Raw genomic sequence first — 56,574 nt, 5'->3', positions numbered from 1 at the left:
TCCGGGTCTACGACGGCTCGAAGCGCATCGCCACGAAGAGCTTGTACGCGAAGAACGGCGGCAAGGTGGCGGTCCTGCTGCCAAAGATCACGAAGAAGGGCAAGCACCGGATCCGCGTGATCTACTCCGGCGACGGGGTCACCACGTCGGCGCAGAAGAGCAAGGTGGTCCGCGTCCGCTGACGGTCAGGCGAAGTGGTCGCCGCGTCCGATCCGGACCGGCCCCTTTGCCGTCGTCGCGGTGACGGGCTCGCCGCGCTGGGTGACCACCACGGCGCCGGCCTCCGCGAGGGCGTCGGCGACCTGGCGCACCGCGTCCATGCGACTGCGCCAGTGCTCGCCGCCCACCACCCGGGCGACGTCGCTGGGGCAGATCGTGGTGCCGTCGCGGTGACGCAGGAGGGCTCGGACCGCCGCCTCGGCGCGAGCGGCGATCGAGTAGTCGGTCGGCGTCTCCCACCAGGGACGCCCTCGCTCGCCGAGGGCGACCTTCGCATCGCCGACACGGTCGCGGGCGTCCGGCTCGCCGGCCTTCACCGCGCGCCGCGCGCTCATCAGCTCGTCGACGAGCTCCTGGCGCAGCGGGCCGGGGATCTCGGGATCGCTCGCCCGCCACCGGCGCCCGCCGATCACCAGGAAGCGACCGTCGGGGGTTCGCTCCGGCTCGTTCGTGTCCGCCATCGTCCCTCCCTGTCCGACGCCTCGACGCTAGCCGAGCGCGGCCGCGGACGCAGCGAGCGGCGGGCTCAGCGAACGCCGAGGGGTCCGGCGAGGGGAAGCCCCCACGGCAGAGCGGCGTGCTCGTCGCGCAGCGCCTCCAGGGGTGCGATGAGGTGCTGCGGCATGGCGGTCGTGCGGCGGGTGGTGAGGTCGACGTGCAGCTCGAGGAACTCCAGCGTGTTGGCCACGGTCCCGCGGGAGCGGTTCACCAGGATCGTCTGGGCGTGCAGCGCCTTCGCGCTCACGCCCAGTAGGCGCAGGTGCACCGAGAGCTCGTCGCCGACGAGCGACTCGTCGAGGAACTTGATGTGGTGCTCGACGCTGAAGACGCTGTGGCCCGTGCGGTCGCGGTAGTCCTCGTCGAAGCCCAGCCGCTGGAACGCGGCGTCGCCGGCCTCCATGTGCAGCCGGTAGTAGTGGCCGACGTTGACGTGGCCGTTGCCGTCCTCGAACTCGGGGAGGGCGACCAGCGAGAGGGCGGTGCCGAGGGCATCGATCTGGTCCACGGTGGGCCGGGCGACGGTGTGCATGGCCGCCACCCTACCCAGAGTTGAATCCCGCCTCATGTGCGGTGCGGGACGTCCGGGGTGGTCAGGTCGGGGGCCCGCGGGATACTCTATTAAAATTGAACCCAAGTTCACCTTGTGACGCAGCCCCATGAGGCGCGTCACACCGAGATTGATCGAAGGACGACGCATGGTCAACATCGTTTCGCGGGTCTGGGCCCACGCCGACTCCGAGCCGGACCGGGTGGCGATCCGCTCACCCCGGACGATCACGTTCGGTGAGCTGCGTGAGACGAACCAGCGCGTGGCCGGCGCGGTGCGCTCGGCCGGCCTGGCTCCGCTCGACCGCGTGCTGTTCATCGCCCCGACGATCCCCGAGTTCCCCGAGGTCTACTACGGCCTCCATGCCGCGGGCGTGACCGTGACGACGATGAACGTGATGTCCACGGCCCCGGAGATCGGCTACGTGCTCGACGACTCGGGTGCCACGCTCGTCATCGCGTGGCACGAGTGCTCCGACGCGGCCCGCGCCGCGGCCGCCGACCGCGGCATCGAGCTGTGGGAGCTGCGCCCCGGGCTGGAGCTCCCGGGCGAGCCGCTGCTGGAGGCGCACGACCATGCGCCGGACGACACGGCGATCATCCTCTACACCTCAGGCACCACGGGCCGGCCGAAGGGCGCCGAGCTCACGGCCGCAAACCTCGACCGCACGGTCGACTCGTTCCTGCCCGTGCTGGAGCTGACGGGTGAGGACCGCTTCGGCACCGCGCTGCCGCTGTTCCACGTCTTCGGCCAGGCCGTCTGCATGAACACGGCCCTCGCGATCGGCGCGTCCTTCTCGCTGCTGTCGCCGTTCGACCCCGCGAAGATGCTCGACATGGTCAAGCAGGACCAGCTGACCACGGTCTCGGGCGTCCCCACGATGTGGAACGCGATGCTGCACGCCCAGGGTGACTGGCAGCCCGAGGACTTCGCCTCGCTGCGGATGGCCAGCTCGGGCGGCGCGTCGCTGCCCGTCGAGGTGATCCGCGCGTTCACCGACCGGTTCGGCTGCACGATCCTCGAGGGCTACGGCCTGACCGAGACGACCGGCGCCGCGACGTTCAACGACATCCACCGCGAGCAGCGCACCGGCACCACCGGACCGACGCTGCCCGGCACCGAGGTCGAGATCCGCGACGGCAGCGGCCAGGTGCTCGCGCCGGGCGAGGTCGGCGAGGTCTTCATCAAGGGCCCGACCGTGATGAAGGGCTACTGGAACCGCCCCGAGGCCAACGCCGCCGAGCTGAAGGACGGCTGGCTCAAGTCCGGCGACCTCGGCTCGGTCGACGCCGACGGGTACCTCACGATCGTGGACCGCGTGAAGGACCTCGTGATCCGCGGCGGCTACAACGTCTACCCGCGCGAGGTGGAGGAGGTGCTCTATGAGCACCCCGACATCGTCGAGGTCGCCGTCGTCGGGATCCCCGACGACCACTACGGCGAGGAGATCGCCGCGGTGATCGCCCTGGCGCCCGGCGCAGAGCTGACCGGCGAGGACCTCCGCGCCTGGGCGAAGCAGCGACTCTCGGCCTACAAGGTCCCGCGCATCTACTCGTTCGTCGACGCGCTGCCCAAGGGCGCCACGGGCAAGATCCTCAAGCGCTCGATCGACAAGGACCAGCTGCGCGAGATCGCGCACGCCGCGTCCCGGGCGCAGGCCCGGTGAGCGACAACGACGCCCGCGTCGTCGCCTCGGCCGAACCGCCCCGCGCGGTGCTGTTCGACTTCGGGGGAGTCCTCACCGGCAGCGTCTTCGCCTCGTTCGAGCGCTTCAGCCGCGAGGAGTGCGGCGATCCCGACGCGCTCGTGCGGGCGCTGACCGACGACGAGGAGGCGCGGGCCGCCCTCGTCGACCACGAGTGCGGCCGCATCGAGGACGAGGCGTTCGAGGAGGCGGTCGCCCGCGCCCTCGCGGTACGCGGGGCCACCGTGGAGCCCCAGGGCCTGATCGCCCGCATGCAGCGCGACCTGCACCCCGATCCCGCGATGACGGCGCTCGTGCGACGACTCAAGGACGAGGGCATCGCGGTGGCGCTGGTCTCGAACTCGCTCGGTCGCGACTGCTACACGGGGCACGGCCTCGACGAGCTGTTCGACGTCCAGGCCATCTCGGGCCGCGAGGGGGTCCGCAAGCCGTCGCGTGCGCTGTACGAGATCGCGTGCGAGCGGCTGGGTGTCCGGCCCTCCGAGGCGATCATGATCGACGACCTCGCGATGAACATCCGCGCGGCCGCGGCGCTGGGCCTGGGCGGGATCGTGCACCGCGACGCCGCCGAGACGATCACCGCGCTCACGGAGCTGCTCGGGCTGGCGCCCGGAACGCTGGACGCGGATTCGTCGGTCCCAACGACTTGAAGTTGAGTCCGACTTCAGATTATGATGACGGGGCACTGTGAACCACGTCACTCGACTCGGAGGAACAGCATGGACATCAACGGCAAGGTCGCCGTCGTCACCGGAGCCGGTGGCGGCATCGGCGCCGCCCTGGCCGACGCGCTGGTCGCCGGCGGCGCGCGCGTCGTCCTCGCGGACCTGAAGGCCGACGGCGTCGAGTCCGTGGCCGCCCGCCTCAACGAGGCCACGCCCGGCTCGGCCGTGGCGGTCGCCGGTGACGTGTCCCGCACCGACCAGATCGAGAAGCTCGTCGCCGCCGCCGAGGAGTCCTTCGGCCCGGTCGACATCTACTTCGCCAACGCCGGAGTCGGCGGGGGAGTGGACCTGGACGCCTCCGAGGAGGACTGGGACCTCGCCCACCAGGTCAACGTCATGGCCCACGTGCGCGCGGCTCGCCTGCTCGTCCCCGGCTGGGTCGAGCGCGGCCAGGGCTACTTCGTCTCGACCGCCTCGGCGGCCGGGCTGCTCACGCAGATCGGCTCGGCGACCTACTCGGTCTCCAAGCACGGTGCCGTGGCCTTCGCCGAGTGGCTCTCGATCACGTACGGCGACCAGGGAGTCGCCGTCAGCTGCCTGTGCCCCATGGGCGTCAACACCGACATGCTCACCGGCGGCGCCCCCATCACCAACGAGACGCAGCGCCGTGCCGCGCAGGCCGTCACCGACGCCGGTGGCGTGCTCGAGGCCGACGAGGTGGCCGCGATCGTGCTGCGGGCCATGGAGGCCGAGCAGTTCCTCATCCTGCCGCACCCCGAGGTCGCGGTGTTCCAGTCGCGCAAGACCGGCGACATCGATCGCTGGCTCGCCGGCATGCGCCGCTACCAAGCCTCCCTCGCCTGATCCCCCTCACCCTGATTCCACCTCGTCGAGACCCGACGCGACCAGCAAGGAGCTGACCCCATGCATTTCGAACTCTCCGACACCGCCAAGGAGTACCAGGAGCGGTTGCTCGCCTTCATGGACGAGCACGTCTACCCGGCCGAGGCCGTGTACCACCAGCAGATGGCGGAGTCGGGGAACCCGAACTTCCACCCGCCGGTGCTGGAGGACCTCAAGAAGACGGCGCGTTCGCTGGGTCTGTGGAACCTGTTCCACCCGCACAAGAACGAGGAGTGGGGCTCGCCCGGCCTCAGCAACCTCGAGTACGCGCCGTTGGCGGAGATCACGGGACGGAGTCCGTACCTGGCTCCTGAGGCGATCAACTGCAACGCTCCTGACACCGGGAACATGGAGGTGCTGCAGCTGTTCGGCACCGAGGAGCACAAGGAGAAGTACCTCAAGCCGCTGCTCGCGGGCGAGATGGCGTCGGCGTTCTGCATGACCGAGCCGGCGGTGGCCTCCTCGGACGCGACGAACGTGGAGCTGCGGATGGTTCCCGACGGCGACGAGTACGTGCTGAACGGTCGCAAGTGGTTCGCGTCGAACGCGTTGCACGCGAACTGCAAGGTCCTGATCGTGATGGGCAAGACCAACCTCGAGGCCGAGACCCACCGTCAGCAGTCGATGATGGTCGTCCCGATCGACACCCCCGGCGTCACCGTGGTCCGCGGTCTGCCGGTGTTCGGCTACCTGGACCGTGAGGGCCACGCCGAGATCCTGTTCGAGGACGTGCGTGTTCCCAAGACGGCGCTGCTGGCCGGTGAGGGCGACGGCTTCATGATCAGTCAGGCCCGCCTCGGGCCGGGCCGGATCCATCACTGCATGCGCTCGATCGGCATGGCTGAGCGTGCGCTGGACCTGATGATCGACCGCGCCCAGTCGCGGACCACGTTCGGTCAGCCGGTCGCTGACCGCGCGAACATCCAGGACTGGATCGCCGAGGCCCGCATCGAGATCGAGGCGACCCGTCTGCTGGTGCTCAAGACCGCGTGGCTGATGGACACCGTGGGCAACCAGAAGGCCCGGGTCGAGATCGCCGCGATCAAGGTCAAGGCGCCCGAGATCGCGCTGAAGATCATCGACCGCGCGATCCAGGTCCACGGCGGCGGTGGCGTCACCGACGACTTCCCGCTCGCGTCGTTCTACGCCCACCAGCGCACCCTGCGGATCGCCGACGGACCCGACGAGGTCCACAAGCGCACCCTCGCCCGCGTCGAGCTGCGCCGCCGCACCAACGAGCGCGACGCTCGCGCCTGACCCCCGCGACGGGTGGCTGGGGACGCTTTCCCTGTTCCCAGCCGCCCGGTGGGGCGGTACTACACCCCACGAACTGAACTTGATTTCAACTATGAATTAGGGTGTGACGGACGGCATACGGCCGGTCCGCGCAGCCCCCTGAGCACCCCGAGACCCCCCGAACTTCCAGGAGATCGACCAATGCTGATGGAGACGATGTGACATGAAATGGCGTCGGTTCCTGGTGTCCCGGCTCGTCCGGCTCGCCTTCGTGCTGGTGGCGATCACCACCCTCACCTTCCTGATGATGCACCTCGCCCCGGGCGATCCCGCCCGGCTCGTGGCCGGCATGGACGCGGACGAGCAGGCCGTGCAGGTGGCTCGTGAGCGCCTCGGCCTCGACCAGCCCATGTACCAGCAGTTCCTCGACTACGTGGGCGGACTCCTGCGCGGTGACATGGGCACGTCCTTCGCGACGAACCAGCCCGTCACCGCCGAGATCGCCCAGAAGATCGGGCCCACCGCCCAGCTGGCCATCTTCGGCATGGCGATCATCCTGCTCGTCGGCCTGCCGATGGGCATCATCGGCGCCGTGATGACCCGCAACGGGCACCGCACGTTCGAGGTCATCTTCAGTGGCTCGACCGGTGCGATGGCCTCGATCCCGCAGTACCTGATCGCGACCTTCCTGGCGTTCTTCTTCGCCGTGACGTGGCAGATCTTCCCGGTGGCCGGCTCCGGCTCGCTCAACGCGGCCGTGCTCCCGGCGATCGCCATCGCGATCCGACCGGCGGCCTCGATCGCCCGACTCGTCCGCGTCCGCACGCTGGAGGTGCTCGAGTCGCCGTACGTCCGCACCGCACGCAGCAAGCGGCTGCCCACGCGCAAGCTCTACCTCGCGCACGTGTTCCCGAATTCGATCACCACGATGCTGGCGATGGGCGGCGTCACGTTCGCCAGCCTGCTCGGCGGCGCGGTGATCGTCGAGCAGGTCTTCGCCCGGCTCGGCCTGGGCACGACCCTCGTCCACAGCGTCCTCGTCGGCGACTACCCGGTCGTGCAGGGCATCGTCCTGCTGCTCGGCTTCGCGGTGGTCGTGGTCAACGCGCTGGTGGACATCATCCTCGGGATCGTCGATCCCCGGACCATGGAGGCGGGCCGATGAAGCAGCACAAGCGCGAGAGCAGCGCCAAGCAGATGTTCCGGGCGTTCCTCGCGACGCCCACCGGCATCATCTCCGGCCTGATCCTGCTGGGCCTCACCGTCCTGGTGATCATGGGCCCGAACGGCTTCGGCGAGCAGGCCGTCGTCAGCGACATGGCGCGCTCGAGCGAGGGTCCGTCCGCGGACTACCGCTTCGGCACCGACGCCCTGGGCCGCGACATCTTCACCCGCACGCTGGCCGCGACCCGGCTCTCGATCCTCTACGCGTCGGCCGCGGTGCTGTTCGCGATGGTGGTCGGCGGGCTCATCGGCGGGCTGATCGCCGCCGGCGGACCTCGCGTCCGCAAGGTCGGCGGCACCGTCATCGACACGATGATGGGCTTCGGCGACATCCTGCTGGCCGTCGTGGTCGTCGCGATCGTCGGCGTCGGCGCCAAGGGTGCCGTGCTGGCCATCGGTGTGGCGTTCACCCCGCACTTCGCCCGCTTCACCTACAGCCTCGTCGACTCGGTCATGGTGCGGGACTACATGTCCGCCGCCCAGGTCGTCGGTGTGAGCAAGTCGGGCATCGGCACCCGGTACGTCGGGCGCAACGTGGCCGACAGCCTCGTGATCGTGACCTTCACGACCGTCGCCGAGGGCATCATGGCGATGTCCTCGCTGAGCTTCCTGGGACTGGGCATCCAGTCGCCGCAGTTCGACTGGGGCCAGATGCTCACCGACGGCGTCAAGAACTTCTACCTCAACCCGTACGCCGCCCTCGTGCCGGCGACGCTGATCCTCATCACCGGCCTCGCGGTCAACCTCTTCGGTGACGCGGTGGCCCGTGCGGTCAACCCCGTGCTGTGGAACGAGCGGCCCAGCCTGTTCCGCTCGAAGTTCCGGCGCTCCAGTGCGGCGACTGCCGCCATCGAGCCCGAGATCACCATCGACCCCGGCATGGAGACCGAGACCAGGAAGGGACGCCCATGAACGACGACATCCTGCTCGACGTGCGCAATCTCTCGATCACCATCGAGGGCCGGGACGACGTCCCGCCGCTCGTGCGCGACGTCTCCTTCTCGCTGAAGCGTGGCGAGATCGTCGGCATCGTGGGGGAGTCCGGAAGCGGCAAGACCCTCACCTCGCTGGCGGTGTCGCGGCTGCTGCCCAAGGGCCTGGCCATGACCGCGGACCGGGTCGACTACGACGGTCACGACCTGGTGAACGGCTCGGACCGCGAGCTGCGGAGCGTGCTCGGCACCGACCTCGCGATGGTCTTCCAGGACCCGATGTCCTCGCTCAACCCCGCCCGCAAGATCGGGGCGCAGATGATCGAGACCGTGCGCGAGCACAAGGGCCTGTCGAAGAAGGAAGCCCGCGACCTGGCCATCCGCAGCCTGGAGGACGTGCGCATCACCGAGCCCGAGAAGCGGCTCAAGCAGTACCCGCACGAGCTCTCGGGCGGCATGCGCCAGCGCACGATGATCGCCATGGGCTTGATGGGCGAGCCGAGCCTGATCCTGGCCGACGAGCCGACCACCGCGCTCGACGTGACGGTGCAGGCGCAGGTCATGCAGCTGCTGTGCGACCTCAACGACCGCAAGGGCAGCGCCGTGCTGCTGATCTCGCACAACATCTCCCTGCTGTCGGAGGTGTGCGACCGGATCATCGTGATGTTCCGCGGCGAGATCGTGGAGGACCTCACCACCGCGAAGCTGCTCTCCGGGCCCGACCACCCCTACACCCAGGGACTGATCCGCGCGGTCCCGGACCTCAACACCGACCGCACCGAGGACCTCGTGACGATCGAGGACGGGCAGTTCGACGTCGAACGGGAGATGAACCATGCTTGAGCTGGAGAACGTCGAAGTCACCTACCCGGGCCCGCCCCCTTTCACGGCGGTCAAGGGCATCAACCTGACCGTCCCCACCGGATCCACCGTGGGCCTCGTCGGCGAGTCCGGCTCGGGCAAGTCGTCCATCGCGCGCGCCGCGATCGGCCTGACGCCCGTGACGAAGGGTCGGATCCTGCTCGACGGCGACGACGTGACCAACCCGAAGGGCAAGGCGCTGCGTCTCCTGCGCGGCAAGGCCCAGCTGGTGTTCCAGGACCCGCACGCCTCGCTCAACCCCCGCATGGAGATCGCGATGGCCGTCCAGGAGGCCGTCAGCGTCGCCACCGGCAAGCGCATCACGTCGCAGTCGTGCGCCGTGACCGCGCTGGACCTGCTGGACAAGGTCGGTGTGCCCAAGGCCGCCATGCGTCGCTACCCCCACCAGCTCTCGGGTGGTCAGCTGCAGCGCGTGTCGATCGCCCGTGCCCTGGCCCTCGAGCCGTCGCTGATGATCCTCGACGAGGTCACCGCGTCGCTCGACGTCTCGGTGCAGGCGCGCATCCTCAACCTGTTGCGCCAGCTGCAGCGCGAGCTCGACGTCTCGATGCTGTACATCTCGCACGACCTGTCGGTGATCCGCTACCTGGCCGATCACGTCTACGTCATGCGGCACGGCGAGATGGTCGAGTCCGGCACGGCCGACGCCGTGTTCGACGCGCCCCAGCAGGAGTACACGAAGGCGTTGCTGTCGGCCGTGCCGACGCTGGGCGGGAGCCGCTGGCGTGCGCGCCACGAGCCCGTCGCCGCGCTCTGATCCTTCCACCCGTCGATCGCTCCCGCGGGAGCGAGAGGAGTCATGACATGAACGCCGTCGATCGCCTCTGGGACCACGCCCGGACCGCTCCGGACAGCATCGCGCTGCGCGTGGGCGACCAGGCCTGGACCTACGCGCAGGTGCGGGACCTCGCCTCCGCCTGGGCCGACCGCCTCGTGCGGGCCGGGATCGAGCCCGGGGACCGGGTGCTGCTGGTGGCGCCGACCTCCCAGGAGTTCGCCGTGGTCCACCAGGCGATCCTCGCCTCGGGCGCGATCGGCGTGACGGTGAACTCCGCGTCGACCGCCGTCGAGCTGGAGTACTTCCTCACCGACGCCGAGTGCTCGCTGGCGATCGCCTGGCACGAGACGGCCGACGTCGCCCGACGGGCCGCCGAGGCCACGGGCATCGAGCTGTGGACCCTGGAGGCCGGTGACATCGAGGTGGGACCGGGCGCCGACCTGGACCTGCCCCGCGCGAGGGAGACCGACGACACCGCCGTCCTGCTCTACACGTCGGGCACCACGGGCAAGCCGAAGGGCGCCGAGCTCACGCACGGCAACCTCGCGGCCTGTGCCGAGATCGTCTCGGGCACGCTCGGGAGCGACAGCTCGGACCGGGTCGGGACGGCGCTGCCGCTCTTCCACGTGTTCGGGCAGGTCTGCGTGATGATGGCGACGTTCCACGTGGGTGCGAGCCTGTCGCTGCTGCGTCCCTTCAGCGGCGAGGCGCTGCTGAGGATGGCCGCCGCCCACCAGCTGACGGTGCTGGCGGGCGTCCCGACGATGTGGAACGCGATGCTCCACGCCGACGTCGACCTCTCGCGCGACGACCTGGCCAGCCTGACCCACGCGCTCTCCGGCGGCGCCGCGCTGCCGCTCGCGGTCGCCGACGCGTTCCGCGAGCGCTTCGGCTGCCGCGTGCTCGACGGCTACGGCCTCAGCGAGACCACGGGCGCCGGCACGTCGGCCAAGCTCAGCGTGCGTCGCAAGGAGGGCTCGGTCGGACCGGCCCTGGCGCGCATGAAGGCGCGCGTCGTCGATCCCGAGGGCAACCCCACGGCACCGGGCGAGCGGGGCGAGGTCGCCCTCGCGGGCCCCGTCATCATGAAGGGCTACTGGCGCCGCCCCGAGGCCACGGCCGAGGTGATGCGCGGCGAGTGGTTCCTCACCGGCGACATCGGCAAGCAGGACGAGGACGGCGACATCTGGATCCTCGACCGGAAGAAGGACCTGGTCATCCGCGGCGGCTACAACGTCTACCCGCGCGAGATCGAGGAGGTCCTCTACACGCATCCCGACCTGCGCGAGGTCGCCGTGATCGGCGTGCCCGACGAGCGGCTGGGGGAGGAGGTCGCGGCCGTGTTCGCGACCCATCCCGGACGCGAGGTCGACACCGCGCAGCTGCGGGCCTGGCTGGAGGAGCGCCTCGCCGCCTACAAGGTGCCGCGCATCTACCAGGAGGTCCGCGAGCTGCCCAAGGGCTCGACCGGCAAGATCCTCAAGCGCCAGCTGGACCGCGGGACGGTCCGGGAGCAGGGCGTGAAGGTCACCCGTGAGAGGAGCATCTCGTGACGCAGCTGATCGAGACCGAGCCCATCGCCCGTTGGATCGAGACCCTCGGCATCGAGGCCGAGGGCCCGCTGAACTTCGAGCGCGTCGGCGCCGGGCAGTCGAACCTGACGTTCCTGGTGACCGACACCGCCGGCCACCGCTGGATCATGCGCCGCCCGCCGCTGGGCAAGCTGCTGGCGTCGGCCCACGACGTGGAGCGCGAGCACCGGATCATGTCCGGACTCCAGGGCACGGGTGTGCCGGTGCCGACGATCCACGGGTTCACCAACGACCCGGCGGTCACCGACGCGCCGCTCATGCTGATGGACTTCGTCGACGGGCGCGTGCTCGACACGATCGAGGCGGTCGAGTCCGTGCCCGAGGAGACGCGCCGCGAGATCGGCCTGTCCCTGGCGTCCACGCTGGGCGAGGTGCACGCCGTCGACCTGGAGAAGGCCGAGCTGGTCGACCTCGCGAGCCACTCGCCCTACGCCGAGCGTCAGCTGCGCCGCTGGCACCGCCAGTGGGAGCAGTCGCGCACGCGTGAGCTGCCCATCGTGGACGACCTGGCCGCGCGGCTGACGGCGAACGTCCCGGGGGACCAGGGGCTGTCGCTGGTGCACGGCGACTTCCACCTCATGAACGTCATCACCGATCCCCGGGCGGGCCGCGTGACCGCGGTGCTCGACTGGGAGCTGTCGACCCTGGGCGACCCGCTGGCCGACCTGGGCGGCCTGCTGGCGTACTGGCCGCAGGCCGACGACGAGATCGTGACCGGCTTCCAGGGCCCGACCCTGCCCGGGTTCCCGACGCGCGCCGAGCTCGTGGAGGAGTACGCGCGGGCCACCGGGCGCGACGTCTCGGCCATCGGCTTCTGGTACGTGCTGGGCCTGTGGAAGATCGCGATCATCGCCGAGGGCGTGCTGCGCCGCTCGATCGACGACCCGCGCAACAAGGCCGTGACCGGGCAGGTCTCGCCCGAGCTGATCGACGCGCTGATGCAGCGGGCCGACCTCGAGGCGCGGGCCGTCGGCCTGTGACCTGAGCCACCCCCCTGCAAGTAAACATGAAACCAAGTTCATATACGATGGTGCGGTGCCGTGCCCCCCGCCGGCAGCCCTGAGTATGTGAGAGGTCGAGCATGAAGTTGAACCACCGAAGCCGCGCGGATCGCCGGTCCGCGCTGCGCCGCGGACTGGGGTCGGCAGCCGTCGTCGCCCTGGCCGTGTCCCTCCTGACCGCGTGTGGCGGCGGCTCGTCGTCGTCCGCCGGCACCTCCGGTGAGGCGCCCGACGAGGCGACGCTGGTGCTGCGCAACGACGTCGACACCTTCGACCCGATGCTGACCGCCGCCGAGCAGGGCGCGGTCCAGATGTACGAGGCGCTCTACGACACGCTCGTGCGCCGCAACTGGAAGACCGGCGAGTACGAGCCCGCGATGGCCACGAAGTGGGAGGCCACCGCCACCAAGATCGACTTCGAGCTCAAGTCGGGCCTGAAGTGCAGCGACGGCTCGGACCTCAAGCCGACCGACATCGCCAACTCGCTCAAGCGCCTGGCCGACCCGAAGACGGGCTCCATCTACACCGGCCGCTTCTTCGGCGCCGGCGGCGTGAAGGAGATCGTCGGCGACGACGCCGCGAACACCGTCTCGGTCGAGGTCAACGAGCCGCACTCGGACCTGATCGACAGCATGGCGACCGCGTTCATCGTGTGCCCGAAGGGCCTCGAGGACACCGAGGCGCTCGCCACGACCCCGCAGGGCTCCGGCCCCTACAAGGTCACCTCGATGAAGCGTGGCGACACATACGAGCTCGAGGCCTGGGGCTCGCCCGCGCTCGAGGACCCCGAGAGCGTCCCGGCGAAGCTGACCTACCGCGTCGTGACCTCCGACTCCACCCGCGCGAACCTCGTCGACACCGACGGCGCCGACATCGTCAGCGTCGTGGGCCGTGACTCCAAGCGCCTCGAGGCGACCGTGGAGCCGATCCAGGGCAAGGCGTTCCAGTCCGACTCGGTCGTGTTCAACCAGCGCGACGGTGCGCCGTTCGCGGACGAGAAGCTGCGCCGCGTCGTGGCGCAGGCGCTCGACGCCGAGTCCTACACGAAGGCGGCGTCGTTCGACGTCGGCGAGGCGATCGACACCCTGGCCACGCCCAACATGGACTGCTACGTCGAGAGCAACGGCGACCTGAAGCCGAAGTTCGACAAGGACCAGGCGAAGGCCGACCTCGAGGCCGCGGGCTACGGTGCCGGCGGCAAGGAGCTCACGGTGCGTCTGCTGGGCTACGACCTGCAGAACTCCGGCCCGGAGTACGTCGCCGACGCGCTGCGCGAGATCGGCATGAAGGTCGAGATCACCAACGGCACGCTGGCCCAGGCCGCGGGCATCGTCTACGGCGACCAGGGGGAGTGGGACCTGCTGGTCTTCCCGATGAACGCCCCCGCGCCGCACCTGTACCCGGCCGTGACGAAGATGAGCTCGAACCTCGGTGAGGGCGGCTCGTACAACTTCGGTCGCATCAAGAACGCCGAGTTCGACAAGTACGCCGCGCTGGCACCCGCGACCACGGGTGACGAGCGGTGCGAGAACTGGAGCAAGGCCGAGGCGGCCCTGCTCGAGCGCGCCGACGTCGTGCCGATGATGTGGCCGATCGCCAACTACTTCTCGAAGGACCTGACCTTCGAGACGGGCTACCGCACCACCGATCTGCGGACGATTCGCGTGAAGGGCTGAGCCTCCACGCCGCGAGCGGCCGGTCCTCCTGGGTTCCCTCACCCGGGGGGCCGGCCTTCGCTGTAAATGAAACTGAGTTCAGTATTGATATTTCTGGTGACCTCCGTCACACTCGACTCAAGAACCTGAATTCGGATTCAGGCCCCTCGACGAAGGATGACCGATGACCTCTCCCCGAACCCGTCCGTGGCGCCGCACGGTCGGCCTCGCCGGCGCACTCGCGCTGTCGACCTCGATCCTCGCTGCCTGTGGAGGCTCCGACGAAGGCGGCGACCGTGTCGCCGGTCAGGCGCCCGACAAGGTGGTCATGGACCTGCGCAACGACGTGGACACCTTCGACCCCTTCCTCACCGCCGCCGACCAGGGCGCCGTGCAGATGTACGAGGCGCTCTACGACACGCCGGTCCGCCGCGACATGAAGTCGGGCGAGTACGTCCCCGCCATGGCCACGGACTGGGAGGTCACCACGACGAAGATCGACATGACCTTCCGTGAGGGCCTGAAGTGCAGTGACGGCACCGACCTCACGGCCACAGACATCGCGAACTCGATGAAGCGCCTCGCCGATCCGAAGACGGGCTCCATCTACACGGGCCGCCTCTTCGGCGCCGGGGGAGTGAAGGACATCGTCGCCGACGACGCCGCCCGCACCGTCTCGATCGAGGTGAACGACCCCCACTCGGACCTGCTCGACAGCATGTCGACCGCCTTCGTGATCTGCCCGAAGGGCCTGGAGGACACCGAGGCGCTCGCCACGGCTCCGCAGGGCTCGGGCCCCTACAAGGTCGCCTCGCTCAAGCGCGGCGACACCTACGAGCTCGAGGCCTGGGGCTCGCCCGCGCTGGAGGACCCCAAGAGCGTCCCCGCCAAGATCACGTTCCGCGTCATCACGAACGACGCGACGCGCGCCAACCTCTTCGAGACCGGTGAGACCGACATCGCCGGCATCCTCGGTCGTGACTCGGAGCGACTCGAGTCCAACCACGAGTTCATCCAGGGCAAGGCCTTCGAGGCCGACTCGCTGACGTTCAACCAGCGTCCCGAGGCGCCCATGTCCGACGAGCGCCTGCGCCGGGTCGTCGCCCAGGCGATCGACGCCGCCGCGTACACGAAGGCCGCGTCCTTCGGTGTCGGCGAGCCGGTGAACACGGTCATCACGCCGAACATGGACTGCTACACCGAGTCCAACGGCGACATCGGCCTGAAGTTCGACGAGGACCAGGCCAAGGCCGACCTCGAGGCCGCGGGCTACGGTCCCGGCGGCAAGAAGCTGACGGTGCGCCTGCTCGGCTACGACGTGCAGAACTCCGGCCCGGACTACGTCGCGGACGCCCTGCGCAAGGTCGGCATCGACGTCAAGGTCACGAACGGCACGCAGGCCCAGGCCGGTGCCATCGTCTACGGCGACGAGGGCGACTGGGACGTCATCGTGTTCCCGTACCTCAGCGCGGCCCCGCACCCGTACCCGCTCGTGACGAAGATGAGCTCGAACCTCGGTGAGGGCGGCTCGTACAACTTCGGCCGGACCCGCAACGACGACTTCGACAAGTACTCGGCGGCCGCGACCGGCTCGCTGGGCGAGGAGCGCTGCGAGAACTGGGGCAAGGCCGAGGCCGCGCTGCTTGAGCAGACGAACCTGGTGCCGCTGCTGTGGCCCATCGCCAACTACTTCGCCGACGGACTCACGTTCAACGCGACGTACCGCACCGTCGACCTGCGGAGCATCCGCGCGGTCGAGTGAGAGCCGGCGGGCGCCCCGCGCAGCACGGGGCGCCCGCCTCCTCACGTCCTGATCCACCGCCGGTGCCACCGGCGACCAGCACAAGGAGATTCATGTCAGTCGTACTCAGCGAGAAGGTCCTGGACGGCCGGGCCCTGCTGATCACCCTGAACCGCCCCGACGCCCGCAACGCGGTGAACGGACAGGTGGCGCGCGAGATGGCGGCGGTGCTTGACGAGCTCGACGCCGACCCGTCGCTCGTGGTCGGCATCATCCGCGGCGAGGGCCGCGGCTTCAGCGCCGGCATGGACCTCAAGGCCTTCCTCGAGGGTGACTTCCCGGCGTTCGAGGACCGGGGCTTCGGCGGCTTCGCCACGCGCGGCCCCAAGACCCCGCTCATCGCCGCGATCGAGGGCTTCGCCGTCGCCGGGGGCCTGGAGATGGCCCTCGCGTGCGACCTGATCGTGGCCGCCTCGGACGCCAAGCTCGGCCTTCCCGAGGTCAAGCGCTCCCTCATCGCCGCCGGTGGTGGCCTGCTGCGCCTCGCGCAGCGGATCCCGTACCACGTGGCCGCGGAGATCGGGCTGACCGGCGACCACCTCCCGGTCGAGCGGCTGTACCAGGTCGGCCTGGTCAACCGTGTCGCCGAGCCCGGCCAGGCCCTCGAGGTCGCGCTCGAGCTGGCGCAGCAGCTGGTCGACAACGCGCCGCTGGCCCTCGAGGGCACCAAGTACGTGCTCGAGAACGCCGCCGACTGGGGCATGGCCGAGGGCTGGAAGCAGCAGGAGCCCATCGCCATGAAGGTCAGCACGTCGGAGGACGCCCGCGAGGGCGCCACCGCGTTCGCCGAGCGCCGCGCGCCCGTCTGGCGCGGACGCTGACCCCGATTTCACACCACCACCACTCACGAAGGACAGAACCTTGACCGACACCACCCAGCTGCCCGTCCGCCCGCAGAACGTCGCCGACCTCGAGGCCCTCATCGGCAAGACGATCGGCCCGACCGAGTGGCACGACGTCACGCAGGAGAGCGTCAACGCGTTCGCCGACGCGACCGGCGACCACCAGTGGATCCACGTCGATCCCGACCGTGCCGCGCAGAGCCCGCTCGGCACGACCATCGCGCACGGCCTCTACAGCCTGTCGCTCGGACCGGCGTTCTCCTACTCGCTCATCTCGTTCGAGGCGTTCGCGCACAGCCTCAACTACGGCTACGAGAAGGTGCGGTTCCCCGCGCCGCTGCCCATCGGATCGCGCGTGCGCATGACGACCGAGGTCATCTCGATCGACCACGTGCCCGGCGGCGTCCAGCTGCGCGCTCGTCAGGTCTTCGAGCGTGAGGGCTCGGAGAAGCCGGTCGCGGTGGCCGAGTCCCTCGGACGTCTCGTGGAAGCGAAGTAGAACCTTCGTGACCACGCGGTAACAAAGCCGAACTCGACCTCAGATTCCCCTTAGGATGACGGCATGAGCAGCTCTGCAGAGAGTACGACGCGCCATCGGCGCTCCGCCGGCTTCTCCGGCGAGGCGCCGTCGCGCGAGCTGCCCACGACCCCTCGTGGGCTGCGTACGCGCGCCAACCTCATCGACGCGGCGCGCGTCGTGTTCGAGCGCGACGGCTTCCTCGACGCACGGCTCGTGGACATCACCACCGAGGCGGGCATCTCCGCCGGCTCCTTCTACACGTACTTCGACAGCAAGGAGGAGATCTTCTCCGCCGTGCAGGCCGAGGTCGAGAAGGAGATGCTGCACCCCGACGTCCGGGCGGTCACCGGCGGGGACGACCCGGTCGCCCAGATTCGTGAGGCGAACCGCGCCTACCTCGAGTCCTACCAGCGCTTCGCGCCGTTCATGCGGCTGATGGAGCAGGTCGCGAACATCGACGACAACTTCCGCGACCTGCGACGCAAGCGCGGTGAGGCGTTCGTCGAGCGCAACGCCAGGAGCATCAAGCAGCTGCAGGACCAGGGCATCGCCACGAAGGACATCGATCCGAAGCTGGCGTCGTTCTTCCTGTCCGGCATGGTCGCCCGGGCGGCGTACTCGCGTTTCGTGCTGGGCGAGGAGTGGACGATCGAGGAGATGGTCGAGTCGCTCACGCAGCTGTGGGTGAACGCGCTGAAGATCTCGTCGCCCTCCTCCTGAGGTCGCACGCGAAGGGCCCCTGGCGACTCGTCGTCAGGGGCCCTTTCGTCGTGTCGGTCAGGGCGTGAGGTCGCGAGCCGTCTCGGGCTCGTCCGTTGCCGGCTCCGCAGCGCGAGCCGCGGCCACGTCGCGTCGGGGGATGCCGACGAGGGTGATGACGATGCTGAGGACCATGGTCACGGCGCCGATCGCGAAGACGATGACGAACACCGACTCCTCGGGGTGGTCGTCGGGCATCAGGTGGCTCGCGATCAGGGCGACGACGAGCGCACTGCCCAGCGCGCTGCCGCCCGAGCGCATGATCGAGGCCATCGCGTTGGCCAGGGCGGTCTCCTCGGGGCGCACGACCGAGGTGACGACGGCCGGGACGGCGGCGAAGCCCATGCTGAAGGCGAAGTTCGTGATGACGCCGCCGAGGATGACCTGCCAGACCTCGTCGTGGAACGCGAACAGCTGCACGTAGCCGATCAGGCCGACGACCGAGGCGACCAGGAGGGTGGCGCGGCCGCCGAAGCGGGTGACCCACACGCCGCCCAGGGGCGAGGCCACGATGCCGATGCTGGCGGCGGGCAGCAGGTAGACCAGGCTCGTCTCCAGGACCGAGGCCGAGAACCCGTGGCCGTGGCTCTCCGGCACCTGCACGAGCGCGGTGAGGCTCAGGAAGATCAGGAACATCCCGAAGCCGATGAAGAAGCCGATCGCGTTGGCCGACGCGAGCGTGCGGTCGCGCAGCATCGCCACCGGGACGAGGGGCTCGGCCACGCGGTTCTCCACCGCGAGCCACACGGCGAAGGTCACCACCGAGCCGGCGAGCGTCGCGGTGGTGGTGACGCTCGTCCAACCCCAGTCGTTGCCCTGCGTCATGGCCAGCAGCACCAGCACGAGCGCGACGCCGAGCAGGAATCCGCCGAGCCAGTCCACGCGTCCGGCGGCGTGCGGCCGGTCCTGGGGGATGACGACCACCGACATCACGAACAGAACCAGCGCGACCGTCATCGTGAACCAGAAGATGTTGCGGTAGTCGCGGTCGCCGTGGGTGAGGACGCCCGTCAGCACGAGGCCCGCGCCGGCGCCGACGCTGATCGCGCCGGTCAGGAACGAGAGCCCGAGGGGCAGGCGGCGCATCGGGAGGTGCTCACGCAGCAGGCCGACCGCCAGCGGGAACAGGCAGAAGGACGCTCCCTGCATGGCGCGGGCCACGAGCAGGATCCAATATGACGACGTGACCGCGGCGAGCAGCGATCCGATCGCGACAGCGCCCACGACGACGAGCACGAGGCGGCGCCGGCCGTGCAGGTCGCCGGACTTGCTCAGGACCGGGGTCAGCACGGCAGCGGCCAACAGGTTGATCGTGACGACCCAGCCGATCGCGGCGGTGGAGACCTCGAGGTCGCGGCTCATCTTGCCCAGGACCGGCACCGCCATCGTCTGCAGCAACGCAGTCACGGTGGAGAGCAGGGACAGGACGATGACCAGCGCCGCGCCTGATCGACGCGCGGTGTTCCGTGCCATCGGTGTCCATCCCACTTCCCTGCGGGGCGCGTTGTTGACATCGGGGGGACAACGAGCCAAAGTTGAAACTGAAGTAAGATTCATATTACCTGTTCCGCGCCGCCGGCGCGAGGACTCACGACCATCGACTTTCGGATCAGAAGGAACGCTCATGAGAGAGGCAGTTGTCGTCTCGACCGCCCGCACCCCCATCGGCAAGGCCTATCGCGGTGCCTTCAACAACACGCAGGCCCAGGAGTTGGCGGGTCACGCCATCGCCGAGGCCGTGAAGCGTGCCGGCATCGATGGCTCGGAGGTCGAGGACGTCGTCTTCGGCGCCGCCATGCAGCAGGGCAGCAGCGGCTTCAACGTGGCACGGCAGGCGGCGCTGCGCGCGGGCCTGCCCACCTCGGTCGCCGGCATGTCGGTGGACCGCCAGTGCGCCTCGGGCCTGATGGCCATCGCCACGGCCGCGAAGCAGATCGTCGCGGACGGCATGGACATCACCATCGGCGGCGGCGTGGAGTCCATCTCGCTGGTGCAGAACGAGCACATGAACGGCCACCGCGCCAACGACCCGTGGCTCGAGCAGCACCGCCCCGACCTCTACATGCCGATGCTGCAGACGGCCGAGATCGTGGCCGAGCGCTACAACGTCAGCCGCGACGCCCAGGACGAGTTCGCCCTGCTCTCGCAGCAGCGCACCGCCGCCGCGCAGGAGGCCGGCCGCTTCGACGACGAGATCGTGCCGTTCGAGTCGGTCCAGCTGGTCCAGGACCGCGAGACGAAGCAGATCAGCGAGCAGCGCGTGACCCTGGCGAAGGACGAGGGCAACCGCCCCTCGACCACGCGTGAGTCGCTCTCGGGCCTGTCGGCCGTGCTGCCCGACGGCCAGGTGACGAAGGTGTCCAGCGTGACCGCCGGCAACGCCTCGCAGCTCTCCGACGGCGCCTCCGCCTCGGTGCTCATGGAGCGCAAGGTCGCCGAGCAGCGTGGCGCGAACGTCCTCGGCGTCTACCGCGGCATGGCCGTCGCCGGCTGTGATCCGGACGAGATGGGCATCGGCCCGGTCTTCGCGATCCCGAAGCTGCTCAAGCACCACGGTCTGACGGTCGACGACATCGGCCTGTGGGAGCTCAACGAGGCCTTCGCGTCGCAGGCGCTGTACTGCCGCGAGGCCCTCGAGATCGACCCCGAGCGCTACAACGTCAACGGCGGCGCGATCTCGGTCGGCCACCCGTACGGCATGACCGGCGCCCGCCTCGTGGGCCACTCGCTCATCGAGGGCAAGCGTCGCGGCGCGCGCTACGTCGTGATCTCCATGTGCATCGGCGGCGGCATGGGTGCCGCGGGCCTCTTCGAGGTCGCGTGATGTCGAAGCTCATCAACGGCACGAGCATGGACGACGACGTCTACGGCGAGGTCGCGGACGGCATCGGCACCATCACGCTGAACCGTCCCGACCGCCGCAACGCGTTGTCCGACGCGATGGTCGCCGGCCTGGAGACCCTGCTCGACGCGATGCAGGACTCCGAGGACGTCGGCGTCATCGTCATCACGGGCGCCGGCAAGGCGTTCTGCTCCGGTGGCGACGTCCAGGACTTCGACGCCAAGGGCGGTGAGGGCGGCGGCAGCTCCGAGGTCGACGCCGAGGCCGTCGAGGCGCAGCGTCAGGCGCAGCGTGCGACGGTGGGCAAGATCTACCGCAGCCGCAAGCCCGTGATCGCCGCGATCCCCGGCGCGGCCGCCGGCGCCGGTCTGGGCCTGGCCCTGGCCGCCGACTTCCGGATCGGCAGCGAGCGCGCCGTCTTCGCGACGGCGTTCGGCGCGGTCGGCCTCTCGGGCGACTTCGGCGTGGCGTGGCTGCTCAACGACATCGTCGGCCCGGTGAAGGCGCGGGAGCTCATGCTCCTGAACCCGCGCGTCCGCGCCGAGGAGGCCCGCAGCCTGGGCCTGCTCAACGAGGTCGTGTCCGAGGACGAGTTCGACGCGCGGGTGCGAGCCCTCGCCGAGCAGCTCGCCAACGGTCCGGCCCAGGCGTACGAGTACATGCTGGACAACCTCGACCGCGCCCCCCGCGTGAGCCTCGAGGAGAGCATGGACGCCGAGGTGCCCCTGCACAAGGCGACCGGGCTCACCGAGGACCACATCGGCGCCGTGCGCGCCTTCGTGGAGAAGCGCACGCCCGTGTTCGGCCGCCGTGCCGCGACCGCTGGAGGAGACCGATGATCAACGTGACCGCCGCCGTCACCGTCCGCGAGGACCGCACGGCCGAGTTCGAGCAGGCCGTCGCGGCCGCCCGGCCGGCCATGCTGGTCGACGAGGGCTGCACCCGGTGGGACCTGCAGCGCGTGAGCGGCAGCCAGGTCGACTACGTGCTGATCGAGGAGTACGCCGATGGTGACGCGCTGCGTCGCCACGGCTCGTCGGCCGAGTTCGCCACGTTCGGCGAGGTGCTGAAGGATCTCGTCGCGGGCCCGCCCGTCATCTCGGTGCTCAGGCCCGTCGGTGAGCAGATCAAGTAGTCCCGACGGTCATGCCCCCGGGTCGTTGGTCGACGAGAGCACCTTGCGCTCGTTGCCCGTGACGGCCCGGGGGCAGCGGACCCGTGAGTCGCTCGTGAGGGCGGCGCGAGGCGTGTTCGAGCGCGACGGGTTCATCAACTCCCGCCTGACCGACATCGCGCGCGAGGCGAACACGTCGATCGGCACCTTCTACACCTACTTCGACAGCAAGGACGAGATCTTCACGGCCGTCCTGCAGGTCGCGCAGGAGGACATGCTGCACCCCGGCCTGCCGCGCGTCGAGGAGGATCCCCAGAACATCGCGGCCGTCCTCGAGGCCAGCAACCGGGCCTACTTCGAGGCGTACCGGCGCAACGCCAAGCTCATGGTGCTGCTGGAGCAGGTCGCCACGATCAACCCCGACTTCCGCGCGCTGCGCGTGCAGCGCTCCACGCTGTTCACCGACCGGGTGGCGCGCTGGGTGGAGTCCGCCCAGGAGTCCGGACTGGCCGACCCCGGGCTCGATCCGGTGATGACGTCGCGCGCGCTGTCCAGCATGGTGAGCCGGCTGGCCTACTACTCCTTCGCGCTGGGGGAGGGCTACGACCTCGACGCGATGGTCGAGACGTCGACGAAGCTGTGGTTCAACGCGCTGGGGATGACGCTGCCGTCGCGCGCCTCCGCCTGAGTCGGACCGGCCATTGCCATCCGCGGGGCGAGGCGCTAGCCTGAGTTGAATCTGAATTCACCTTTGGGAGTCCCTCGTGGAATTTGCTTACGACGCCACCACCAACGACCTGATCGAGCGCCTGACCTCGTTCATGGACGAGTTCATCTACCCCGCCGAGGCGACGTTCTGGGAGCAGCTCGAAGCAGCTCCCGACGTGTGGTCGCCCCCGCCGGTGATCGAGGGCCTGAAGGTCGAGGCGAAGAAGCGCGGCCTGTGGAACCTCTTCCACCCGGGCGCCGAGGGCGCCGGCCTGACGAACCTCCAGTACGCGCCGCTGTGCGAGATCATGGGCCGCAGCCTGCACCTGGCCCCGACCGCCACGAACTGCGCGGCGCCCGACACGGGCAACATGGAGGTGCTGAGCATGTTCGGCACCGACGAGCAGAAGAAGCAGTGGCTCGAGCCGCTGCTCGAGGGCGAGATCCGCTCCGCCTTCGCGATGACCGAGCCGGCCGTGGCCAGCTCCGACGCGACCAACATCGAGACCTCGATCGTGCGCGACGGTGACGAGTACGTCATCAACGGCCGCAAGTGGTTCATCTCGGGCGCGATGAACCCGAACGCCAAGATCATGATCGTCATGGGCAAGACCGACCCCAACGCATCGCGTCACCGCCAGCAGTCGCAGATCCTCGTGCCGCGGGACACCCCCGGCATCGAGATCAAGCGCGGCATGCGCGTCTTCGGCTACGACGACCGTGACCACGGCGGCCACGCCGAGGTGATCTTCACCGACGTGCGCGTGCCCGTCACGAACCTCATCGCCGGTGAGGGCGAGGGCTTCGCGATCGCCCAGGCGCGCCTCGGGCCCGGCCGCATCCACCACTGCATGCGCCTCATCGGCATCGCCGAGCGCAGCCTCGAGCTGATGGTCGCGCGGGCCAACGACCGCGTGGCGTTCGGCAAGCCGCTGAGCGAGCAGGGCGTCGTCCGCGACTGGATCGCCGAGTCGCGCGTCAAAATCGAGCAGATCCGCCTGCTGACCCTCAAGGCCGCGTGGCTGATGGACACCGTCGGCAACAAGGGTGCCCACACCGAGATCCAGGCCATCAAGATCGCCGCCCCCCGCACGGTGGAGTGGATCGTCGACAAGGCGATCCAGGTCCACGGTGGTGGCGGACTCAGCCAGGACTTCCCGATCGCCGAGTGGTTCGCCCAGGTGCGCACGCTGCGCTTCGCCGACGGGCCGGACGAGGTGCACAAGAACGCCCTCGCGCGTCACGAGCTGCGCAAGGCGGGGACGCGTGACTGACGTTCGCGCCGAGGTGGCGGCACTGCTCGAGCGCTTCGACCTCGCCACGGTCGACCCGGTGGAGTTCCTCGGAGCCCGGTTCGACGCCGGGCTCGCGTGGGTCCACTTCCCGGTGGGCCGCGGCGGCCTGGACCGCCCGCGTGACGAGCAGCAGGTGGTCGAGCAGCTGCTCGCCGAGGCGGGTGCCCCGGCGCCCGACCTCGGCCTGAACAGCATCGGCCTGGGCATGGCGGCGCCGACGCTCATCGCGTTCGGCACCCCCGAGCAGCAGGAGCGGTATCTGCGCCCCCTCTTCACGTGCGAGGAGGTCTGGTGCCAGCTCTTCAGCGAGCCCGGTGCCGGCTCCGACCTCGCGGGCGTGGCGACGAAGGCCGTCCTCGACGGCGACACCTGGATCGTGAACGGCCAGAAGGTCTGGACCTCGGGGGCGCAGAACGCCCAGCGCGCGATCCTCGTCGCCCGCACCGATCCGACCGTGGTCAAGCACGCCGGCCTGTCGTACTTCGTCGTCGACATGGCCGATCCGGGCGTCGACGTGCGTCCGCTGCGCCAGATCACCGGCGAGGCCGAGTTCAACGAGGTCTTCCTGAACGACGTGCGCGTGCAGGACGCCGACCGGGTCGGCGACGTCGGCCAGGGCTGGCGCGTGGCCACCACGACGCTCAACAACGAGCGCGTGGCGATCAGCAGCGGGGCCGACCGCGAGGCCGGCCAGATCGGCATCGTCACCGAGCGGTGGCGCACCGACCCGTCGGTCCGCTCCGCCGCCGAGCACGACCGGCTCATGCAGTGGTGGGTCGAGACCGAGGTCACCCGCCTCGCCGGCGAGCGTCTGCGCCAGCAGTTGGCCGTCGGTCAGCCCGGCCCCGAGAGCTCGGCGATGAAGCTCGCGTTCGCGAAGCAGGCACAGCAGGTGTCCGGCTTCGCGCTCGAGCTCGATCCCGACGCGGGGCTGCAGTACGACGACTGGACCATGGTGCGCACCGCGTCCGCGAGCTTCCTGGGCCGCGGCCCTGGCTTCCGCTACCTGCGCGCCAAGGGCAACTCGATCGAGGGCGGCACGTCCGAGATCATGCGCAACGTCGTGTCCGAGCGCGTGCTGGGCCTGCCCGCCGACCACCGCCCCGACAAGGGCGTCCCCTTCAACGAGGTGCCCCGATGAGTGAACTGCTGTATTCCGATGTCGAGGAGTCGCTGCGCTCCAGCGTGCGCGGCGCGCTGAAGCGCACCGTCGATCCCTCGACCGTCGCGGCGCTCTACGACGCCCCGGAGACCGACGTCTCCGCCGCCTGGTCCGCCCTCGCGGGTGACCTCGGACTGGCCGGCCTGCTGGTTCCCGAGCAGTGGGGAGGCGCGGGTGCAGGTGCGCGCGAGGCCTCCGTGGTGCTCGAGGAGCTCGGTCGCACCGTCGCGCCCGTCCCGTTCCTGGAGAGCGCGGTCATCGCGACCACCGCCCTGCTGTCGGTCGAGGCTCAGGACGTCCTGCCCCGGGTCGCCTCGGGCGAGCGCCGTGCCGTGCTCGTCCTGCCGTGGTCGGCTCGTGCCGGCGCCTGGTCGGCGGGCGAGGGTGTCACGGCTCCGGTCGCGGGCGCCATCGGCGCCGACCTCTTCCTGGTGCCCACCTCCGAGGGTGGGACCGTGCGGCTCGTGCTGCACGAGACCGCCGACGTCAACCCGCTCACGTCGCTCGACATGAGCCGGCCGCTGGCGTCGGTCACCCCGACGGGCGAGGGACAGGTGCTCGCCGAGGGCGACGCCGCGGTCGCCGCCGTCGACGCGGCGCTGGCCGCAGGTGCCGCGCTGCTGGCCTCCGAGCAGCTCGGCCTGGCCCAGTGGTGCCTGGAGACCACCGTGGAGTACGCCAAGACGCGCATCCAGTTCGCCCGGCCGATCGGCTCGTTCCAGGCGATCAAGCACCGGCTCGCCGACCTCTACCTCGAGGTCACCCAGGCGCAGGCGGCCGCGCGGTACGCGGCCGACACGCTCGCCACGAGCGATCCGGACGCCCCCGTCGCGCAGGCCGTGGCGCAGTCGTACTGCTCCGACGTCGCGCTGCACGCGGCCGAGGAGGCGCTGCAGCTCCACGGCGGCATCGGCATGACGTGGGAGCATGCGATCCACCTGTACCTGAAGCGGGCCAAGTCCGACCAGCTCGCGCTCGGCACGCCCGCGGCGCACCGTTCCGACCTGGCCGGTCTCGTCGACCTGCCGCAGTCCTGACCCCCCGACCCACCTCACCCACCACCTGGAGGATCCACGTATGGACACCACGTCACTGTTCTCACTCGAAGGCCGCACCGCTCTCGTCACCGGAGGGTCCCGCGGGATCGGCCGGATGATCGCCGAGGGCTTCCTCAAGCAGGGCGCCCGGGTCTACATCTCGGCCCGCAAGACCGAGGCGTGCGACGCCACCGCCGCCGAGCTCTCCGAGTTCGGCACCTGCGTGTCGCTGCCGGCCGACGTCTCGACGCTGGACGGCATCAACGACCTCGTCGCGCGCTACCGCGAGCACGAGTCGAGCCTGGACATCCTGGTCAACAACGCCGGTGCCGCCTGGGGCGCGCCGTTCGACGAGTTCCCCGAGTCCGGCTGGGACAAGGTCATGGACCTCAACGTCAAGTCGCTGTTCTTCCTGACGCAGGCGCTGAAGTCGGACCTCGTGGCCGCGACCGGCGACCACCTCGCCAAGGTCATCAACATCGCCTCGATCGACGGCATCAGCCTGAACCCGCAGGAGACGTACTCCTACCACGCCAGCAAGGCCGGGGTCATCCAGCTGACGCGCCGCATGGCGATCCGCCTGATCGAGGACGACATCGCCGTCAGCGGCATCGCGCCGGGCGCGTTCGCCTCGAACATGAACAAGGACGCTCGCGACCACGCGGAGGAGATCAAGTCCTCGATCCCGTCGGGCCGCATCGGCACGTCCGAGGACATGGCCGCCGCTGCGATCTACCTCGCGGCACGGTCGGGCGACTACGTCGTCGGCTCCACCATCACGGTCGACGGCGGCGTCACGCACGCTCGCTGAGACAGCTTCACGGAGGGGCCGCGCGGTGATCCGCGCGGCCCTTTCGCTTGAGTTGAAACCAACTTCATATAAACCTGAGTTCAACATTGACTTTGCGGGTCGGCGCCATCAGGATGGGCTGAACATGTGAGACCGATCACATGTCCATCGGAGGGAAAGGCTGGTCATGTCGAGACGAGTTCAGGCATCTGCACTGGTGACGATCGCGGCGCTCACGCTCGCCGCGTGCGGAGGGGAGTCCGGGGGAGCGCAAGGCCCGGCGGGAGAGGTTCCCGAGAGCCTCGTGATGGACCTGCGCAACGACATCGACACCTTCGACCCGGCGATCTCGTCGTCGGACCAAGGGTCGATGCAGTTGTTCGAGGCGCTCTACGACACTCCGGTCCGCCAGGACCGCAAGACGGGCGGCGTCGCCCCGGCCATGGCCACGAAGTGGGAGGTCACGCCCACGAAGGTCGTGTTCACCCTGCGCCCCGACCTCAAGTGCAGCGACGGCTCCGACCTGCTGCCGTCGGACGTCGCGAACAACATGAAGCGCCTCGCCGACCCGAAGTCGGGCTCGCCGTTCACCGGTCGACTCTTCGGTCCCGGTGGCGCGAAGGCGATCGTCGGTGATGACGAGGCCGACACCCTGACCATCGAAGTCAACCAGCCCCACGCGGACATGCTGGAGTCGATGACGAACGCATTCGTCGTCTGCCCGAAGGGCCTTGAGGACGTCGAGAGCCTCGGCACCGAGCCGCAGGGCTCCGGCCCCTACAAGATCGCCTCGATGAAGCGCGGCGACGAGTACGTGCTCGAGTCCTGGGACTCGCCGGCCCTCGGCGATGACGAGGAGGTGCCGGCGAAGATCACGATGCGCGTCGTGACCTCTGACTCCACCCGGGCGAACCTCTTCGAGACCGGGGCCACGGACATCGCCGCGATCCTCGGCCGCGACAACGAGCGCTTGGTGCAGGACAACGACCCGATCCAGGGCAAGGCCTACGGCGCCGACGCCATCTCGTTCAACGAGCGCGAGGGCCGTCCGTTCGCCGACGAGCGCCTGCGCCGCGCCGTCGCCCACGCCATCGACCCGGAGGGCTTCACGAAGGCCGCCTCGTTCGGCCTGGGCGAGCCCACCCGGACCTTCATCACGCCGGACATGAACTGCTACACCCCGGAGAACGAGCAGTTCACCCCGGAGTTCGACCTGGACACCGCGAAGAAGGAGCTCGAGGCGGCCGGCTACGGCCCGGGCGGCAAAGAGCTGACGGTCGAGATGCTGGGCTACGACGTCCAGAACTCCGGACCGGAGTACCTGGCCGACGCGGTGCGCCAGCTGGGCATCAAGGTCAACATCACGAGCGGCACGCAGGCCCAGGCTGCGGGCACGATCTACGGCGACGACGAGGACTGGGACATCATCGTCTACCCGTACCAGACCGCGATCCGCACGCCGTTCCCCATGGCCACGAAGATGAGCTCGGTCTACGGCGAGGGCGGCGCGCTGAACTGGGGCCGCGTCGACAACGACAAGTTCGACGCGATGGTCAAGGACCAGCTGTCGAAGGTCGAGGGCGACGAGCGCTGCAAGCTCTGGGGCGAGGCCGAGGCCGCGCTGCTGGAGCGGGTGGACTTCGTCCCGCTGATGATCCCCGTCGTGAACTACTTCACCAAGGGGCTCACCTTCGACGCCGGCTACCGCGTCGTGAACCTGCGCAGCATCCGCAACGCGGACTGACGCCCACGGACCAGCAGCCCCGCCGGATTCCTCCCCGGCGGGGCTGCTGTCTGTCCGGGCATGGTCTCGATACGCCCGCTCGTTCCTCGCGGTGCTACTCGACCACCGGTCCGGTGATCGAGTAGGTGGCGAGCGCAGCGAGACCCCGTCACCCGCGCCCGGTGATCGAGTAGGTGGCGAGCGCAGCGAGACGCCGTATCGAGATCAGGCGATGGGACTGCTCAAGCGCCGGCGAGCGAGCGCACCGTGTCGATCGTGTCAGCCTCATGTGGTGCCTTGTCGTCGCGGTAGCGGACGACGCGGGCGAAGCGCAGGGCCAGGCCGCCGGGGTAGCGGGTGGAGCGCTGGAGCCCGTCGAAGGCGATCTCGACGACCTGCTCGGGCCGGACGTGGACGACGTGACCCTCGCGGTGCGTCTCCAGGGCCAAAAACCGCTCGGTCTGCCACGCGAGCATGGCGTCGGTCATCCCCTTGAAGGTCTTGCCAAGCATCACGAACCCGGTCGGGGACGACTCGTCGCGCGCGCCGAGGTGGATGTTCGAGAGCCAGCCCTGTCGGCGGCCGGAGCCCCACTCCACGGCGAGGACGACCAGGTCGAGCGTGTGGACCGGCTTGACCTTCACCCAGGCCGCGCCGCGGCGCCCCGCGGCGTAGGGAGCGGAGAGGTCCTTGAGGACGACGCCCTCGTGCCCGGCGGCGACGGTCTCCGCGGCGAAGGCGTCGGCGGCCGCCGCGTCGGAGGTGACGAGGCGGCGGACCCGGTGGGCCTCGGGCACCAGCGCGTCGAGCGCGGCCGTGCGCTCGTGTCCGGGGGAGTCGAGCAGGTCACGGCCGTCGACGTGGAGCACGTCGAAGAAGTGGGGCGTGATCGCGACGCCGGCGGCCTGGGCCGTGCGGCTGGCCGTGTCCTGGAAGGCCATCGGACGGCCGTCGTCGGACAGAGCCAGCGCCTCGCCGTCGAGCACGAACCGCGTGGCGGGCAGCGAGCGGGCGACCGCGACCACCTCGGGCAGCCGGTCGGTGATGTCGTCGAGGCTGCGGGTGACCACGAGCACCGCGTCGCCGTCGCGGTGGACCTGGATGCGGATGCCGTCGAGCTTGGCGTCGATGGCGACGTCGGTCCGGCCGTCGGGGGAGAGACCGGCCATGGCGGTGGCCACGTCGGGTGCACTCGAGGCCAGCATCGGCATGACCGGTCGGCCGACCTCGAGGCCGATCGCGGCCAGTGCCTCCTCGCCCTCGAAGGCGGCGCTCGCCGCGGCGACCGTGCTGCCGGCGAGCATCGCCGCCCGGCGCACCGCGGCCACCGGCACCCCCGCGACCTGCGCCACGGCCTCCTGCGTGACGGCGTCGAGCGCGCCCTGGCGCAGGTTGCCGGTGACGATCGCCCGGAGCCACGCCTGCTCGGCGGCGGTGGCCCGCGCGAAGAGGTCGGCGACGGCCTCCCGGCGGTCGCGCTGGGAGCCGGACCCGGACAGCCGCGACATCGCCTCGAACGCGGCGTCGACCTCGAGCACGCCCAGCGACGGCTCGTCGGCCGGCGGGGTGGGGGCGCTCACGCCCCGCCAGCCCAGGCCCGTGCGCCGCTGGCGCAGTGCGCCGCCGAGGTAGGACACCACGACCTCGAGCTCGTCGGGCTCGACCCGGCCGAGCAGCTCGGCGAGCAGCGCCACCTTCGCCTTCCGGGAGCGCGTCGCGGCGACCTCGGTGGAGGTGGCGACGAGCTCGGCGAGCAGCATGCCCCCATCCTGCCGCTCGCCACCGACAGCCGCTGGCCCCGACCGGGCAGGATGGGCTCGTGAAGCCGGGTCGGATCAGGGAGCGCTTCGTCGGCCGCATCGCCGGCGTCGGGAGCACGAGCGGGATCCGCGTGGTCGTCGGGCGCTGGGACGCCTCGCCGTGGGGCGCGTTCGCGGACGTGATGATCGAGGACGCGTCCGGTCACCGCGTGCTGCTGGCCCCGTCCGATCGGGTGCGGGACTTCGTCGCGGCGACCTACACGTTCGACGAGCACGTCATCGAGCCCGTGTCCGTGGCGGACACGGGCGACGGGTGGCAGGTCACGACGCCGTCCCTGTCGCTGCAGTTGGTGGTGGGCGGTCGGACGCCGCTGGGTGCGCTGCTCGGCCTCGTGCCGGCGCGGGTGGCCGCCGCACCTGCGTGGTGCGGTGCGATCGACCCGGTCGCGCGGGTGGTGATGCGGGGCGTGCGGACGCGCGGGACGGCTGGCAACGACCGCCGCGAGTGGTACGGCGCGACGGGGATCACCTCGGTGGACGCGATCGCCGGGACGTGGCGGGGGACCGACCTCGGGGACCTCCGGCCGGTGGACCCGCCGTGCCGCTTCGGGTTCTCGAGCACGCCGACGAGGCCGTCGGTCACGAGTGTCGTGACGACGATCGAGCGGTCCCTCTCGGCGTGATCTCGATACGCCTGCTCGTTCCTCGCAGTGCTACTCGATCACCGGGGGCGTGATCTCGACACACCGTCTCGCTGCGCTCGCCGGCACTCGATCGCCGGGTTCCGGTGGTTGAGTAGCTCGCGAGGAACGAGCGGCGTATCGAAACCAGCGCTCACCGGGGGCGTGATCTCGATACACCGTCTCGCTGCGCTCGCCGGCACTCGATCACCGGGTTCCGGTGGTTGAGTAGCTCGCGAGGAACGAGCGGCGTATCGAAACCAGCGCTCACCGGGGGCGTGATCTCGATACACCGTCTCGCTGCGCTCGCCGGCACTCGATCACCGGGTTCCGGTGGTTGAGTAGCTCGCGAGGAACGAGCGGCGTATCGAAACCACGGCTCAGGCGCCCCGCAGGATCACCAGGTGTCGACGAACCGGTGCGAGCCCTCGCCGTCCCAGTCGCCGAGGGTGGCGACGATCCAGCGGCGGGTGTCGGCGGGGTCGATGACCTCGTCGAGCTCGAGCTTCATCGCGCCGTTGATCGCCTTGCCGGCCTCGTAGTGCTGCGCGACGAGCTCCTCGTAGCGGTCGGCCCGGGCCTGCTCGTCCTCGATGGCGGCCAGCTCCTTGGAGAAGCCCAGGCGCACCGCGCCCTCGAGTCCCATGCCGCCGATCTCGCCGGTCGGCCAGGAGACCGTCGCGGTGGTCTGGGCGAAGCCGCCGGCCGCCATCGCCTGCGCGCCGAGCCCGTAGGCCTTGCGCAGGACGATCGTGGTCATCGGCACCTTGAGGTGCGCGGCGATCACGAAGAGCCGGCTGAAGTGGCGCACCGTGGCGGTCTGCTCGCTCTCCGGCCCGACCATGAACCCGGGGGTGTCGCACAGCGACACGACGGGCAGGCCGTGCGCGTCGCACAGCTGGAGGAAGCGAGCCATCTTGTCGGCCGCGTCGGCGTCGATCGCGCCGCCGAGGTGGGCGGGGTTGTTCGCGACGAGTCCGTACGCCCGGCCCTCGATCCGCACCAGGGCGGTGATCGCGCCGGTGCCGAACTCGCGGCGCAGCTCCAGCACGCTGTCGGTGTCGACCAGCGCGTCGATGACCGTGCGGATGTCGTAGACCTGCTTGCGGTTCTCGCCGATGACGTGGCGCAGGCGTCGCTGGTCGGCGGCGTCCCACGCGGTGCGACCGCCCTGGAAGTAGGAGAGGTACCGCTGGGCCACGCTGATCGCCTCGGCGTCGTCGCCGACGACGATGTCGACCACCCCGTTGGGGCCCTGCACCGACATCGGGCCGATCTGCTCGGGCGTGAAGACGCCGAGTCCACCGCCCTCGATCATCGCCGGGCCAGCCATGCCCAGGTTGGCGTCCTCCGTGCCGATGATGACGTCGCAGCAGCCCAGGAGGGCCGCGTTGCCGGCGAAGCAGCGGCCCGTGAGGATGCCGACCGTCGGCACGACGCCGCTCAGCGAGCCCATCGTGGCGAAGGTGCGCACGTTCAGCCCTGCGGCGAGCAGGTCAGCCGTGTCGGTGTCGCCGGGACGGCCGCCGCCGCCCTCGGCGAAGAGGACGACCGGCAGCTTCCGGTCGCGCGCCAGCTCGAGCAGGCGGTCGGTCTTCTTGTGGTTGAAGTAGCCCTGCGTGCCGGCGAGCACCGTGTAGTCGTAGGCCAGGACGGCGCAGCGGCGCGACGTCTCGGAGTCGTCGCCGTTGATCGTGCCGAGGCCGGTGATGATGCCGTCGGCGGGGGTGTTGTCCATGAGGTCGTCGAGCGTGCGGCGCTGCCGCTGTGCCGCGACCGTCAGGGCGCCGTACTCCGTGAAGGTGCCCTCGTCGACCAGCAGGTCGACCCACTCGCGCGCGGTGAGGTGGCCGCGGGCGTGCCGCTTCGCGACGGCCTCGGTCCGGGCGGAGTCGCGGGTGCGGGCGATCCGGTCCTGGAGCTCCGCGAGGTCGGGGCGGACGTGGTCGAGGTCGACGTCCGCGTCCTCGGCGTGCTGGTGGTCGACGGTGTCGTCGGGCGCGACGACGGCGATCGGCTGGCCGGCCGCCACCTGCTCCCCGGTCGCGACGAGGACCTCGGTGACGGTGCCGGCGAACCCGGCCGTGACGGGGTGCTCCATCTTCATCGACTCGAGGGTCGCCAGCGGCGTCTTCGGCCCGACGGTGTCGCCGGGCTTCACCGACACGGCCAGCACGGTGCCGTTCATGACCGAGGACACGGTTCCGGACTCGTCGGTGGTGCGCTCGGAGTCGGCGCGATCGGCGAGCAGGCGGTCGAGCCACGCGGTGGTGACCTCACCGCTGCGCACGGCGTCGTGGGCCAGCAGCTCGCGCAGCAGCGGGACGTTGGTCCGCACGCCCTCGATCCGCAGGGCGGCGACGGCCGCGTCGGCGTCGGCGCAGGCCGTGGCGTGGTCGCCCTCGGTGACGGTGACGACCTTCGCGAGGAGGGAGTCGAACGTGCCGTCGACGACGGTGCCCGCCGCGATGCCCGTGTCGACGCGGACGCCGTCGGGAGCGGAGAAGCCAGTGACGGTGCCGGTGGTGGAGACGACCGTGCCGCCGACGACCTCCTCCGCGTTGACGCGCGACTGGATCGCGACGACGCCCGGACGGGGCTGCACGTCGGTCGGCACGCCGACCTCGTCGAGGCGGTGGCGGGCCGCGACGAGCAGCTGGGCCCGCACGAGGTCCGTGCCGGTGACCTCCTCGGTGACCGTGTGCTCCACCTGGAGCCGGGGGTTGACCTCGATGAACACGGCGTCGAGGGGACCACCGCGGCGCAACAGGTCGGCGTTGACCAGGAACTCGACCGTGGCCAGGCCGCGGTAGCCCAGGGGAGCGGTGAGGTCCTTCGCCCACGTGGTCAGGCGCTCGCGGTGGGCGTCGGTCAGCGACGGGCTCGGCGCGACCTCGATGACCTTCTGGTGGCGGCGCTGCACGGAGCACTCGCGCTCGCCGAGCGTGACGACGCCCGCGCCGTCGCCCAGCACCTGCACCTCGATGTGCTTGGCACTGGTGAGCAGCCGCTCGGCGTAGACGGAGGAGTTGCCGAAGGCGCGCTCGGCCTCGGAGCGGCAGCGGTCGTACGCCTCGGCGAGGTCGGCGGCGTCGGTGACGGGGCGCATGCCGCGGCCACCTCCACCGGAGACGGCCTTGATCATGATGCCCGCGGGGTGGCGCTCGAGCAGGGCCGTGACGTCGGCGAGGGAGGCGTCGCGTCCCGTCGCGTCCAGGACCGGGACGCCGTGGGCCAGCGCGTGCTCGCGGGCGCTGCCCTTGTCACCGAACAGCTCGAGCGTGGTCGGGTCCGGGCCGACGAAGGTGAGCCCCGAGGCCTCGCAGGCCCGTGCGAGCTCCGCGCTCTCGCTGAGGAAGCCGTAACCGGGGTGCACCAGGTCCGAGCCCGTCAGGACCGCGGCGGCCACGATCGCCTCGACGTCGAGGTACCCGGCCACGCCGGCCTTGGGGAGCAGGTAGCTCTCGGGGTCCGCGCTGCCCGCTTCCTCGGCGGTGTGCACGTGCTGGGGCGTCCAGTCGAGAGCGCGGACCGCGCGCTCGATCCGGTGGGCGATCTCGCCGCGGTTGGCGATCAGGACCTTCATCGTCGACTCCTGGTGTTGACGTGGGTGTCAACTTCCATCCTCGCGACTGTTGACACCTGTGTCAATGGGCAGGCTAGGGTGAGGCCATGACTCAGGGCTGGGCGATCCGCGAGGACCACGACCGGGCGGACGCGCAACGGCACGGCGAGCTGCTGACCGCGGCTCGCGCGGCGTTCGAGGAGCTCGGCTACGGCGCCACGACGATCGCGGAGATCACGCGCCGGGCCGGCGTCAGCCGCGCGACGTTCTACGTCTACTTCGCGTCCAAGGAGCAGGTCTTCGCCGTCCTCGCCGAGCAGGTGCGCGACCGCTTCCTGCGCGCGCAGGACCTGTCGGGGATCGACCGCGACGCCGTCGACGAGGTGCTGCGACGCACGATCGAGACCACGCTCGAGGCGACGGTCGAGAACCTCGCGCTGATGACCGTGCTCAACCACCAGGCGGTCGCCGACGACGAGATGCGCCGCCTCTGGAGCGAGATCCAGGGCGAGGCCGTGCACCGCACCGCCACGTACGTCAGCCAGCAGGCCCGCGCGGGCCGGGTCCAGCCGGTGGCCGATCCCGAGGCCCTCGGGACGATGGGCGCCGGGATGAACGACCGCTACGCGCCGCTCGTGGTGGCCGGCGCGACCACCGTGGACGAGGCCGTCGAGGAGATGCACCGCATCTGGATGGCCTGCCTCGGCCACTGATTTCCACAGACGGCCACCACCCTCTGGTGAGGGCGCCGGCCGAATCGCCACCATGTGCGGATGCCCTCCACCATGCACGCTCTCGGTGTCGTCCTTCTGGCGCTCCTGCCCGGAGCCCTCTACTCGTGGGCGTTCGAGCGGATCGTGGGCAGGTGGGGCTCGGGAGCCAGTGACCGACTGTTCCGGTTCGTCGGCGGTTCGGCGGTCCTCCATGCCCTCTTCGCTCCCGCCACGTGGTGGCTGTGGTCGACTCACCTTCCGCTGGCTCGAGCCGACCCGCCGTCCTGGTGGGCCTGGCCCACCGCGATTCTCTACGTCGCCGTCCCGCTGGTGGCAGGAACCGCCGTCGGGTGGGGGACGCGATCGCGCCAGCGATGGGCGCTCGCGATCACCGGGCCGGACCCTGCGCCTCGAGCCTGGGACCATCTCTTCCAAGGGCCGCGGAACGGCTGAATCCGGCTCAGGCTGAAGTCCGGTACATGGCTGGGCGGCGCCTACGCCAGCAGTGGGGAGCTGAAGTCCTACGCCTCCGGGTACCCCGAGCCCGAGGACCTCTTCCTGGCTGCTGTCGCGGAGGTCGACCCGGCCACCGGGGAGTTCGAGCTGAGCGGCTCAGGTCGACCGATCCTCGGTCGTGGGCTGCTCGTGCGGTTCCAGGAGGTCGAGTACCTTGAGTTCATCGATGCCTGAGGGGAGCGACCGGTGATCAGAAAGAACTCCAACTCCCAAGCGCGGGGAGTCGGCAGGAGCCGACCGAAGCGAGGGGGCTACGAGTCCTCCTCCAAGGACGTCTCGGCCCTGAGGCCTCCGCCAGCCGGCGCCGCGCCCGGGGGCGCAGTTCGACCCTCGCCGACCACGCCCGCCTGAGTCCGTCCCGAATTGCGCGACCCGCTGTTCAGGTCGGGCGCGTGGTGCCGAGGCGATGGCTCGGCGGCAGCGACCACGGCAGCGCGGCGTGCTGCTCGAGGAGCGCGTCGATGCGCTCGGCGACCTCGGGCGCGAACGGCGCCGTGCGCCGGGTGGTCAGGTCCACGTAGGCCTCGACGAACTCCAGCGTGCTGGCGATCTCGCCGGTGGTGCGGTTGGCCACGATCGTGACGGCGTGGACGGTCTTGGGCCCGCGCGCCAGGATCCGCAGGTGCGCCGAGACCTCGTGGCCCACGAGGATCTCCCGGTGGAACTGCACGTGGTGCGTGAGGCTGAACGAGCTCTGGCCCGTGCGGTCGAGGAAGGCCTGGTCGAGGCCGACCTGGTGCTCCCACGACTCCTCGGCGGCGTCCATGTGCAGGTCGTAGTGCCCGCGCACGTTCACGTGACCGTTGAGGTCCTGGTACCGCTCGGGCACCGTCCGCGTGAACAGCGCGCCGAGCGGCTCGAGCTCCTCGAGCGTGGGCAGGGTGGTCACGAGGAGGCCCCGGCGTTGAGCGCGGCCGCGTCGTCGGCGAGCTCGTTCTTGCGCACCTTGCCGGTGGCGGTCATCGGCAGGGAGCCGAGCACCGAGACGAGCGGCACCTTGTAGGTGGCCATGTTGGCGCGCGACCACGTCACGAGCTCCTCGGGGGTGACGTCCGAGCCGGACTTGGGGACGACGAACGCCACGGGGCGCTGGCCGGTGTCGGGGTCGTCGGTGGGGACGACCGCGACCGAGTCCACGGCCGGGTGCTGGGCCAGCAGCATCTCGACGTCGGCGGGGAACACGCTCATGCCCCTGACCTTGATCATCTCCTTGCGGCGACCGAGGTAGTGCAGGAACCCCCGCTCGTCGATGCGGCCGTTGTCGCCGGTGTGGATCCAGCCGTCGACCAGCTGCTCGCGGGTGGCCTCCTCGTTGCGCCAGTAGCCGTCGGTGACGGAAGGGCTGCGCACGATGATCTCGCCGACCTCGCCCAGCGGGACGGGGTTCTGGGTGCCCAGCTCGACCACGGCGATGTCGGTGCCGGGCACGGGGATGCCGCAGAACACCGGCTCGGAGAGCAGGTCGAAGTCGTTCTCGGAGAAGCCGTAGGGAACGCAGTCGATCGTGTGCGTCTCGGTCATGCCGTAGGCCGACTCGCGCAGCACCGAGCCGGGCACGAGGTCGGCCCAGCGGTGCCGCACCTCGGGGGTCATCTTGCGGACGAACGACACGGCCTGCGGGTCGAGCAGCGAGCTCAGGTCGCGCGAGGCCAGGTCCTGGGTGTCCATCAGCTCGAGGTAGTTCTCGACCGTGCCCGTCATGAGGGTGACGCGCTCGCGCTCGACGGTGTCGACCACCTCTGCGGCGTTCCAGCGCGCCATCAGGATGCTGGTGCCGCCGAGCACGAGGGGGATCAGGATGCCGAGGTCCTCGCCCGCGATCCAGAAGATCGGCAGGTAGCAGAGCGAGACGTAGCTGCCGTCGGACGGCATCGCGGTGGCCGCGGCGGCGCTGGCCACGGTGTAGAGCATGTGGCGCTGCGAGTGCTGGCAGCCCTTCGGCATGCCGGTCGTGCCACCGGTGTAGTTGAGCGCGGCGAGCGAGTCGAGGTCGCCGTCGTCGCCCGCGTACGGCGCCGCGGCCACGGCCGACTCCCAGCCGAGCTCGCCGGTGCCGTCGGTCAGCAGGACGGGGATCGCTGGGACCCGGTCGGTGCACGCCTCGAGCGTCGACGACAGCGCCGTGTTGGTCACGACGAGCACCGGCTCGCTGTCGAGCAGCTCGTACGCGAGCTCGGCCGGCTGGAACATCGGGTTCACCGGGACGTGGACGGCGCCGAGGCGCAGCAGGGCCAGGAAGGCGATGACGAACTCGGTGGAGTTGCCGAGGTAGACCGCGACGCGATCGCCGCGGCTCACGCCGTGCTCGGACATCCACGTCGCCACCCGGCGGTGCACGTCGTCGAGCTCGGCATAGGTGAGCCGGGTGTCGCCGAGGGCCAGCGCGAGATGGTCGGGACGCTCGCCCGCCCAGTGCGACACGTGAGCCGGGATCGTGATCTCGCCGGCCGGGTAGGTGACCTCGGCCGGGATCCCGGCGGGACGCAGCGCGTCCTGGAGCCGGCGGACTTCGGTCAGGTACGCGTCGAGGGTCTGCGGGGTCGTCATGGGACGGCTGCCTCCGGGGGGTCGGGGGAGACCGGGCACGGGACGTGACGGCGGTCTCATTGACGTCAGCGTCAACGAGTGAAGCCGACTTTGACGGCCGTGTCAACAGGCGGGTGCGGACGCGCCCGCGCGAGCCCTCAGTGCGGGAGCTGGCGGGCGCCGGCGAGGGTCATCGCCAGGTCGGCGTACTGGAAGCCGATCGCGGTGGGCGTGCGGGGGGATCCGTGCCGGTACCAGCGCGCCACGTCGATGCAGGTCGACAGGATCGTGATCTTGGCCCATTCGGGGTCGGCGAGCCGGAAGGTGCCCTCGGCCACGCCGGCCTCGAGGATCTCCAGCACGTGGTCGTCGACCGAGCGCCGCATCGCCCACACGTCGGCGAACTCCGGTCCGCGCTGGAGCCGGATCTCGTACTCGATCGAGCGCGACAGGAGGTTCATCTCGGCGTTCCATGTGGCGAACGACGCGACTCCCAGCCTGAGCTGGCCCACCGGGTCGCCCGCCTGCCGCGCGGGCTCGCTGAAGGCGCCCGTGGAGGCGCGGTGCCCCTCGAACGCGATGCGGTGGAACAGCTGCTGCTTGGACTCGAAGTGGATGTAGACCGCCGCCGAGCTCATGCCCGAACGCGTGGCGATCTCGCGCGTGGACGCGCCGTGGTAGCCGAGGTCGGCGAAGGCCAGCGTGGCGCCGCGCAGGATCTTGCGCGAGGCGCCAGACGCGCGCTCGTCCCAGAACTGCTCGATCCGCCGCTCGGCGTGCTCGCGGTCGATCAGGACGCGCGGCGGGATCGTCGCCTCTGGGCTGGTCTCGGCCATCGTCGTCACTCCATTTCGGCCTCTGCGCGCCGCTGGGTGGCGCTGCAGGCTCCCTATCATCTCATCATAAGCGTATGCTTAGGTTTCCTCCGCCATGACGAAGCAATGAAAGGTCACGACATGTCCGACGTGCGATCCGAGCTGACAGCCTCCGTGTTCAAGATCGAGGTTGCCGTCGGCGACCAGGTGGAGGAGGGGCAGCCCCTCCTCATCCTCGAGTCGATGAAGATGGAGATCCCGGTCGTGGCTCCCCGTGCCGGCGTGGTGCAGGAAATCCTGCCGTCCGAGGGAGATATCGTGGAGGAGGGCGCCGTGGTGGCGCGCTTCAGCGACTGATTCGACCGACGTTACTCGTGGCCGAGCCTGATTTTCCGGGCTCGGCCACTGGCATTTCAGCGACATGAAAATAACTTCAACTTCAGTCTTGATTCTGTGATTCGGATCACCTAACGTGGAACTTCGCAGACCTAAGCGAATGCTTAGGTGCAGTGAAACCAGGTGGGTTCGCCCGCCTCTCCGATCAAAGGGGCAGCAGTGAGCCACGTGTGGTCCGACGAGATCGACGAGATCTCCCGCCGACAGCATTTCGCCGAGTTGCTCGGCGGCGAGGACAAGATCCGCCGCCAGCACGAGAACGGGCGCAGCACCGTCCGCGAGCGCATCGTCGACCTGCTGGACGACGGCAGCTTCGAGGAGGTCGGCGCCCTCGCGGGCTTCGCCACGCGCGCCGATGACGGCAGCACCGTCAGCGTCATGCCGGCCAACTTCGTGTTCGGCCTCGGCGAGATCGACGGCCGCCGCGTCGCCCTCGGCGCCGACGACTTCACGATCCGCGGCGGTGCGGCCGACGCGTCGATCATGGCCAAGCAGGTCGACTCCGAGCGGATGGCCGGCGCCCTGCGCGCACCCCTGGTGCGGCTGGTCGAGGGCACCGGTGGTGGCGGCAGCGTCCGGATGATCGAGGACGCCGGCTACACCTACGTGCCCGCCAACCCGGGCTGGGACGCCCTGGTGGACAACCTCTCGCTCGTCCCCGTCGTCGCCGCCTGCATGGGCCCCGTGGCCGGACTCGGCGCGGGCCGCGTGGCGATGAGCCACTTCAGCGTCCTCATCGAGGGCATCTCGCAGATGTTCGTCGCCGGACCGCCCGTCGTGAAGCACGCCACGGGGGAGACCCTGGACAAGGAGCAGCTTGGCGGCTCCGAGGTGCACCGCCGCAGCGGCGCCATCGACCGGATCGTCCCTGACGAGAAGGCCGCCCTCCAGGCCGTCCGCGACTTCCTGTCGTACCTGCCGTCGAGCGTCCACGACGTGCCGCCGGTCATCGCCGGCATCGAGCCGACCACCTCGTCCGAGGGCCTGGCCGACGTCGTGCCCCGCAACCGTCGTCAGCCCTACCGGCTGCGGACGATCCTCGACGCGATCTTCGACGGCGGCTCGAACTTCGAGTACGCCGGGTACGGCGCCTCGGTCTACACGGGCCTGGCCCGCCTCGACGGACACCCGGTCGGCGTCGTGGCCACCGATCCGTACAAGGGCGCCACGATGACGCCCAACGGTGCCGACGCACTGACGCGCCTCATCGACCTGTGCGAGACCTTCCACCTGCCGATCGTCAGCCTGACCGACCAGTCGGGGATGCAGATCGGCCTCGCGGCCGAGAAGTCGGCCTCGATCCGTCGCGGCGCCCGCGCCGTGGTCGCCGCCTACCAGGCTCGCGTGCCGATGGCCGAGATCATCGTGCGCCGCGTCTTCGGCGTCGGCGGAGCCGGTCAGATCAACCGCCACCGCTTCAACCGCCAGTGGGCCTGGCCCTCCGGAGACTGGGGCTCGCTGCCCGTCGAGGGCGGCGTCGAGGCGGCCTACCGTGCCGACCTCGAGGCGTCGGACGACCCCGCGGCGATGATGCAGGAGATCCACGACCGGCTCGAGGTCGCCCGCTCGCCGTTCCGCACGGCCGAGCGCTACGGCGTGCAGGACCTCATCGACCCGCGCCGCAGCCGCGAGCTGCTGACGCGCTGGGTGCGCGACGCCTACCGCGTGGTCCCCGAGCAGGTCGGCCCCCCGTCGTTCGGAACGAGGCCCTGACATGGGCGACACCCCGACCAGTGCAGAGCTCGAGACGCTGCTGGAGTGCGACTTCGCCACCGCGGTCGACGCGCTCGACCACCACGTGGCCGCCACGGGCGACCGCCAGGCGATCGTCTACGGCGAGACCGGCGAGACGCTGACCTACGCCGAGCTGGGCCGCACCACCGACCACGTCGCCGGGAACCTGGCCGCCCTCGGTGTCGGGCCCGGCTCGCGGGTCAGCATCCTGACCACGCACCCGCTCGTCTCGACTCTCGTCATGTACGGGCTGTGGAAGGCCGGCGCCGTCTACGCCCCGGTGAACTTCCAGTACGCGGGCGACCTGCTGGCGTACCAGCTCAACGACACCCGCCCCACCGCGCTGCTGGTCGACCGGGCCATGCACCAGCGGATCCTCGACATCGAGGACCGGCTCGAGTGCTCGCCGCGCGTGGTCGTCATCGACGGCCTGCACGAGGGCGAGTTCGGCAAGCTCGTGCAGCCGGCCGAGCGCCCCGACGTGCGCGTCGAGTTCGACGATCCCGCCAACGTCATCTACACGTCCGGCACGACTGGCCCGTCGAAGGGCGTCGTCCAGTCGCACCGGTGGATCAACGGCTACACGTGGGTCGCGCGCACGATGATGACCCCGGAGGACGTCGTCTACAACGACCTGCCGATGTACCACGTCGGCGGAGCGCACTTCAACGTCGTGCGGGCCCTCTGGACCGGAGCCTCGGTCAGCCTGTGGGACCGCTTCAGCCCCAACGACTTCTGGCGCCGCATCACCGAGACCGGCTGCACCACCGCGGTCCTGCTGGACGTCATGACGCCGTGGCTGCTCAACGCCGAGCCGCGCGACGAGGACCGCCGCAACCCGCTGAACAAGGTGCACCTGCAGCCCCTGCCGGCGAACCACCACGAGTTCGCCGTCCGCTTCGGCATCGACTTCGTGACGTCGGGGTTCGGCCAGTCCGAGTCCGGCAACCCGCTCGTGACCCTGACCGAGCAGACCGAGCCGGGGGAGGGCACGCCGGACGACCTGTACCGCGGGCTCCCGCACGACCGGATGCGCGAGATCTTCGAGGGAAACGGGCTGCTCGTCCTGCGCGGCACGGACCCGATGCCGAAGGGCATCATGGGCCAGCCCACGCCCTTCCTGGAGGTGGCGATCCTCGACGAGCGCGACCGGGTCTGCCCCGACGGAGTCGTCGGCCAGCTGGCGATGCGTCCGCGCGTCCCCGCCCTGATCCACGAGGAGTACCTCGCCAAGCCCGAGGCCACGGTGAAGGCCTGGCGGAACCTCTGGTTCCACACCGGCGACGCCGCCGTCCGCGACGAGAACGGGATCTTCGCCTACATCGACCGGATGGGCGACCGGATCCGCGTCCGGGGCGAGAACATCTCGGGCTTCCACATCGAGGAGATGCTCGTCAAGCATCCGTCCCTCGCGCTGGCCGCGGTGATCGCGGTGCCCAGCGCCGAGGGCGACGAGGACGACGTCATCGCCTTCGTGGAGGTGGCCGACGGCCACACGTTCGATCGCGACGCGATCGAGCAGCACTGTCTCGACACGATGCCGAAGTTCATGCGGCCCCGTGACGTGATCCCGGTGGGGCAGATCCCCCGGACCCCGACCAACAAGATCGAGAAGTACAAGCTGCGTCAGCAGTGGACCGAAGGGCAGGCATCATGAAGATTCGATTCCGTGGGGGTGCGATCGCCGCGGCGCTCCTCCTCTCCGTCGTGGCCGCCTGTGGCGGTGGCGGGGGCGACTCAGGCGACTCCGATCGCGCCCTGCGCGTCGCGGCCGTCTCCGACGCGTCCTCGCTCGATCCGATCCGCGGCAACGCGGGCACGGACCACGTGCTGATCTACCCGCTGTACGACACGCTGATCTCGTACGACAAGGGCCTCGAGGCCCAGCCCGGACTCGCCGAGTCGTGGGAGCAGAAGTCGCCGACCGAGCTGACTCTGAAGCTCCGTGAGGGCGTGAAGTTCCACGACGGCGAGCCGTTCAACGCCGAGGCCGTCGTCTACAACTTCGAGCGCGCCAAGGGCGAGGGCTCGAACATCCAGGCCGACCTCGCGTCGGTCGAATCGGTCACGGCCGACGACGAGTACACGGTGACCTACAAGCTCAGCGCTCCCGACGCGTCGCTGCTGCTCGTGCTCGCCGACCGCGCCGGCATGATGGTCTCGCCCAAGGCGGCCGAGGCGGCCGGTGGCGACCTCAGCACCAAGCCCGTGGGCGCCGGCGGCTGGGAGTTCGTCGAGTGGAAGCGCGGCTCGGTCATCAAGGTCAAGCGCTACGCCGACTACTGGGACAAGGACGCCGAGCGCGTCACGGCGATCAACTTCAACATCATCCCCGACCCGAAGACCCGCGTGACCTCGTTGCGCTCGGGCCAGCAGGACGTGGTGATGGACGTGTCGCCGTCGGACGCCGACGGCCTCGAGAAGGCCTCGGGTGTCGCGGTCAGCGACACGCCGCGCGTGAACGTCAACCAGGTGTACCTGAACCGCGACTCCGAGGAGCTCGGAGACCCGCAGGTCCGCAAGGCCCTGAGCCTGGCCATCGACCGCGAGGCGCTGCTCAAGAGCGCCTACTTCGGTCGCGGCTCGGTCGCGCACGGCGCCCTGCCGAGCGACTACTGGGCGGCTCCGCCGGAGTCGGTCAAGTCGGAGTTCAACCCCGACGAGGCCAAGAAGCTGCTCGCCGCGGCGGGCCAGACCGACCTGACGTTCGACATGATCGTCAACGCCGACTCCGCCACCGTCCGCGTGGCCGAGATCCTCAAGCAGCAGTGGTCCGACGTCGGCGTCACGGTCAACATCAAGCCGCTCGAGATCGTGCAGGGCACGAGCGACTACTTCAACGACCGCAAGTCGCCGGCGTACCTGTCGCAGTGGACCGGTCGCCCGGACCCGGCGATGACGTACCGCCTGCTGTTCTCGGACGAGGGCTACTTCAACACGTCGGACCAGTGGACGCCCGGCCTGGAGGAGGCGCTGGAGAAGTCCGACGTCTCGACCGAGCCCGACCAGCGCAAGCCGGGCTTCGACGAGGCCGCCGAGGCGGTCTTCGCCGACACGTCGTTCTTCCCGCTCGTGTTCGGCAACTCGATCGTCGGCCTCTCCGAGGACGTCGATGGCTTCGAGGGCAACCTCCTCGGCAAGCCGAAGTTCATCGGAGTCACCCTCGGCTGAGCCGAGGTCCAAGAGGAGGTGACGGTCATGTCATTGCTCACGGTCGAAGGACTTCAGGTCCACTTCGGTCACGAGGGGAACCAGGTTCAAGCCCTGTACGACGTCGATCTGACGATCGAGCCGGGGGAGATCGTGGGACTCGTCGGCGAGAGCGGAAGTGGCAAGACCGTCACCTCCCTGGCCCTGATGGGGCTCCTCGATCCGCGCAGCTCGCGGATCGAGGGCCGGGCCGTCCTCGACGGCAAGCCACTGTGGCAAGGAAAGAGCGAGAAGCGAACGCCGCGCCGTGACCTGCCGATGGCGATGATCTTCCAGGAGCCGATGACGGCGCTGGACCCGGTCTTCACGGTCGGCTACCAGCTCGTCGAGACGCTCCGGATCCGGCGCGGGATGGGCAAGTCGGAGGCCAGGACCGAGTCGCTCTCGCTGCTCGAGGCGGTCGGCATCTCCGACCCCAAGGCGCGCATGAAGGCCTACCCGCACGAGCTCTCGGGCGGCATGCGCCAGCGCGTCATGATCGCGATCGCGCTGGCCTGCGACCCGAAGCTGCTGATCGCCGACGAGCCGACCACGGCGGTTGACGTCACGATCCAGGCGCAGCTGCTCGACCTCATCAAGAACCTCGCGAAGGAGCGCGGCATGGCCGTGCTGTTCGTGACGCACGACCTGGGCGTCGTGTCCGAGACGTGCGACCGGATGATCACGATGTACGCCGGCCGCATCGTCGAGCGCGGCCCGGTCGCCGAGGTGCTGGCGTCACCGGGCCATCCGTACACCGCGGGCCTGCTGGCCGCGCTGCCCTCGCCCGAGTCCCGCGGCGGACGGCTGGCCACGATCCCCGGACGTGTGCCGCCGCCCGGCCTGACGATCCCCGGCTGCGTGTTCGAGTCGCGGTGCCCCTACGCCCAGCCGGAGTGCTCGGTACCGCAGGCGCTGCTGCCCCTGACGCCCACGCGCGAGGTGCGGTGCATCCGCTCGAACGAGCTCGACTTCGAAGGAGTTGCCCCATGACCGCCCCCTTGCTCTCCCTGGACAACGTGTCCGTGCGGTTCCCGATCGGCCATCGGCGTCACGTGACGGCGGTCGACGGCGTCACCCTCGAGCTGCGTGAGGGCGAGACCCTCGGCCTGATCGGCGAGAGCGGATCGGGCAAGTCCACGGTGGCGCGCGCCGCGATGGGCCTGGTCCCGATCGCCGACGGCACCGTCCGCTGGCGCGGCGAGGACGTCGCCGGCTTCGGTGCGAAGCAGCGCCGGTCGTTCTCCGAGTCCGTCCAGATGGTGTTCCAGGACCCCCACAGCGCCCTCGACCCGCGCCGCACGATCCTGCAGAGCGTGCGCGAGCCGCTCGACGTCATGGGTCGCGGCGACAAGAAGGACCGCGAGGCCGTGGCGGCCAAGGCGCTCGAGGACGTGGGCCTGCCGCTGCAGATGCTGAAGCGCTACCCGCACCAGCTCAGCGGCGGCCAGAAGCAGCGCGCCAACATCGCCCGCGCGCTGGTCACCGACCCCAAGGTGCTCGTGTGCGACGAGTCGGTCGCGGCCCTCGACGTGGCCCTGCAGGCGGAGATCCTCAACCTGCTGCAGGACCTGAAGAAGGCCTACGAGCTGACGATCCTGTTCATCAGCCACGACCTGTCGGTGGTCAGCTACCTGGCCGACCGCATCAGCGTCATGTACCTGGGCAACATCGTGGAGAACGCCACGACCGAGTCCCTCGTGAAGCAGAGCCTGCACCCCTACAGCGAGGCCCTGCTGTCGGCCCAGCCGCTCGTGCACGACTCCTCCGCCGAGCGCCGGATCGTGCTGAAGGGCGACATCCCCAGCCCGGTCTCGCCCCCGCCGGGCTGCCGGTTCAACACGCGGTGCCAGTTCGCGCAGGACAAGTGCCGCCAGGAGAAGCCCCCGCTGCTGGAGATCCTCCCCAACCACTCCTCGGCGTGCCTGCGTGTCGACGAGCTCTACGGCGAGCGCATCGGAAGGACGGTGGCGTCATGAGGATCCTGCGCGTGGTGGGAACCTGCCTGGTCTCGGCCATCCCCACCCTCATCCTGGCGACGTTCATCGTCTTCATGCTGCAGCGGCTGATCCCCGGTGATCCGGCGGTCGCGATCGCCGGCGAGTACGCCACCCCCGAGAACCTGGCGCGGATCCGCGAGGACCTGGGCCTGAACGAGCCGCTGTGGTCGCAGTACCTCACGTGGATCGGGAACGCCTTCACCGGTGACCTCGGGACGTCCTTCCAGACCGGGGAGTCGATCTCCGCCCTGGTGATGCAGCGGCTGCCGCTGACCCTGATCCTCACCACGATGGCCCTCTTCGTGGCCATCGCGGTCGGCCTGCCGACCGGTGTCATCGCCGCGCAGAAGGTCGACACGAAGTTCGACCGGTTCCTCACGACGGGTGCCACCTTCGGCATCGCGATCCCGAACTTCTGGCTCGGCATGATGCTGATCATCGTCTTCGCGCTGAACCTGGGGTGGTTCCCCGGCCCGGGAGGCGTCAGTCTCCAGGACGACCCGGCCCAGGCGCTGAAGGGCCTGGTGCTGCCGGCGCTCGCTCTCGGGCTCGTGGGAGGCGCCGAGATCTGCCGTCAGGTGCGCAGTGCGATGGTCGAGAGCCTCTCGACCGACTACGTCCGCACGCACCGGGCCAAGGGACTGTCGAACCGCAGCATCGTGTGGAAGCACGCGCTGAAGAACTCCAGCCTGCCGTTCGCCACGATCATCGGCCTGCAGGTGTCGCGCCTCATCGGCGGCGCCGTCGTCGTCGAGGCCGTGTTCGGCCTCTCCGGCATCGGATCGCTGGCGGTCGAGGCGACCAACCAGCGTGACTACGGCGTGATCCAGGCGGTGGTGTTCGTCGCCGCCGTGATCGTCCTGTTGACGAACCTCATCGTCGACGTCTCGTACCGACTGCTCGATCCGAGGATCTCCTGATGACCGCTGTCGACACCGCCAACCTGGCCACCACGACCGACGCACCGACCCGCCGTGCCCGCAAGGCCGGCCGGCTCTCGGTAGGCGTGAGCTACGCGATCCTGCTGATCGTGCTGATCGTCGTCCTCTTCGCCGGCTTCCTGGCGCCTTACGACCCGAACAAGCAGGACCTCAACGCGATCCTGCTGCCGATGAGCGGCGACCACTGGCTCGGCACCGACGACCTCGGTCGCGACGTGTTCAGCCGCATGCTCTACGGCACCCGCGTGTCCGTCCTGGCCGCGTTGCTCGCCGTGGGCATCTCGGTCGTGATCGGCCTGCCGCTGGGCATCGCCGCCGGCTGGCTCGCCGGCTCGACCGACCTCATCGTCATGCGCGTCGTCGACGCGGTCATGTCGTTCCCGGCGATCGTGCTGGCGATCGGCATCACCGCCACGATGGGGCCCGACATCACGACGGCGATGATCTCGGTCGGCATCGTGATGTCACCGGCGATCCTGAGGCTGGCCCGAGCGCAGACGATGGCCATCCGGTCCGAGACGTACATCGAGGCGGCGAAGTCGTTCGGCGCGCGCGGGCTGCGGCGCATGGTCCTGCCGCACGTGCTGCCGAACATCATCCAGCCCGTCCTCGTGCAGGTCGCGGTGCTCATGGGCTTCGCCCTGATCGCCGAGGCGAGCCTGAGCTTCCTGCAGCTCGGCGTCCAGCCGCCGACCGCCTCGTGGGGCGCCGTGCTCTCGCGGGCCTACACGTTCCTGGACCAGGCGCCGATGCAGATCTTCATCCCCGGCATCGCGATCGCGGCCACCGTGTTCGCGTTCAACATCATCGGTGACGAGATCCAGCGCCTTCTCGACCCGAAGCGGAAGTGACTCGAATGAGCGTCGTCTTCATCGCCAACCGCGGCGAGATCGCCGTGCGCATCCTGCGCACCGTCCGCGAGCTCGGGCACCGGGGCGCGGTCGCATTCCCGGCCGTCGACGCCGACCTGCCGTACGTCATGGAGGCCGACCTCTCGGTGGAGCTGTCGGGCCCGCGCGACTTCGGAGACGTCGAGGCGATGGTCGCCGCGGCGCGCTCGGCCGGTGCGGACCTCGTGCATCCCGGGTACGGCTTCCTGTCGGAGAACGCCGCCTTCGCCCGGGCCGTCGAGGCGGCCGGGATGGTGTTCGTCGGTCCGTCGCCCGACGTGATCGAGCTGATGGGGGACAAGGCCGGGGCACGCACCGCCGCGGTCCGCGCCGGACTGGCCGTGGCGCCGGGGTCCGACGGTGCCGTCGAGACCGTCGACGAGGCCCGTCAGGCCGCCCTGGACGCCGGCTATCCGGTGATGCTCAAGGCCGTCGCCGGCGGCGGTGGGATCGGCATGGCCGTCGTCCCCGATCCCGCGTCGTTCGACCGGGCCTTCGAGTCGGTCACGAGCCGGGCCGCGTCGGTCTTCGGCGACAGCCGCGTGATCGTCGAGCGCTACATCGAGCGCTCGCGCCACATCGAGGTGCAGGTCATGGGTCTGCCGGGCGGCCGGGCGGTGGCCCTGTCCGAGCGCGACTGCTCGGTCCAGCGCCGGCACCAGAAGGTCGTCGAGGAGAGCCCTTCCCCGGCGCTCGACCAGGAGGCGCGGGCGAGCCTGCTGCGCCGAGCGGCCGCGCTCACGGAGTCCGTGGGCTACGTCGGCGCGGGCACCATCGAGTTCATCCACGACCTCGACTCCGGCGAGTCCTTCTTCCTCGAGATGAACACGCGCCTGCAGGTGGAGCACCCCGTCACCGAAGCGGTGCACGGCGTCGACCTCGTGGCCTGGCAGCTGAGCATCGCCACCGGCGACCCGACCGTTCCGGAGTACAGCGTCGAGCCGCAGGGCCACGCCATCGAGCTGCGCCTGTACGCGGAGGACTCCGAGCGGTTCCTCCCGCGACCGGGCGCGATCGAGACGTGGCGGATGCCCGACGGTGAGGGAGTCCGCGTCGACGCGGGCTACGCCGACGGCACGGTCGTCACGCCGTTCTTCGACCCCTTGCTGGCGAAGTTGATCGTGTGGGCGCCGTCCCGCGCCGAGGCCGTCGAGCGGGCTCGTGAGGCCCTGGCGGAGACGGAGATCGTGGGACCGGGCTCGAACCTGGCCTTCCTCGCGCGGGTGCTCATCGAGCCCGAGTTCGTCGACGCGACGCACGACACCGGGATCGTCGGACGGATGACCGCGGCGCCGGTGCGCTAGCGGACCGAGAGGACCCTGAAGCCCTTGCTGCTGGCCACGCGCTCGGCGGGGTGGCCCTGGTCGGTGAGCCACTGCTGGAGCGAGTCGGCTCCGAGGTTCCTGCCGACGACGAGGCGCGCCTCGCCGCCCGGCCGCAGCCGGGGCAGCCACGTGAGCAGCAGCTCGTGCAGGGCGTCCTTGCCGATCCTGATCGGCGGGTTGGACCAGATCGCGTCGAACCGCAGGTCGGCCGGGACCTGCTCGGGCAGCGCGGTGTGCACGTCGAGCCCGCGCGCGTTCTCCGCCGCGAGCTCGAGCGCGCGCTCGTTGACGTCGACCGCCCACACGGTGCTTCCGTGCGCGGCGAGCGAGCAGGCGATCGGTCCCCAGCCGCAGCCGAGGTCGAGGACGGTGGAGCCGGCCGGGGGAGGGCTGCTCTCGGCCAGCAGGATCGCGGTGGCCTTGTCGAGCCGGTCGCCGGAGAAGACGCCGGTGGAGGTGACGAAGTCGCGCCGTTCGCCCCAGACCTCCACCGAGATGGTGCGGCGCTCGTCCTGGGTGCTGGGCGCGCGGTCGAAGTAGTGGCTCACCCGTCTTCACCGTGCTCGGCGAGCCACGCCTTGCAGGCCGTCGGCTTCGCCGTGACGAGCCAGGCGTCGGTGAGCATCTCGCGCAGCTCGTCGGGGTCGACGTCCTCGGGACGCACGAGCACCGCGTTCGAGTCGAACTTCCGGAAGTGCTCGATCGTGAAGTACGGGGTGGAGGAGTCCTCGACCAGCCCGTCGAGCTCGGCACGGTCGACCTTGAAGGCCACGCAGCCGGGGGAGTCGGGCTGGTCGCGCCACCACGCCACCAGCCGGCCGCCGGTCTTCACGCCCGGCATGCCCCACGACGTGCTGGTCTCGGTGTCGGGGAAGCCGAGCAGGAAGGCCTCGATCTCGCTCCACGTCATGGAGCAACGGTACGCCCGCACGCGGGGCCGGTGGTCGAGTGCTGCGAGGAACGAGCGAGTGTATCGAGACCATGCGCGGCTGATCTCGATACGGCGTCTCGCTTCGCTCGCCACCACTCGATCACCGAGCGGCGGGAAGACGTTCCAGGAACACCGCCTGGGCCGCGACGACCGCCTCGGCGGCGTCCTCGAGGCCGAACCAGGCGACCCGGTCGATCTCGGGGAACGCCTGCATGGTGCCGGAGCCGGGCGGCCACTCGAGGTCGAAGGTGCCGGGCACGACCACCGTGGGATCCAGGTCGGCCTTGACGGCCCAGACCACGACGTCCTTGCGCGACTGGCGCACCGAGCCGAGGTCCACCCAGGGGCCGTCGGGGACGGGGACGCCGAGCTCCTCGAGGAACTCGCGCCGGGCCGCGTCGGCGGGCTGCTCGCCCTCCTCGACCACGCCCTTGGGGATCGACCAGGCCCGCTCGTGGCGCTTCGCCCAGAACGGTCCGCCGAGGTGTCCGAGCAGCACCTCGCGCCGTCCGTCGCGCACGCGGTGCAGCAGGATCCCGGCGCTGAGCAGGCGCGCCATCACTCGTCCCGGCGCCGGCGCGACTCCTCGACCCGTGCGGCGAGCTGGTCGTCGGCGGGATAGATGACCTCCTCGAGCACGAGGCCGTGGGCCGGCATCACCTTCACGCGCGGGTCGCGCGTCTCGGCGGCGAGGATCTCGGCCGCGAACCGCGGCTCGTACCGCCGCTCGCCCACGGCGACGAGGCAGCCCATCAGCGACCGCACCATCGAGTGGCAGAAGGCGTCGGCGCGGACCGTGGTGGCGATCGTCTCGCCGCCGCGCACCGTGCGGAGCGTGAGCAGGTTGCGGATCGTCGTGGCGCCCTCGCGCTGCTTGCAGAACGACGCGAAGTCGTGCTCGCCGAGCAGGTGCTGGGCCGCCTCGTTCATGAGGTCGACGTCGAGCGGGCGCGGGGCCGCCGCGACCATGCGACGCTGCATCGGGTCGGGCCCCGCCGGGTGGTCGGTCATGCGGTAGACGTAGCGGCGCTCGATCGCGGCGAAGCGGGCGTCGAAGTGCTCAGGTGCTTGGGTGACGCGCAGGATCCGGATGTCCTCCGGGACGATCCGGCGCAGCCGCCGCTCGAGCACACCGGGGTGGCTGTCGACGTCGACGTGGGCGACCTGGCCGCGCGCGTGGACCCCCGCGTCGGTGCGTCCCGCGACCGTGAGGCGCGGCGGCTCGGGCAGGCGCAGCACGGTGCCGAGCGCGGCCTCGATCTCGCCCTGCACGGTCCGCAGCCCCGGTTGGGTGGCCCAGCCCCTGAACTCGGTCCCGTCGTAGGCCAGGTCGATCCGCATGCGCACGGGTCCACGGTACGCGCCGGCGACTCCCGCTCGGATGACGGATCCGAAGGACCGACCTACCGTGGAAGGGTGCGCACCGTGCCCGTGCTGGTCGCGGCGGCACTGGCCACCTCAGTGCTGCCGGCGGTCCCTCCTGCTGCGGCGGCCCCGTCGGGCATCCACCGGATCCTGCTCACGCCCACCGCGACGCCCGACCGCTCGCAGTACGTGTCCTGGAGCCGTGGCTCCGCCTCCTCGGGCCAGCGCGTCGTGGCCGTGGCGTCGAACGGCCTCACCGTCACCGCCCCCGGCCGCCGCAAGCCGGGCACGACGCCGGGCACGGCCGGGAGCCGGCAGTACCGCTACGTCGCCAGCCTCTCGGGACTCGCGCCGTCGACCCGGTACCGCTACCGGATCGTGGGTCGCGGGGTGACCACGCGGTGGCGCGCCCTCACCACCGCGGGGCCGGCGAGCCGCTCCTTCCGGCTTCTGCAGTTCGGGGACACCCAGAACGACAACGACGGCATTCCGGACCGCATCATCACGAGGGCGACCGAGCGGTTCCCCGACGCGAGGCTGCTCCTGCAGGCGGGTGACGTCGTGAACAAGCCGTGGGTCGGTCGCGAGTGGTCGCAGCTCCACGAGGCGCTCTCGCCGGCCGGGCAGTGGCGCAACTGGATCTCCTCGATCGGCAACCACGAGCAGTGCGAGCTGAAGTCGCCGTGCCGCTCGGGTGCGGGGCGGGGGTTCCGCTCCTACTTCCAGTTCCCCTCCAACGGGTTCCCCGACCAGCGCCGGACGTGGTTCTTCGTCGACCAGGGACCGGCCCGGGTCATCGTGCTCGACACGTTCGCCTCCGACCTGCGGCGGCAGCGGTCGTTCCTCGCCCACGCCCTGCGGACGAACCGGCGGCCGTGGTCGATCGTGCTGATGCACAGTGGGCCGTTCGCCTCGGTGGGCGACCGGAGAAACACCGAGATGCGGAAGTGGTTCCTGCCGACGCTGGAGAGGTATGACGCCGACCTCGTGCTGTCGGGTCACGACCACTCCTACGCCCGCGGCCGCAAGGCGGACGTCACCTACCTGACGTCGGTCAGCGGGCCGAAGTACTACGACTCCTCGAGCCGGGACTGGAGGGCGGGCGGCGCCACGCGGGTGAAGGCCGCGTACCGCACGTCGACCTACCAGGTGATCACCGTGACGCCCACGAGCCTGAAGGTGCGCGCGGTCGTGGGGCACCGCGGCAAGGGTGCCCGACCCGCGACGAAGGTGGGCCAGACCTTCGACGGGTTCACGCTCACGCGGTGAGACCGCGCCCGCGGCTCAGGTGGTGACGAACTTCAGCGCCAGATCTGCGTACTGCAGGCCGATCGCCGAGGGGGAGCGCGGGCCGGCCTCGACGTACCAGCGGCTGACGTCGATGCAGACCGACATCAGCAGGCGGCGCGTGCCGGGGAGGTCGGGCACGGAGAACTGCCCGCTCGCGACCCCGGCGGCCAGGATCTCGTCGAGCAGCGCCATCGTCGCCCGCCGGACCTCGACGACCTCGGCGAAGTGCTCGTCGGTGAGCACCTGCATGTCGTTGTGGACGGGCCGGGCGATGAGGCTCCACTCCGCGTGCCAGGCGGCGTACGTGGCGACGAAGTGCCGCAGGCGCTCCGCGGGGTCGGTGCTGAAGCGCAACGCCTGGACCAGGGCCTCGCACGAGGCCGAGTGGCCGTGCATGACGATGCGGAAGAACAGCTCCTCCTTGGATGAGAAGTGGATGTAGATCGCGCCCGGGCTCATCTGCGCGCGCTGGGCGATCATCCGGGTCGAGGCGCCGTGGTAGCCGACCTCGTTGAACACCAGGGTGGCGCCGACGAGGATCTTGCGGGCGGCGCCCTCGGCCCGCGGCTGCCAGAAGGTGGCCACCCGCAGCGCGTCGTGGGCGGGGTCTCCGCTGGCTCGGGTGCTCACTCGTCTCTCCGTCTCGCCCGCGTCACGGGTGTCGAGGACGCGTGGTGGGAATGCTAGGTGGCCGCTCGCGCGGGTGACAAGGCAGGCGCGGCCGCCCGGAGCCGGCCCGGCTCAGGCCGGGGGACGCCGGTCCCGCAGGGCGGCACGGATCGGTCCGAGCACCTCCTCGTCGTGCTCCCCGACCGCCGGGACCCGGAGCCGGCGCGGCCCGTAGGCCAGGCCGACCGAGGTCATCGGCCCCGGCGCGGCGACGGTGCGCCCGGCGGGTGACGTCACGCGGACCACGCTCTCGTCGCCCCGCGCGTCGAGGTGCCGCACCGCCTCGTCCAGCTCGCGGACGGGGCCGGACGGGACGGCCAGCTCGCGCATCAGGGCGAGGATGTCGTCGCACGCGCGGTCGCGGCACCACTGCGCCAGGTACTCGTCGACCTCGTCACGCCCGGTCAGCACGGCCTCGTCGTACGGCAGCTGCTCGGCCCAGTCGTCGCGGCCGACGGCGTGGCAGAACCGCTCCCACTTAACGGGGCCGACGGGGGCCAGGTGCACGAAGCCGTCGCGGGCGGCGTACGTGTTCGCGATCGACACGGGCACCCGGTTGCCCTCACGCATGTAGGGGCGCCCGTCGAGCGACTCGTGGATGTCGTGGGCGAGCAGGCCCATGTAGGAGCTCAGCATGTTGACGTCGACGAACTGGGCCTCGGGCGAGACGTCGCGGACGCGCAGCGCCATCAGCACGGACATCGTGGCGCGGTAGGCGGTGATGTGGTCGGCGACGAAGGTGCCGATGAACATGGGGTCGCCCTCGGACGTCCCGGTCATCTGCGGGATGCCGCTCATGCCCTGGATGATGCCGTCGAAGGCGAGCATCGCCCGGTCGGGACTGGTCGCGCCGAAGCCGGTGATGTGGACCATGATGATCGACGGGTTCACCGCCTTCAGGGCCTCGAACCCCCAGCCGAGCCGCTCGGGCACCTCGACGCTGTAGTTCGTCACCACGACGTCCGAGTCCTTTACGAGGCGCAGCAGCGCCGCCAGGTCGTCCGGCTCCTTGAGGTTCAGCACCACGCTGCGCTTGCCGCGGTTCTGCGCCGAGAAGTAGATGCTGTCGTCGTCGGCCAGGGGCATCGCCTGACGAGCGAGCTCGCCACCGGGCGGCTCGACCTTGATGACGTCGGCCCCGTGGTCGGCCAGGATCTGTCCGGTGTGCGGCCCCGCGATCGCGTGGGTCAGCTCCAGGACCCGGATCCCGTCGAGGGCAGGCGTGGTCGCCATGGGCGCTCCTTCCGACGTCACTGCGGCGCGATCGACGAGGCCAGCTTCTCCAGGCCGACCTTCGACACCTTGCCGGTCGGCGCCAGCGGCATCTCGTCGATGATCTCGACGCGCGGGATCTTGTACGTGGCCATGTGGTCGCGGCACCACGCCAGCAGGTCGTCGGCCGTGACCTCCGACGCCGCCCCGGGTTCGAGCTGCACGTAGGCGACGGGCACCTGACCCTTCTTCGGGTCCGCGATGCCGATCACGCCGCAGGCGGCGATGCGGGGGTGCCGGCTGAAGAGGTGCTCCAGCTCGGAGGGGAACACGCTCATCCCGTTGACCTTGAGCATCTCCTTGGTGCGGCCGAGGTAGTGCAATGCGCCGGTCTCGTCGACCATGCCGATGTCACCGGTGTGGAGCCACCCGTCGCGCAGCGTCTCGGCAGTCGCCTCCGGCCGGTTGTGGTAGCCGCGCATCATGCTGAGGGAGCGCACGATGATCTGGCCCTCCTCGCCCACCGGGAGCAGCTCGCCGGACTGGAAGTCGACGATCGCCACCTCGGTGCCGGGGATTGGGATGCCGGTGAACCCCGGTCGGCCCTTCAGGTCGGCGTCGTCCTGCTGCAGGCCCAGGGTGAAGGTGTCGAGCGTGTGGTCCTCGGTCATGCCGTAGGAGCTCTCGCGGATGATGCCCGGGGCGCCGGTCTCGCGTGCCCACCGCTCGCGGATCTCGACCGTGAGCTTGGTGACGAACGACATCGTGACGGGGGACTTCATGGAGGCCAGCGACAGGCCCGAGTCCTTCGCCGTGTCGAGGAGCTCGAGGTAGCTGTCGACCGTGCCGGCCATGGCGGTCACGCCGTACGCGTCGATGGACCGCAGCACCTCCTCGGCGTCCCAGCGGTAGTGCAGCACGCAGGTGCCGCCGGTCATGACGGACACGAGGAACGCGTCCTCGCCGGCGATCCAGAACACCGGGACGAACACGAGGCTCACCGTGTCCGGGCCGCCGCCGAAGCCGAACTGCCCGCCGCTCACGGCGGTGTAGAGCATGTCGGCCTGCGTGTGCTCGCAGCCCTTGGGCATGCCGGTCGTGCCGCCGGTGTAGTTCAGCGCCGCGAGGGCGTGGGGGTCGTCGGGGTCGGCCGGCGCGGGAAGGTCGTCGCGGTCGACGACCGAGAGGAAGCGCGTCGTGTCAGGGGTGACCGGCGCGTCGGCCACCATGCCGCGCGGGAGGTCGGCGCCGTCCGGCAGGAAGTCGGTGTTGGCCGAGGCGATGACCTCGGCGACGTCGGTGCCCTCGCCGCCCGCACGGAACTCCGTGGCGACCTCGTCGAGGATGAAGGCGAAGGTGGCGGCGGAGTCGAGCAGCTCGTAGTTGATCTCCTCGCGGCGGAACATCGGGTTCACCGGGACGTGCACGCCACCGGCCTTCAGGATGCCGAAGAACGCGATGATGAACTGCGGGCAGTTCGGCATCATCACGGCGGCGCGGTCGCCGGGGGCGAAGCCGCGGTGCACGAGGTACGCGGCGACCCGGTCGCTCGCGCGGTCCAGCTCGGCGTACGTGACCGTCCGCCCGTGGTAGACGATCGCGGCGTGGTCGGGGCGCTCCGAGG

52 protein-coding genes and 1 pseudogene (2 of these 53 running past the window's edge) are annotated in these 56,574 nt (G+C 70.3%); 38 read left to right on the top strand and 15 right to left on the bottom strand.

All coding sequences use genetic code 11. The features are described from left to right. Positions 1-182, top strand: partial view of a S8 family serine peptidase gene (locus ACY1JX_RS07485; RefSeq protein WP_462565742.1) — the 3' portion only. 1,984 nt of this gene lie to the left of the window's left edge; 182 of the gene's 2,166 nt are visible here — the last part of the coding sequence; its start codon lies off the left edge, out of view; the stop codon is at positions 180-182. Between the two features lie 3 nt (positions 183-185). Here ACY1JX_RS07485 and ACY1JX_RS07480 read toward each other — a convergent pair whose 3' ends face one another. Both ACY1JX_RS07480 and ACY1JX_RS07475 read right to left on the bottom strand, forming a co-directional pair. After that, complete coding sequence (locus ACY1JX_RS07480) at positions 186-680, bottom strand: DUF3253 domain-containing protein (RefSeq protein WP_462565741.1); 495 nt, start codon at positions 678-680, stop codon at positions 186-188. A gap of 65 nt (positions 681-745) precedes the next feature. Next, positions 746-1,249 carry a thioesterase family protein gene (locus tag ACY1JX_RS07475; RefSeq protein WP_181754495.1) on the bottom strand — a complete coding sequence of 168 codons (504 nt, stop codon included), beginning with the start codon at positions 1,247-1,249 and terminating at the stop codon, positions 746-748. Between the two features lie 166 nt (positions 1,250-1,415). Between ACY1JX_RS07475 and ACY1JX_RS07470 the strand changes: the two genes are divergently transcribed. The 15 genes from ACY1JX_RS07470 (at position 1,416) to ACY1JX_RS07400 (ending at position 17,723) form a co-directional block, all read left to right on the top strand. Continuing rightward, positions 1,416-2,933 (top strand): AMP-binding protein, encoded by a 1,518-nt coding sequence (locus ACY1JX_RS07470; RefSeq protein WP_462565740.1) that lies wholly within the window; start codon positions 1,416-1,418, stop codon positions 2,931-2,933. Further along, positions 2,930-3,622, top strand: a complete 693-nt coding sequence (locus ACY1JX_RS07465; RefSeq protein WP_462565739.1) for an HAD family hydrolase — start codon at positions 2,930-2,932, stop codon at positions 3,620-3,622. Before ACY1JX_RS07470 ends, ACY1JX_RS07465 begins: the two co-directional genes overlap by 4 nt. A 69-nt stretch (positions 3,623-3,691) precedes the next feature. After that, the gene (locus ACY1JX_RS07460) at positions 3,692-4,501 is read left to right on the top strand and encodes an SDR family oxidoreductase (RefSeq protein ID WP_181754498.1); all 810 of its coding nucleotides are present in this window, start codon (positions 3,692-3,694) and stop codon (positions 4,499-4,501) included. 60 nt (positions 4,502-4,561) lie between these two features. Then, the gene (locus tag ACY1JX_RS07455; RefSeq protein WP_286927731.1) at positions 4,562-5,797 is read left to right on the top strand and encodes an acyl-CoA dehydrogenase family protein; all 1,236 of its coding nucleotides are present in this window, start codon (positions 4,562-4,564) and stop codon (positions 5,795-5,797) included. 202 nt (positions 5,798-5,999) lie between these two features. Continuing rightward, entirely contained in the window at positions 6,000-6,941 is a 942-nt protein-coding gene (locus ACY1JX_RS07450) for an ABC transporter permease (RefSeq protein WP_181754502.1), read from the top strand. Beyond that, the gene (locus tag ACY1JX_RS07445; protein WP_181754504.1) at positions 6,938-7,912 is read left to right on the top strand and encodes an ABC transporter permease; all 975 of its coding nucleotides are present in this window, start codon (positions 6,938-6,940) and stop codon (positions 7,910-7,912) included. Before ACY1JX_RS07450 ends, ACY1JX_RS07445 begins: the two co-directional genes overlap by 4 nt. Beyond that, positions 7,909-8,775, top strand: coding sequence for an ABC transporter ATP-binding protein (locus tag ACY1JX_RS07440; RefSeq protein ID WP_181754506.1), 867 nt, complete (start codon positions 7,909-7,911; stop codon positions 8,773-8,775). The genes ACY1JX_RS07445 and ACY1JX_RS07440 overlap by 4 nt, the downstream gene beginning before the upstream one ends. Next, a complete protein-coding gene (locus ACY1JX_RS07435; RefSeq protein ID WP_181754508.1) occupies positions 8,768-9,571 on the top strand; it encodes an ABC transporter ATP-binding protein in 804 nt (267 codons plus the stop codon). Before ACY1JX_RS07440 ends, ACY1JX_RS07435 begins: the two co-directional genes overlap by 8 nt. Positions 9,572-9,618: 47 nt before the next feature. Then, positions 9,619-11,145, top strand: coding sequence for a class I adenylate-forming enzyme family protein (locus ACY1JX_RS07430; RefSeq protein ID WP_462565738.1), 1,527 nt, complete (start codon positions 9,619-9,621; stop codon positions 11,143-11,145). Further along, positions 11,142-12,164 carry a phosphotransferase family protein gene (locus ACY1JX_RS07425; RefSeq protein WP_462565737.1) on the top strand — a complete coding sequence of 341 codons (1,023 nt, stop codon included), beginning with the start codon at positions 11,142-11,144 and terminating at the stop codon, positions 12,162-12,164. The genes ACY1JX_RS07430 and ACY1JX_RS07425 overlap by 4 nt, the downstream gene beginning before the upstream one ends. 101 nt (positions 12,165-12,265) lie before the next feature. Then, complete coding sequence (locus ACY1JX_RS07420) at positions 12,266-13,861, top strand: ABC transporter substrate-binding protein (RefSeq protein WP_462565736.1); 1,596 nt, start codon at positions 12,266-12,268, stop codon at positions 13,859-13,861. A gap of 163 nt (positions 13,862-14,024) precedes the next feature. Further along, a complete protein-coding gene (locus ACY1JX_RS07415; protein ID WP_462565735.1) occupies positions 14,025-15,602 on the top strand; it encodes an ABC transporter substrate-binding protein in 1,578 nt (525 codons plus the stop codon). Between the two features lie 92 nt (positions 15,603-15,694). After that, complete coding sequence (locus tag ACY1JX_RS07410) at positions 15,695-16,462, top strand: crotonase/enoyl-CoA hydratase family protein (RefSeq protein WP_181754518.1); 768 nt, start codon at positions 15,695-15,697, stop codon at positions 16,460-16,462. Positions 16,463-16,502: 40 nt separating this feature from the next. Continuing rightward, positions 16,503-16,982: a MaoC family dehydratase gene (locus ACY1JX_RS07405; RefSeq protein WP_181754520.1), complete on the top strand. Its 480-nt coding sequence runs from the start codon at positions 16,503-16,505 to the stop codon at positions 16,980-16,982. A gap of 63 nt (positions 16,983-17,045) precedes the next feature. Then, a complete protein-coding gene (locus tag ACY1JX_RS07400) occupies positions 17,046-17,723 on the top strand; it encodes a TetR/AcrR family transcriptional regulator (protein ID WP_462565734.1) in 678 nt (225 codons plus the stop codon). Positions 17,724-17,780: 57 nt separating this feature from the next. On the opposite strand, the gene ACY1JX_RS07395 is transcribed toward ACY1JX_RS07400, so the two are convergent. Next, positions 17,781-19,235 (bottom strand): MFS transporter, encoded by a 1,455-nt coding sequence (locus ACY1JX_RS07395; RefSeq protein ID WP_462565733.1) that lies wholly within the window; start codon positions 19,233-19,235, stop codon positions 17,781-17,783. A gap of 151 nt (positions 19,236-19,386) precedes the next feature. Between ACY1JX_RS07395 and ACY1JX_RS07390 the strand changes: the two genes are divergently transcribed. The 9 genes from ACY1JX_RS07390 to ACY1JX_RS07350 all read left to right on the top strand — a co-directional run bounded on the left by ACY1JX_RS07390 (position 19,387) and on the right by ACY1JX_RS07350 (position 28,454). After that, positions 19,387-20,586 carry an acetyl-CoA C-acyltransferase gene (locus tag ACY1JX_RS07390; protein WP_181754526.1) on the top strand — a complete coding sequence of 400 codons (1,200 nt, stop codon included), beginning with the start codon at positions 19,387-19,389 and terminating at the stop codon, positions 20,584-20,586. Beyond that, complete coding sequence (locus tag ACY1JX_RS07385) at positions 20,586-21,443, top strand: enoyl-CoA hydratase-related protein (protein ID WP_462565732.1); 858 nt, start codon at positions 20,586-20,588, stop codon at positions 21,441-21,443. Before ACY1JX_RS07390 ends, ACY1JX_RS07385 begins: the two co-directional genes overlap by 1 nt. After that, the gene (locus ACY1JX_RS07380; protein WP_286927742.1) at positions 21,440-21,739 is read left to right on the top strand and encodes a putative quinol monooxygenase; all 300 of its coding nucleotides are present in this window, start codon (positions 21,440-21,442) and stop codon (positions 21,737-21,739) included. The genes ACY1JX_RS07385 and ACY1JX_RS07380 overlap by 4 nt, the downstream gene beginning before the upstream one ends. A 43-nt stretch (positions 21,740-21,782) precedes the next feature. Next, positions 21,783-22,406: a TetR/AcrR family transcriptional regulator gene (locus tag ACY1JX_RS07375; protein ID WP_286927743.1), complete on the top strand. Its 624-nt coding sequence runs from the start codon at positions 21,783-21,785 to the stop codon at positions 22,404-22,406. Positions 22,407-22,482: 76 nt separating this feature from the next. Beyond that, entirely contained in the window at positions 22,483-23,700 is a 1,218-nt protein-coding gene (locus ACY1JX_RS07370) for an acyl-CoA dehydrogenase family protein (protein WP_181754533.1), read from the top strand. Further along, a complete protein-coding gene (locus tag ACY1JX_RS07365) occupies positions 23,693-24,862 on the top strand; it encodes an acyl-CoA dehydrogenase family protein (RefSeq protein WP_462565731.1) in 1,170 nt (389 codons plus the stop codon). Before ACY1JX_RS07370 ends, ACY1JX_RS07365 begins: the two co-directional genes overlap by 8 nt. Beyond that, complete coding sequence (locus tag ACY1JX_RS07360) at positions 24,859-25,920, top strand: acyl-CoA dehydrogenase family protein (RefSeq protein ID WP_462565730.1); 1,062 nt, start codon at positions 24,859-24,861, stop codon at positions 25,918-25,920. Before ACY1JX_RS07365 ends, ACY1JX_RS07360 begins: the two co-directional genes overlap by 4 nt. 40 nt (positions 25,921-25,960) lie before the next feature. Then, on the top strand, positions 25,961-26,731 hold the full coding sequence (locus tag ACY1JX_RS07355) for an SDR family oxidoreductase (protein WP_462565729.1): 771 nt from the start codon (positions 25,961-25,963) through the stop codon (positions 26,729-26,731). A 166-nt stretch (positions 26,732-26,897) separates the two neighbouring features. Continuing rightward, entirely contained in the window at positions 26,898-28,454 is a 1,557-nt protein-coding gene (locus tag ACY1JX_RS07350) for an ABC transporter substrate-binding protein (protein WP_462565728.1), read from the top strand. Between the two features lie 221 nt (positions 28,455-28,675). Here ACY1JX_RS07350 and ACY1JX_RS07345 read toward each other — a convergent pair whose 3' ends face one another. Further along, the gene (locus ACY1JX_RS07345; protein ID WP_462565727.1) at positions 28,676-30,193 is read right to left on the bottom strand and encodes an ATP-dependent DNA ligase; all 1,518 of its coding nucleotides are present in this window, start codon (positions 30,191-30,193) and stop codon (positions 28,676-28,678) included. A 59-nt stretch (positions 30,194-30,252) separates the two neighbouring features. On the opposite strand from ACY1JX_RS07345, the gene ACY1JX_RS07340 reads away from it, so the two are divergent. Next, positions 30,253-30,876 carry a hypothetical protein gene (locus ACY1JX_RS07340; RefSeq protein WP_462565726.1) on the top strand — a complete coding sequence of 208 codons (624 nt, stop codon included), beginning with the start codon at positions 30,253-30,255 and terminating at the stop codon, positions 30,874-30,876. Positions 30,877-31,270: 394 nt separating this feature from the next. Here ACY1JX_RS07340 and ACY1JX_RS07335 read toward each other — a convergent pair whose 3' ends face one another. Continuing rightward, positions 31,271-34,459, bottom strand: a complete 3,189-nt coding sequence (locus ACY1JX_RS07335; RefSeq protein WP_462565725.1) for an acetyl-CoA carboxylase family protein — start codon at positions 34,457-34,459, stop codon at positions 31,271-31,273. 86 nt (positions 34,460-34,545) lie between these two features. Here ACY1JX_RS07335 and ACY1JX_RS07330 point away from each other — a divergent pair, with 86 nt between their 5' ends. Both ACY1JX_RS07330 and ACY1JX_RS07325 read left to right on the top strand, forming a co-directional pair. Further along, a complete protein-coding gene (locus ACY1JX_RS07330) occupies positions 34,546-35,151 on the top strand; it encodes a TetR/AcrR family transcriptional regulator (RefSeq protein ID WP_286927757.1) in 606 nt (201 codons plus the stop codon). A 60-nt stretch (positions 35,152-35,211) separates the two neighbouring features. Then, positions 35,212-35,841, top strand: a pseudogene (locus tag ACY1JX_RS07325) (DUF6338 family protein). A 205-nt stretch (positions 35,842-36,046) separates the two neighbouring features. On the opposite strand, the gene ACY1JX_RS07320 reads toward ACY1JX_RS07325, so the two are convergent. From ACY1JX_RS07320 to ACY1JX_RS07310, 3 genes are all read right to left on the bottom strand, one after another. Continuing rightward, entirely contained in the window at positions 36,047-36,556 is a 510-nt protein-coding gene (locus ACY1JX_RS07320; protein WP_462565724.1) for a thioesterase family protein, read from the bottom strand. Further along, on the bottom strand, positions 36,553-38,214 hold the full coding sequence (locus ACY1JX_RS07315; protein WP_462565723.1) for an AMP-binding protein: 1,662 nt from the start codon (positions 38,212-38,214) through the stop codon (positions 36,553-36,555). The genes ACY1JX_RS07320 and ACY1JX_RS07315 overlap by 4 nt, the downstream gene beginning before the upstream one ends. A gap of 137 nt (positions 38,215-38,351) precedes the next feature. After that, the gene (locus ACY1JX_RS07310) at positions 38,352-39,029 is read right to left on the bottom strand and encodes a TetR/AcrR family transcriptional regulator (RefSeq protein WP_462565722.1); all 678 of its coding nucleotides are present in this window, start codon (positions 39,027-39,029) and stop codon (positions 38,352-38,354) included. 120 nt (positions 39,030-39,149) lie between these two features. Here ACY1JX_RS07310 and ACY1JX_RS07305 point away from each other — a divergent pair, with 120 nt between their 5' ends. From ACY1JX_RS07305 to ACY1JX_RS07265, 9 genes are all read left to right on the top strand, one after another. After that, positions 39,150-39,365 carry a biotin/lipoyl-binding carrier protein gene (locus tag ACY1JX_RS07305; RefSeq protein ID WP_462565721.1) on the top strand — a complete coding sequence of 72 codons (216 nt, stop codon included), beginning with the start codon at positions 39,150-39,152 and terminating at the stop codon, positions 39,363-39,365. Positions 39,366-39,563: 198 nt separating this feature from the next. Next, the gene (locus ACY1JX_RS07300) at positions 39,564-41,117 is read left to right on the top strand and encodes an acyl-CoA carboxylase subunit beta (RefSeq protein ID WP_338072840.1); all 1,554 of its coding nucleotides are present in this window, start codon (positions 39,564-39,566) and stop codon (positions 41,115-41,117) included. A 1-nt stretch (position 41,118) separates the two neighbouring features. Next, entirely contained in the window at positions 41,119-42,795 is a 1,677-nt protein-coding gene (locus tag ACY1JX_RS07295; protein ID WP_462565720.1) for a class I adenylate-forming enzyme family protein, read from the top strand. Beyond that, positions 42,792-44,309 carry an ABC transporter substrate-binding protein gene (locus tag ACY1JX_RS07290; RefSeq protein WP_462565719.1) on the top strand — a complete coding sequence of 506 codons (1,518 nt, stop codon included), beginning with the start codon at positions 42,792-42,794 and terminating at the stop codon, positions 44,307-44,309. Before ACY1JX_RS07295 ends, ACY1JX_RS07290 begins: the two co-directional genes overlap by 4 nt. Before the next feature lie 27 nt (positions 44,310-44,336). Next, positions 44,337-45,320, top strand: a complete 984-nt coding sequence (locus ACY1JX_RS07285; RefSeq protein ID WP_462565718.1) for an ABC transporter ATP-binding protein — start codon at positions 44,337-44,339, stop codon at positions 45,318-45,320. After that, positions 45,317-46,306 carry an ABC transporter ATP-binding protein gene (locus ACY1JX_RS07280; protein WP_462565717.1) on the top strand — a complete coding sequence of 330 codons (990 nt, stop codon included), beginning with the start codon at positions 45,317-45,319 and terminating at the stop codon, positions 46,304-46,306. Before ACY1JX_RS07285 ends, ACY1JX_RS07280 begins: the two co-directional genes overlap by 4 nt. Beyond that, entirely contained in the window at positions 46,303-47,247 is a 945-nt protein-coding gene (locus tag ACY1JX_RS07275) for an ABC transporter permease (RefSeq protein WP_181754568.1), read from the top strand. The genes ACY1JX_RS07280 and ACY1JX_RS07275 overlap by 4 nt, the downstream gene beginning before the upstream one ends. Further along, positions 47,247-48,119, top strand: coding sequence for an ABC transporter permease (locus ACY1JX_RS07270; protein WP_181754570.1), 873 nt, complete (start codon positions 47,247-47,249; stop codon positions 48,117-48,119). The genes ACY1JX_RS07275 and ACY1JX_RS07270 overlap by 1 nt, the downstream gene beginning before the upstream one ends. A gap of 5 nt (positions 48,120-48,124) precedes the next feature. After that, the gene (locus tag ACY1JX_RS07265; RefSeq protein WP_462565716.1) at positions 48,125-49,462 is read left to right on the top strand and encodes an acetyl-CoA carboxylase biotin carboxylase subunit; all 1,338 of its coding nucleotides are present in this window, start codon (positions 48,125-48,127) and stop codon (positions 49,460-49,462) included. On the opposite strand, the gene ACY1JX_RS07260 is transcribed toward ACY1JX_RS07265, so the two are convergent. The 4 genes from ACY1JX_RS07260 to truA all read right to left on the bottom strand — a co-directional run bounded on the left by ACY1JX_RS07260 (position 49,459) and on the right by truA (position 51,755). After that, a complete protein-coding gene (locus ACY1JX_RS07260) occupies positions 49,459-50,031 on the bottom strand; it encodes a class I SAM-dependent methyltransferase (RefSeq protein ID WP_286927774.1) in 573 nt (190 codons plus the stop codon). The two genes, ACY1JX_RS07265 and ACY1JX_RS07260, sit on opposite strands and share 4 nt — an antisense overlap. Next, positions 50,028-50,393 carry an MmcQ/YjbR family DNA-binding protein gene (locus ACY1JX_RS07255; RefSeq protein ID WP_462565715.1) on the bottom strand — a complete coding sequence of 122 codons (366 nt, stop codon included), beginning with the start codon at positions 50,391-50,393 and terminating at the stop codon, positions 50,028-50,030. Before ACY1JX_RS07255 ends, ACY1JX_RS07260 begins: the two co-directional genes overlap by 4 nt. Before the next feature lie 121 nt (positions 50,394-50,514). Then, a complete protein-coding gene (locus ACY1JX_RS07250) occupies positions 50,515-50,973 on the bottom strand; it encodes an NUDIX domain-containing protein (RefSeq protein ID WP_462565714.1) in 459 nt (152 codons plus the stop codon). After that, a complete protein-coding gene (truA, locus tag ACY1JX_RS07245) occupies positions 50,973-51,755 on the bottom strand; it encodes a tRNA pseudouridine(38-40) synthase TruA (RefSeq protein WP_462565879.1) in 783 nt (260 codons plus the stop codon). Before truA ends, ACY1JX_RS07250 begins: the two co-directional genes overlap by 1 nt. Before the next feature lie 75 nt (positions 51,756-51,830). Here truA and ACY1JX_RS07240 point away from each other — a divergent pair, with 75 nt between their 5' ends. Continuing rightward, on the top strand, positions 51,831-53,048 hold the full coding sequence (locus tag ACY1JX_RS07240) for a purple acid phosphatase family protein (protein ID WP_462565713.1): 1,218 nt from the start codon (positions 51,831-51,833) through the stop codon (positions 53,046-53,048). A 15-nt stretch (positions 53,049-53,063) separates the two neighbouring features. Here the strand turns inward: ACY1JX_RS07240 and ACY1JX_RS07235 are convergent, their stop codons facing one another. The 3 genes from ACY1JX_RS07235 to ACY1JX_RS07225 all read right to left on the bottom strand — a co-directional run. Continuing rightward, entirely contained in the window at positions 53,064-53,699 is a 636-nt protein-coding gene (locus tag ACY1JX_RS07235) for a TetR family transcriptional regulator (RefSeq protein ID WP_462565712.1), read from the bottom strand. 111 nt (positions 53,700-53,810) lie between these two features. After that, complete coding sequence (locus ACY1JX_RS07230) at positions 53,811-54,971, bottom strand: CaiB/BaiF CoA transferase family protein (protein ID WP_462565711.1); 1,161 nt, start codon at positions 54,969-54,971, stop codon at positions 53,811-53,813. A 17-nt stretch (positions 54,972-54,988) separates the two neighbouring features. Beyond that, positions 54,989-56,574, bottom strand: partial view of an AMP-binding protein gene (locus ACY1JX_RS07225; protein ID WP_462565710.1) — the 3' portion only. It continues 145 nt past the right edge of the window; the window shows 1,586 of its 1,731 coding nt (coding positions 146-1,731); the start codon falls outside the window, past its right edge — the gene reads right to left on this strand; its stop codon occupies positions 54,989-54,991.

The sequence above is a fragment of the Aeromicrobium sp. JP4 genome, assembly GCF_054957925.1.
The sequence above is the reverse complement of the archived record's forward strand: the minus strand, read 5'-3'. Positions and strand labels throughout refer to the sequence as shown.

What these genes read in the sequence shown, in the direction of transcription:
- ACY1JX_RS07480 (WP_462565741.1), bottom strand. Translation starts at nt 680, where the DNA reads ATGGCGGACACGAACGAGCCGGAGCGAACCCCCGACGGTCGCTTCCTG.
- ACY1JX_RS07475 (WP_181754495.1), bottom strand. Translation starts at nt 1,249, where the DNA reads ATGCACACCGTCGCCCGGCCCACCGTGGACCAGATCGATGCCCTCGGC.
- ACY1JX_RS07470 (WP_462565740.1), top strand. Translation starts at nt 1,416, where the DNA reads ATGGTCAACATCGTTTCGCGGGTCTGGGCCCACGCCGACTCCGAGCCG.
- ACY1JX_RS07460 (WP_181754498.1), top strand. Translation starts at nt 3,692, where the DNA reads ATGGACATCAACGGCAAGGTCGCCGTCGTCACCGGAGCCGGTGGCGGC.
- ACY1JX_RS07455 (WP_286927731.1), top strand. Translation starts at nt 4,562, where the DNA reads ATGCATTTCGAACTCTCCGACACCGCCAAGGAGTACCAGGAGCGGTTG.
- ACY1JX_RS07450 (WP_181754502.1), top strand. Translation starts at nt 6,000, where the DNA reads ATGAAATGGCGTCGGTTCCTGGTGTCCCGGCTCGTCCGGCTCGCCTTC.
- ACY1JX_RS07445 (WP_181754504.1), top strand. Translation starts at nt 6,938, where the DNA reads ATGAAGCAGCACAAGCGCGAGAGCAGCGCCAAGCAGATGTTCCGGGCG.
- ACY1JX_RS07440 (WP_181754506.1), top strand. Translation starts at nt 7,909, where the DNA reads ATGAACGACGACATCCTGCTCGACGTGCGCAATCTCTCGATCACCATC.
- ACY1JX_RS07435 (WP_181754508.1), top strand. Translation starts at nt 8,768, where the DNA reads ATGCTTGAGCTGGAGAACGTCGAAGTCACCTACCCGGGCCCGCCCCCT.
- ACY1JX_RS07430 (WP_462565738.1), top strand. Translation starts at nt 9,619, where the DNA reads ATGAACGCCGTCGATCGCCTCTGGGACCACGCCCGGACCGCTCCGGAC.
- ACY1JX_RS07420 (WP_462565736.1), top strand. Translation starts at nt 12,266, where the DNA reads ATGAAGTTGAACCACCGAAGCCGCGCGGATCGCCGGTCCGCGCTGCGC.
- ACY1JX_RS07415 (WP_462565735.1), top strand. Translation starts at nt 14,025, where the DNA reads ATGACCTCTCCCCGAACCCGTCCGTGGCGCCGCACGGTCGGCCTCGCC.
- ACY1JX_RS07410 (WP_181754518.1), top strand. Translation starts at nt 15,695, where the DNA reads ATGTCAGTCGTACTCAGCGAGAAGGTCCTGGACGGCCGGGCCCTGCTG.
- ACY1JX_RS07400 (WP_462565734.1), top strand. Translation starts at nt 17,046, where the DNA reads ATGAGCAGCTCTGCAGAGAGTACGACGCGCCATCGGCGCTCCGCCGGC.
- ACY1JX_RS07395 (WP_462565733.1), bottom strand. Translation starts at nt 19,235, where the DNA reads ATGGCACGGAACACCGCGCGTCGATCAGGCGCGGCGCTGGTCATCGTC.
- ACY1JX_RS07390 (WP_181754526.1), top strand. Translation starts at nt 19,387, where the DNA reads ATGAGAGAGGCAGTTGTCGTCTCGACCGCCCGCACCCCCATCGGCAAG.
- ACY1JX_RS07385 (WP_462565732.1), top strand. Translation starts at nt 20,586, where the DNA reads ATGTCGAAGCTCATCAACGGCACGAGCATGGACGACGACGTCTACGGC.
- ACY1JX_RS07380 (WP_286927742.1), top strand. Translation starts at nt 21,440, where the DNA reads ATGATCAACGTGACCGCCGCCGTCACCGTCCGCGAGGACCGCACGGCC.
- ACY1JX_RS07360 (WP_462565730.1), top strand. Translation starts at nt 24,859, where the DNA reads ATGAGTGAACTGCTGTATTCCGATGTCGAGGAGTCGCTGCGCTCCAGC.
- ACY1JX_RS07355 (WP_462565729.1), top strand. Translation starts at nt 25,961, where the DNA reads ATGGACACCACGTCACTGTTCTCACTCGAAGGCCGCACCGCTCTCGTC.
- ACY1JX_RS07350 (WP_462565728.1), top strand. Translation starts at nt 26,898, where the DNA reads ATGTCGAGACGAGTTCAGGCATCTGCACTGGTGACGATCGCGGCGCTC.
- ACY1JX_RS07345 (WP_462565727.1), bottom strand. Translation starts at nt 30,193, where the DNA reads ATGCTGCTCGCCGAGCTCGTCGCCACCTCCACCGAGGTCGCCGCGACG.
- ACY1JX_RS07335 (WP_462565725.1), bottom strand. Translation starts at nt 34,459, where the DNA reads ATGAAGGTCCTGATCGCCAACCGCGGCGAGATCGCCCACCGGATCGAG.
- ACY1JX_RS07330 (WP_286927757.1), top strand. Translation starts at nt 34,546, where the DNA reads ATGACTCAGGGCTGGGCGATCCGCGAGGACCACGACCGGGCGGACGCG.
- ACY1JX_RS07315 (WP_462565723.1), bottom strand. Translation starts at nt 38,214, where the DNA reads ATGACGACCCCGCAGACCCTCGACGCGTACCTGACCGAAGTCCGCCGG.
- ACY1JX_RS07310 (WP_462565722.1), bottom strand. Translation starts at nt 39,029, where the DNA reads ATGGCCGAGACCAGCCCAGAGGCGACGATCCCGCCGCGCGTCCTGATC.
- ACY1JX_RS07305 (WP_462565721.1), top strand. Translation starts at nt 39,150, where the DNA reads ATGTCCGACGTGCGATCCGAGCTGACAGCCTCCGTGTTCAAGATCGAG.
- ACY1JX_RS07295 (WP_462565720.1), top strand. Translation starts at nt 41,119, where the DNA reads ATGGGCGACACCCCGACCAGTGCAGAGCTCGAGACGCTGCTGGAGTGC.
- ACY1JX_RS07290 (WP_462565719.1), top strand. Translation starts at nt 42,792, where the DNA reads ATGAAGATTCGATTCCGTGGGGGTGCGATCGCCGCGGCGCTCCTCCTC.
- ACY1JX_RS07285 (WP_462565718.1), top strand. Translation starts at nt 44,337, where the DNA reads ATGTCATTGCTCACGGTCGAAGGACTTCAGGTCCACTTCGGTCACGAG.
- ACY1JX_RS07280 (WP_462565717.1), top strand. Translation starts at nt 45,317, where the DNA reads ATGACCGCCCCCTTGCTCTCCCTGGACAACGTGTCCGTGCGGTTCCCG.
- ACY1JX_RS07275 (WP_181754568.1), top strand. Translation starts at nt 46,303, where the DNA reads ATGAGGATCCTGCGCGTGGTGGGAACCTGCCTGGTCTCGGCCATCCCC.
- ACY1JX_RS07270 (WP_181754570.1), top strand. Translation starts at nt 47,247, where the DNA reads ATGACCGCTGTCGACACCGCCAACCTGGCCACCACGACCGACGCACCG.
- ACY1JX_RS07265 (WP_462565716.1), top strand. Translation starts at nt 48,125, where the DNA reads ATGAGCGTCGTCTTCATCGCCAACCGCGGCGAGATCGCCGTGCGCATC.
- ACY1JX_RS07255 (WP_462565715.1), bottom strand. Translation starts at nt 50,393, where the DNA reads ATGACGTGGAGCGAGATCGAGGCCTTCCTGCTCGGCTTCCCCGACACC.
- ACY1JX_RS07250 (WP_462565714.1), bottom strand. Translation starts at nt 50,973, where the DNA reads ATGGCGCGCCTGCTCAGCGCCGGGATCCTGCTGCACCGCGTGCGCGAC.
- truA (WP_462565879.1), bottom strand. Translation starts at nt 51,755, where the DNA reads ATGCGGATCGACCTGGCCTACGACGGGACCGAGTTCAGGGGCTGGGCC.
- ACY1JX_RS07230 (WP_462565711.1), bottom strand. Translation starts at nt 54,971, where the DNA reads ATGGCGACCACGCCTGCCCTCGACGGGATCCGGGTCCTGGAGCTGACC.